This window comes from Streptomyces flaveus (genome assembly GCF_014647675.1).
GTDB lineage: Bacteria > Actinomycetota > Actinomycetes > Streptomycetales > Streptomycetaceae > Streptomyces > Streptomyces flaveus.
Genome location: NZ_BMPQ01000001.1, coordinates 290182 through 347348, shown reverse-complemented (window position 1 = coordinate 347348; position 57167 = coordinate 290182). Strand labels below are relative to the sequence as shown.

51 protein-coding genes and 1 tRNA gene (2 of these 52 only partly in view) are annotated in these 57167 nt (G+C 70.5%); 26 read left to right on the top strand and 26 right to left on the bottom strand.

Annotated elements, in window-relative coordinates:
- On the bottom strand, positions 1-746 hold the beginning of the coding sequence (locus IEZ21_RS01570) for a non-ribosomal peptide synthase/polyketide synthase (protein WP_281399365.1). The gene continues 20038 nt to the left of window position 1, outside the view; the window shows 746 of its 20784 coding nt (coding positions 1-746); the start codon lies at positions 744-746; its stop codon lies off the left edge, out of view.
- A 412-nt stretch (positions 747-1158) separates the two neighbouring features.
- Between IEZ21_RS01570 and IEZ21_RS01565 the strand changes: the two genes are divergently transcribed.
- Both IEZ21_RS01565 and IEZ21_RS01560 read left to right on the top strand, forming a co-directional pair.
- Positions 1159-1350 carry a hypothetical protein gene (locus IEZ21_RS01565; protein WP_189320066.1) on the top strand — a complete coding sequence of 64 codons (192 nt, stop codon included), beginning with the start codon at positions 1159-1161 and terminating at the stop codon, positions 1348-1350.
- Between the two features lie 328 nt (positions 1351-1678).
- The gene (locus IEZ21_RS01560) at positions 1679-1888 is read left to right on the top strand and encodes a hypothetical protein (RefSeq protein WP_189320065.1); all 210 of its coding nucleotides are present in this window, start codon (positions 1679-1681) and stop codon (positions 1886-1888) included.
- A 219-nt stretch (positions 1889-2107) separates the two neighbouring features.
- Here the strand turns inward: IEZ21_RS01560 and IEZ21_RS01555 are convergent.
- Positions 2108-2180, bottom strand: a tRNA-Arg gene (locus IEZ21_RS01555).
- Between the two features lie 311 nt (positions 2181-2491).
- On the opposite strand from IEZ21_RS01555, the gene IEZ21_RS01550 reads away from it, so the two are divergent.
- The 4 genes from IEZ21_RS01550 (at position 2492) to IEZ21_RS01535 (ending at position 8379) form a co-directional block, all read left to right on the top strand.
- On the top strand, positions 2492-4099 hold the full coding sequence (locus tag IEZ21_RS01550) for a dynamin family protein (protein WP_189320064.1): 1608 nt from the start codon (positions 2492-2494) through the stop codon (positions 4097-4099).
- Positions 4100-4104: 5 nt separating this feature from the next.
- The gene (locus IEZ21_RS01545) at positions 4105-6096 is read left to right on the top strand and encodes a YfjP family GTPase (protein ID WP_189320063.1); all 1992 of its coding nucleotides are present in this window, start codon (positions 4105-4107) and stop codon (positions 6094-6096) included.
- Positions 6097-6252: 156 nt separating this feature from the next.
- Positions 6253-6723: a single-stranded DNA-binding protein gene (locus IEZ21_RS01540; protein ID WP_189320062.1), complete on the top strand. Its 471-nt coding sequence runs from the start codon at positions 6253-6255 to the stop codon at positions 6721-6723.
- A gap of 252 nt (positions 6724-6975) precedes the next feature.
- On the top strand, positions 6976-8379 hold the full coding sequence (locus IEZ21_RS01535; protein ID WP_189320061.1) for a Cys-Gln thioester bond-forming surface protein: 1404 nt from the start codon (positions 6976-6978) through the stop codon (positions 8377-8379).
- Positions 8380-8503: 124 nt separating this feature from the next.
- Here the strand turns inward: IEZ21_RS01535 and IEZ21_RS01530 are convergent, their stop codons facing one another.
- The gene (locus IEZ21_RS01530) at positions 8504-8908 is read right to left on the bottom strand and encodes a VOC family protein (protein ID WP_033325124.1); all 405 of its coding nucleotides are present in this window, start codon (positions 8906-8908) and stop codon (positions 8504-8506) included.
- Between the two features lie 200 nt (positions 8909-9108).
- On the opposite strand from IEZ21_RS01530, the gene IEZ21_RS01525 reads away from it, so the two are divergent.
- From IEZ21_RS01525 to IEZ21_RS01490, 8 genes are all read left to right on the top strand, one after another.
- Positions 9109-9954 carry an FHA domain-containing protein gene (locus tag IEZ21_RS01525; RefSeq protein ID WP_189320060.1) on the top strand — a complete coding sequence of 282 codons (846 nt, stop codon included), beginning with the start codon at positions 9109-9111 and terminating at the stop codon, positions 9952-9954.
- 47 nt (positions 9955-10001) lie between these two features.
- Complete coding sequence (locus IEZ21_RS01520) at positions 10002-11261, top strand: hypothetical protein (RefSeq protein ID WP_189320059.1); 1260 nt, start codon at positions 10002-10004, stop codon at positions 11259-11261.
- 25 nt (positions 11262-11286) lie between these two features.
- Positions 11287-11904, top strand: coding sequence for a hypothetical protein (locus IEZ21_RS01515; RefSeq protein ID WP_246567194.1), 618 nt, complete (start codon positions 11287-11289; stop codon positions 11902-11904).
- Positions 11897-14416 (top strand): Hsp70 family protein, encoded by a 2520-nt coding sequence (locus IEZ21_RS01510; protein ID WP_189320058.1) that lies wholly within the window; start codon positions 11897-11899, stop codon positions 14414-14416. Before IEZ21_RS01515 ends, IEZ21_RS01510 begins: the two co-directional genes overlap by 8 nt.
- 176 nt (positions 14417-14592) lie before the next feature.
- Positions 14593-15522 carry a tetratricopeptide repeat protein gene (locus IEZ21_RS01505; protein ID WP_189320057.1) on the top strand — a complete coding sequence of 310 codons (930 nt, stop codon included), beginning with the start codon at positions 14593-14595 and terminating at the stop codon, positions 15520-15522.
- A gap of 121 nt (positions 15523-15643) precedes the next feature.
- Positions 15644-16813 (top strand): ABC transporter ATP-binding protein, encoded by a 1170-nt coding sequence (locus IEZ21_RS01500; RefSeq protein ID WP_189320056.1) that lies wholly within the window; start codon positions 15644-15646, stop codon positions 16811-16813.
- The gene (locus IEZ21_RS01495) at positions 16810-17553 is read left to right on the top strand and encodes an ABC transporter permease (RefSeq protein ID WP_189320055.1); all 744 of its coding nucleotides are present in this window, start codon (positions 16810-16812) and stop codon (positions 17551-17553) included. Before IEZ21_RS01500 ends, IEZ21_RS01495 begins: the two co-directional genes overlap by 4 nt.
- Positions 17550-18224 (top strand): ABC transporter permease, encoded by a 675-nt coding sequence (locus IEZ21_RS01490; protein WP_189320054.1) that lies wholly within the window; start codon positions 17550-17552, stop codon positions 18222-18224. Before IEZ21_RS01495 ends, IEZ21_RS01490 begins: the two co-directional genes overlap by 4 nt.
- Positions 18225-18261: 37 nt before the next feature.
- On the opposite strand, the gene IEZ21_RS01485 is transcribed toward IEZ21_RS01490, so the two are convergent.
- The 4 genes from IEZ21_RS01485 to IEZ21_RS01470 are packed head-to-tail and all read right to left on the bottom strand — an operon-like array spanning position 18262 to position 22449.
- On the bottom strand, positions 18262-18792 hold the full coding sequence (locus IEZ21_RS01485; protein ID WP_245685524.1) for a GTP-binding protein: 531 nt from the start codon (positions 18790-18792) through the stop codon (positions 18262-18264).
- 34 nt (positions 18793-18826) lie between these two features.
- Positions 18827-19258 (bottom strand): DUF742 domain-containing protein, encoded by a 432-nt coding sequence (locus IEZ21_RS01480; RefSeq protein ID WP_033325119.1) that lies wholly within the window; start codon positions 19256-19258, stop codon positions 18827-18829.
- Positions 19259-19310: 52 nt separating this feature from the next.
- Positions 19311-19745 carry a roadblock/LC7 domain-containing protein gene (locus IEZ21_RS01475; RefSeq protein ID WP_373302148.1) on the bottom strand — a complete coding sequence of 145 codons (435 nt, stop codon included), beginning with the start codon at positions 19743-19745 and terminating at the stop codon, positions 19311-19313.
- A gap of 58 nt (positions 19746-19803) precedes the next feature.
- Positions 19804-22449, bottom strand: coding sequence for an ATP-binding protein (locus IEZ21_RS01470; RefSeq protein WP_246567193.1), 2646 nt, complete (start codon positions 22447-22449; stop codon positions 19804-19806).
- Between the two features lie 351 nt (positions 22450-22800).
- Between IEZ21_RS01470 and IEZ21_RS01465 the strand changes: the two genes are divergently transcribed.
- The 5 genes from IEZ21_RS01465 to IEZ21_RS01445 all read left to right on the top strand — a co-directional run bounded on the left by IEZ21_RS01465 (position 22801) and on the right by IEZ21_RS01445 (position 28280).
- Positions 22801-23763 (top strand): ABC transporter substrate-binding protein, encoded by a 963-nt coding sequence (locus tag IEZ21_RS01465; RefSeq protein WP_189320361.1) that lies wholly within the window; start codon positions 22801-22803, stop codon positions 23761-23763.
- A 70-nt stretch (positions 23764-23833) separates the two neighbouring features.
- On the top strand, positions 23834-25366 hold the full coding sequence (locus tag IEZ21_RS01460; protein WP_189320053.1) for a serine/threonine-protein kinase: 1533 nt from the start codon (positions 23834-23836) through the stop codon (positions 25364-25366).
- Between the two features lie 135 nt (positions 25367-25501).
- A complete protein-coding gene (ettA, locus tag IEZ21_RS01455) occupies positions 25502-27166 on the top strand; it encodes an energy-dependent translational throttle protein EttA (protein ID WP_033325116.1) in 1665 nt (554 codons plus the stop codon).
- 2 nt (positions 27167-27168) lie between these two features.
- On the top strand, positions 27169-27594 hold the full coding sequence (locus IEZ21_RS01450; protein WP_033325115.1) for an acyl-CoA thioesterase: 426 nt from the start codon (positions 27169-27171) through the stop codon (positions 27592-27594).
- Positions 27591-28280: a DUF8185 domain-containing protein gene (locus tag IEZ21_RS01445; protein WP_189320052.1), complete on the top strand. Its 690-nt coding sequence runs from the start codon at positions 27591-27593 to the stop codon at positions 28278-28280. The genes IEZ21_RS01450 and IEZ21_RS01445 overlap by 4 nt, the downstream gene beginning before the upstream one ends.
- Before the next feature lie 36 nt (positions 28281-28316).
- Here the strand turns inward: IEZ21_RS01445 and IEZ21_RS01440 are convergent, their stop codons facing one another.
- Positions 28317-28721: a globin gene (locus IEZ21_RS01440; RefSeq protein ID WP_033325113.1), complete on the bottom strand. Its 405-nt coding sequence runs from the start codon at positions 28719-28721 to the stop codon at positions 28317-28319.
- A gap of 216 nt (positions 28722-28937) precedes the next feature.
- On the opposite strand from IEZ21_RS01440, the gene IEZ21_RS01435 reads away from it, so the two are divergent.
- Entirely contained in the window at positions 28938-29918 is a 981-nt protein-coding gene (locus tag IEZ21_RS01435) for a methyltransferase domain-containing protein (RefSeq protein WP_189320051.1), read from the top strand.
- A gap of 35 nt (positions 29919-29953) precedes the next feature.
- On the opposite strand, the gene IEZ21_RS01430 is transcribed toward IEZ21_RS01435, so the two are convergent.
- From IEZ21_RS01430 to IEZ21_RS01370, 13 genes are all read right to left on the bottom strand, one after another.
- Complete coding sequence (locus IEZ21_RS01430) at positions 29954-31153, bottom strand: FHA domain-containing protein (protein WP_189320050.1); 1200 nt, start codon at positions 31151-31153, stop codon at positions 29954-29956.
- Between the two features lie 109 nt (positions 31154-31262).
- Positions 31263-32609, bottom strand: coding sequence for a vWA domain-containing protein (locus IEZ21_RS01425; protein ID WP_189320049.1), 1347 nt, complete (start codon positions 32607-32609; stop codon positions 31263-31265).
- A gap of 118 nt (positions 32610-32727) precedes the next feature.
- Positions 32728-34038, bottom strand: a complete 1311-nt coding sequence (locus IEZ21_RS01420) for a PP2C family protein-serine/threonine phosphatase (RefSeq protein ID WP_189320048.1) — start codon at positions 34036-34038, stop codon at positions 32728-32730.
- Positions 34039-34041: 3 nt separating this feature from the next.
- The gene (locus tag IEZ21_RS01415; protein ID WP_246567192.1) at positions 34042-36876 is read right to left on the bottom strand and encodes a serine/threonine-protein kinase; all 2835 of its coding nucleotides are present in this window, start codon (positions 36874-36876) and stop codon (positions 34042-34044) included.
- A 12-nt stretch (positions 36877-36888) separates the two neighbouring features.
- Entirely contained in the window at positions 36889-38229 is a 1341-nt protein-coding gene (locus IEZ21_RS01410) for a coiled-coil domain-containing protein (protein ID WP_189320047.1), read from the bottom strand.
- A gap of 112 nt (positions 38230-38341) precedes the next feature.
- Positions 38342-39349, bottom strand: coding sequence for a glutamate ABC transporter substrate-binding protein (locus tag IEZ21_RS01405; protein WP_189320046.1), 1008 nt, complete (start codon positions 39347-39349; stop codon positions 38342-38344).
- Positions 39350-39363: 14 nt separating this feature from the next.
- Positions 39364-40842: a GlnX family signal transduction membrane protein gene (locus tag IEZ21_RS01400; protein WP_189320045.1), complete on the bottom strand. Its 1479-nt coding sequence runs from the start codon at positions 40840-40842 to the stop codon at positions 39364-39366.
- Positions 40843-41022: 180 nt separating this feature from the next.
- Complete coding sequence (locus tag IEZ21_RS01395) at positions 41023-42009, bottom strand: N-acetylglucosamine kinase (RefSeq protein ID WP_189320044.1); 987 nt, start codon at positions 42007-42009, stop codon at positions 41023-41025.
- Positions 42000-43268, bottom strand: coding sequence for a 6-phospho-beta-glucosidase (locus tag IEZ21_RS01390; protein ID WP_189320043.1), 1269 nt, complete (start codon positions 43266-43268; stop codon positions 42000-42002). Before IEZ21_RS01390 ends, IEZ21_RS01395 begins: the two co-directional genes overlap by 10 nt.
- A 6-nt stretch (positions 43269-43274) precedes the next feature.
- Positions 43275-44195 (bottom strand): carbohydrate ABC transporter permease, encoded by a 921-nt coding sequence (locus IEZ21_RS01385; protein WP_189320042.1) that lies wholly within the window; start codon positions 44193-44195, stop codon positions 43275-43277.
- A gap of 5 nt (positions 44196-44200) precedes the next feature.
- Positions 44201-45160, bottom strand: a complete 960-nt coding sequence (locus tag IEZ21_RS01380) for a carbohydrate ABC transporter permease (RefSeq protein ID WP_033325102.1) — start codon at positions 45158-45160, stop codon at positions 44201-44203.
- 7 nt (positions 45161-45167) lie between these two features.
- Positions 45168-46499: an ABC transporter substrate-binding protein gene (locus tag IEZ21_RS01375; protein WP_189320041.1), complete on the bottom strand. Its 1332-nt coding sequence runs from the start codon at positions 46497-46499 to the stop codon at positions 45168-45170.
- 199 nt (positions 46500-46698) lie between these two features.
- Complete coding sequence (locus tag IEZ21_RS01370; protein WP_189320040.1) at positions 46699-47934, bottom strand: ROK family transcriptional regulator; 1236 nt, start codon at positions 47932-47934, stop codon at positions 46699-46701.
- Between the two features lie 207 nt (positions 47935-48141).
- On the opposite strand from IEZ21_RS01370, the gene IEZ21_RS01365 reads away from it, so the two are divergent.
- From IEZ21_RS01365 to IEZ21_RS01355, 3 genes are all read left to right on the top strand, one after another.
- Positions 48142-48834: a class I SAM-dependent methyltransferase gene (locus IEZ21_RS01365; protein WP_189320039.1), complete on the top strand. Its 693-nt coding sequence runs from the start codon at positions 48142-48144 to the stop codon at positions 48832-48834.
- A gap of 95 nt (positions 48835-48929) precedes the next feature.
- Positions 48930-49388, top strand: coding sequence for a hypothetical protein (locus IEZ21_RS47285; protein ID WP_246567191.1), 459 nt, complete (start codon positions 48930-48932; stop codon positions 49386-49388).
- A gap of 63 nt (positions 49389-49451) precedes the next feature.
- Positions 49452-49712: a hypothetical protein gene (locus IEZ21_RS01355; protein ID WP_189320038.1), complete on the top strand. Its 261-nt coding sequence runs from the start codon at positions 49452-49454 to the stop codon at positions 49710-49712.
- On the opposite strand, the gene IEZ21_RS01350 is transcribed toward IEZ21_RS01355, so the two are convergent.
- Complete coding sequence (locus IEZ21_RS01350; protein WP_189320037.1) at positions 49699-50319, bottom strand: Uma2 family endonuclease; 621 nt, start codon at positions 50317-50319, stop codon at positions 49699-49701. The genes IEZ21_RS01355 and IEZ21_RS01350 overlap by 14 nt on opposite strands.
- Before the next feature lie 202 nt (positions 50320-50521).
- Complete coding sequence (locus tag IEZ21_RS01345) at positions 50522-51613, bottom strand: mechanosensitive ion channel family protein (RefSeq protein ID WP_189320036.1); 1092 nt, start codon at positions 51611-51613, stop codon at positions 50522-50524.
- A gap of 288 nt (positions 51614-51901) precedes the next feature.
- Here IEZ21_RS01345 and IEZ21_RS01340 point away from each other — a divergent pair, with 288 nt between their 5' ends.
- Complete coding sequence (locus tag IEZ21_RS01340; RefSeq protein WP_033327982.1) at positions 51902-52438, top strand: HNH endonuclease; 537 nt, start codon at positions 51902-51904, stop codon at positions 52436-52438.
- 249 nt (positions 52439-52687) lie between these two features.
- Here IEZ21_RS01340 and IEZ21_RS01335 read toward each other — a convergent pair whose 3' ends face one another.
- The 3 genes from IEZ21_RS01335 to IEZ21_RS01325 are packed head-to-tail and all read right to left on the bottom strand — an operon-like array spanning position 52688 to position 55283.
- Entirely contained in the window at positions 52688-54058 is a 1371-nt protein-coding gene (locus IEZ21_RS01335; protein ID WP_373302147.1) for an FtsX-like permease family protein, read from the bottom strand.
- On the bottom strand, positions 54055-54753 hold the full coding sequence (locus IEZ21_RS01330; RefSeq protein ID WP_189320035.1) for an ABC transporter ATP-binding protein: 699 nt from the start codon (positions 54751-54753) through the stop codon (positions 54055-54057). Before IEZ21_RS01330 ends, IEZ21_RS01335 begins: the two co-directional genes overlap by 4 nt.
- Positions 54750-55283 (bottom strand): PadR family transcriptional regulator, encoded by a 534-nt coding sequence (locus IEZ21_RS01325; protein ID WP_189320034.1) that lies wholly within the window; start codon positions 55281-55283, stop codon positions 54750-54752. Before IEZ21_RS01325 ends, IEZ21_RS01330 begins: the two co-directional genes overlap by 4 nt.
- Before the next feature lie 213 nt (positions 55284-55496).
- On the opposite strand from IEZ21_RS01325, the gene IEZ21_RS01320 reads away from it, so the two are divergent.
- Both IEZ21_RS01320 and malQ read left to right on the top strand, forming a co-directional pair.
- A complete protein-coding gene (locus IEZ21_RS01320) occupies positions 55497-55781 on the top strand; it encodes a hypothetical protein (protein ID WP_033327990.1) in 285 nt (94 codons plus the stop codon).
- Positions 55781-57167, top strand: partial view of a 4-alpha-glucanotransferase gene (gene malQ, locus IEZ21_RS01315; RefSeq protein ID WP_189320033.1) — the 5' portion only. 749 nt of this gene lie beyond the right edge of the window; 1387 of the gene's 2136 nt are visible here — the first part of the coding sequence; the start codon lies at positions 55781-55783; its stop codon lies off the right edge, out of view. The genes IEZ21_RS01320 and malQ overlap by 1 nt, the downstream gene beginning before the upstream one ends.

The window sequence follows — 57167 nt, the reverse complement described above, 5'->3', positions numbered from 1 at the left end:
GTGTGGCGGCGCAGGGCGCGGGGGGCCGGGCTGGCCGCACCGTCGGCGAGGGTCTGGCGCTCCTCGGCCCCGGCGAGACGACCGAGGAGGAAGTCGCGATCGCTCGCGTGGTGCGGAGAGTCGCGGTAGGCGCGCTCCTCGGCCACGAGCTCGTCGAGCCCGCGGCGGCGGGCCGGGGCGGGCTCCTCGCCGGCGGCCAGGGCGGTGTAGACACGGGCCAGGCGGTCCAGGTAGCGGGTCTGCCCGAAGCCGTCGAGGACGATGTGGTGGTAGCGCAGGTAGAAGAAGTGCCGCTCGTCCGAGAGAACCAGCAGGGCGTGCCGGAACAGGGGACCGGCTTCGAGGTCGGCGACGGTGGCGAGATCCCGGTCCATCCAGGCGCGGGCAACAGCCTCCGGGTCGGCCTCGGCCCGCAGGTCCACCAGGTCCACCGTGGCGTCCACCTCGGCACGGACGATCTGGAACACCTCGCCGTCGTCACCGAACCGGGACCTCAGCGTGTCGGTCTCGGCCACCGCGCGGATGACGGACCTGCGCAGCACCTCGATGTCGAGGGGAACGGAGTCGAAGTGAACGGCGCACTGGTAGAGCGGGCTCTCCGGTTCCAGCCGCTGAGCCACCCACACGCCGAGTTGAGCGGCGGTGACCGGCAGGCGGACATCGTTTCGAACCTCGGAAAGTGCCAACCGACTCACGCTCCCAGAACGGTGTACCAGTGCGGACCACAGCGGAGGCGTCGGCCCCATAACGGCGTGACGCTCCGAGCGGAGGATTCCGACGCCGCCTATCTCGCCCCTATAGGTGGCGGGACTCGGCCGGGGATCTTGGTTGCGCCGTGCGGCGGAAAGCGGCCCGGACACAGCCGGGACGTGCCGGTACTGCCGGATGGCGCGGGTGACACCAGGGAGGTCGGCCACCAGCCGCATCCGTCACCCGCGGGCCACAACTTCGGGGACACCGCCGACCGGCTGTCAGGTCTGGAACCGCAAGGCCCACAAAAAGCGCGGCAACAAGCTCAACCCTGTGTTTCGAATGGATCTGGTTCCCCGCACCCCGCGCACGAGCGCTTACCTCGTCCGCCACCGCGACGACGTCCGTCACCGCAACGCCGACTGGTTCCACCAGTGCCCAAAGGCTCTGGGGGTAGCGAGAAGACCCTTGTCAACGCGGTCCACTGGTTCTTCAGGAGCGCGCTCTCGATCCTCGCCGACCGAACGGCTCCACGAAGAGATCAAGACCATCGAACGCCGCAAGGAAGGGCTCCTCGACGCCGACGGCAACGACGAACAGAACACCGCCCTCATCGCCTTGCTGCCCCAACTCGGCCTGAGCCTCGCGAATCTCGCCTGACGCAGCAAGCAGGCTGCTGAGTTTGTCGAAGGTGGGCCCGCTGGTCCTCGCCTGCGCGGCGGCCTCGTCGTGGAGTTCGGCCAGGGCCTTCTCCGCGCTCGGGCCTCCCGCAGGACGCGGTCCGACAGCCGCTCGGGACGCGGGGAACGGCGTACGGGCTTCTTGCCGCCGCCCGGCTTGCGGCGGCCCTCGTCGGCACGCCACCGAGTGTGGCAGAGCGGCGCAGGGCGCAGACCCGGTGGCCGAGGATAGTCCCCGCCGGGGTGACTGCGGTCGAGTTCGGCGGACTCCGGCGCCCGGCCTTCGACGCGCCGGGAGTCTGCTTTTCATGAAGGAACCGCCGCACGCCCCCGAAGGGCCGCCCGCGGCGCCGGAGAAATCCCAGCCGCGCCGCAAGCGTACGCGTCCCCTGACTGTCCAGAGCCAGTTCCTCGCCATGGAGGGAGCTGATGGCGGGGTACTTCAGTGCTATCAGATCCAGGCGATCCGGGCCGCGCTCCGATGGCTCGTCGAACATCCCGACATCGGCACCCAGTAGGGCACGCGGCATCGACAACCAGCCCTTTTGCGCGTGTCACCGTAGGACTCGAACCTGCGGCTCGGGCTGGTGTACCCGCTGACCTGCGCATTCCTGCCGTGACATGGGTAGGGCCTCGGCGTCTGCGCCCCACGAGGCGCACACGACCTGTCGCGCTACCGGGGTCTACTCATGGTCTTGACCCGCGGCTCTCCATGAAACGGCTAGCCGCAGGTTGGGCGCCCCCGGCAGGACTCGAACCTGCGGCCAAGCGCTTAGAAGGCGCCTGCTCTATCCACTGAGCTACGGGGGCCAGGTGTGGTGGCCGGTGGCACTGATGCCCGGGTGTGGGCGGATCCGTGACCTTGCCGGGGACAAGGATAGGGCTCCCTTGCCCTGGTCCCCGGTGCTTCGCCTCCGTGGCTCAATGTGGAGGTTCGGTGAAGCGGTCCTGATAATCGCAGGCAGGTGCGATTCATGCATCGCTTTTGGCGTCTCGCGCCCCTGGTGTTGTGTACTCGTTATGCCTGCGCCCCAGTCGCCCCTTCCGCCCCGTGTGTCCGATCGGCGCGCAGATATAGCCATATGCTTCAGAAAGCCTCCAAAATTGGGCATTCTTCGCATGTGGTGACCTTGGACGTACGGCCTCAGTTGCTCGACGCACTCTCCGCCCTGCGCGATCGTGTCGCCGCCGCACGCTTCCCGCTGCCCCTGGCGGGGGCGCCACGCGCGCGTGCCAACCGCGATGAACTGCTCGCACAGCTCGACGATTATCTGGTGCCCAGGTTGCGGGATCCCGAAGCGCCGTTGCTCGCCGTTGTGGGGGGCTCCACCGGAGCCGGAAAGTCGACTCTCGTCAACTCCCTTGTGGGGCGCCGCGTCAGCGAGGCGGGAGTGCTGCGGCCCACGACGCGCACTCCGGTGCTGGTGTGCCACCCGGAGGACCACCACTGGTTCAGCGGAATGCGCGTACTGCCCGACCTCACGCGCGTATGGAGGCCACAACCGGAACCCAGAGGCGAGCTGCCGCAGCCGAGCGGGCACCGCGCGCGCGTGCTGCGCATCGAAACAGCCGACACCCTCCCGCACGGGCTCGCACTCCTCGACGCACCCGACGTCGACTCCCTGGTGGCCGACAACCGTGTCCTCGCCGCCGAGCTGATCTGCGCCGCCGATGTATGGATCATGGTCACCACGGCCGCGCGGTACGCCGACGCCGTGCCCTGGCATCTGCTGCGTACCGCCAAGGAGCATGACGCCAGCCTCGTCACCGTCCTCGACCGCGTGCCGCACCAGGTGGTCGCCGAGGTGTCGCGGCAGTACGGCGCCCTGCTCACCAAGGCGGGGCTCGGAGACGTACCCCGCTTCACCGTGCCCGAGTTGCCCGAATCCGCCTGGGGTGGGGGGCTACTTCCGGCCACCGCCGTGGCGCCGCTGCGGACCTGGCTCACGCATCAGGTGCAGGATCCAGAGGCTCGGTATCAGATGATGGCGCGTACGGCGTGCGGGGTGCTCGACTCGCTGAATACGCGGATGCCCGAACTGGCCAATGCCGCGGCCGCGCAGCACGCCGCCGCGCTGCATCTCACCGCTGCCGTCGACAGGGCGTACGACCGCGAGCACGCGCGCGTGCGGGCTCGTTTGCAGGCCGGAGCGGTGCTCGCCGGGGACGCGTTGAAGCGGTGGCGCAGCTATCCACTGGACTGCACCGCAGGTGAACTGCTCGACGCGCTCGTCGAGAGCCTGGCCGCGCTGCTGGTGTGCGCCGTCGCCGCCGCCGACGAGCGCGTCGACGAGGCCTGGCGCCGCGAACCCGCCGCGGGCGTCCCCGGCCTGACGAACCGTGATCCGGGCGCGGAAAGCGCCGAGCACCGGATCGGGCTCGCCGTACGGCGCTGGCGGCGGGTCATCGAGGAGTACGCCGAGGAGGAGGTACGCCGCCTCGACAAGAGCACCGCGCCCGACGCCGAGGTGGTGGCCGCGCTGGTCGCCACCTCGCTCCTGGGTGGCCGACGGGCGCGGTCCGCGGGCGAGCGCCTGGCCGAACGGATCAGCGCGCACAGCGCTCTGCGGCTGCGCGACCGGGGCGGGCGACTGCTCACGGAGTACGTCGACAAGACGCTGCGCGCCGAACGAGAGCGGCGGCTCGCCCCGCTCGACGCCCTCGACGTACGCCCGGAGCCCCAGGCCGGACTCATCGCCGCGCTGTCCGTACTGCAGAAGGAGAGGTGACCGCGATGACCGCCGCCACGGATCACAGGGATCACTCCGACCACACCACAGACGACGAGGGACTTGGGGACGGCGACGGTGAGCACGCGCGCGTGGAGGACGATTCCGTACAGGAGGACGCTCGGGTGACAGGTGATTTCGACGGGCACGCGCGCGTGGAGGGTGCTGGGGAGTCCGCTTCCACGGAGCCCTTTGCGCCCATGGAGTCGATGAATTCCATGGAGTCCGCGGACACAGGCGCAGGCGCAGGCACAGACACAGGCGTAGGCGCAGGCACAGAGACGGACTCCGGAGGCTTCTGGGACGACGGGCTGATCGCACGGCGCGTGTCCGCGACGGACGAGGGACAGGGACAGGTCGTACGGGAGCCGGTCGGGGAGCCCTGGTCGCCGCCCGTGGCTCCTCTGGTGTACGACGGGACGCTACGGTCTCGTCTCGACGCACTGCGCGAACTGGTGGGCCTGTCCCGGACCCGGCTCGACAGCAAGACGCTCGCCGAGGCGGGGCGGGTCCTCGACGCGGCGGCGGCGCGACGCCGGCTCTCCGGACAGCACACCGTCGTCGCCATCGCCGGAGCCACCGGCAGCGGCAAGTCGCAGCTCTTCAACGCGCTCGCCGGAGTGGCCATTTCGGAGACCGGAGTACGCAGGCCGACCACCGCCGCGCCCATCGCGTGCAGCTGGAGCGACGGCGCCGCGACGCTCATCGACCGGCTCGGCATCCCGGGACGGCTGCGGCGGCGCCCGTTGCAGAGCCCGGAGGCCGAGGCGCAGCTGCGCGGGCTCATCCTCGTCGATCTGCCCGACCACGACTCCGCGGTCGTCCAGCACCGCGAGCAAGTGGACCGCATCCTGAAACTTGTCGACGCGGTCGTCTGGGTCGTCGATCCGGAGAAGTACGCCGACGCCGTGCTGCATGAGCGCTATCTGCGGCCCATGGCGGGACACGCGGAGGTCACCTTCGTCGTGCTCAATCAGATCGACCGACTGCCCGGAGAGGCCGCCGACCTGGTCCTCGACGACCTCAGGCGATTGCTCGACGAGGACGGGATCGCGCTCGGCGAATACGGCGAACCGGGCGCGAATGTGCTCGCGGTGTCCGCTCTCACCGGGAAGGGCATCGGCGAACTGCGCGAGGCGCTCGGCCACTTCGTGGCAGAACGGGGCGCCGCGGCCCGCCGGATCTCCGCCGACCTGGACTCGGCGGCGGCGCGGCTGTGGCCCGTCTACGCGAACAGACAGTGGGCCGGGCTCAGCGAGGAGGCGCGCGACGAGTTCGCCGACCGGCTCGCGGACGCGGTGGGCGCCACGGCCGCAGGAGAGGCCGCCGAGCGCGCCTGGTGCCGCCACGCCAACCGCGCCTGCGGTACACCCTGGTTGCGGCTGTGGCGCTGGTACCAGGACCTGCGTGAACCGCCGACCGGGCGCCAGGCCGTGCGGCCGCACGCCGAGGAGGAGGCCACCGCGCGCCAGCGCGTGGAGCAGGCCGTGCGTACGGTGGCCGAGCAGGCGTCCACCGGACTGCCAGGGCCCTGGGCGCAGGCGGTGCGCGAAGCGGCCGTACGAGGATCGCAGGAGCTGCCCGAGGCGCTGGACGAGCTGGCGGCAGGGGCCGGGACTCCGGCCGGGCGACCGCCGCGGCCCGGCTGGTGGCCGGTGGCGGTGCTGGCGCAGGCGTCCATGACCGTCCTCCAAGTCATCGGCGGACTCTGGCTGCTGGGGCAGATCATCGGCTTCATGTCACCGAATCTCGGGGTGCCGGTGCTGCTGATGGTGATCGGCATCGTCGGCGGTCCTGGCATCGAGTGGGCCTGCAAGCTGGCGGTACGCGGGCCGGCACGACGGTACGGGCAGGAGGCGGAACGGCGATTGCGGGAGGCGGCCGCGGCGTGCGGTCGGGCGCGGGTGCTGGATCCGGTGGCGGCGGAGTTGCTGCGATACCGGGAGGTACGGGAGCAGTACGTGCGAGTCACGGGGGCCGGAACCCCGATCGGGTGACGGGGTTGTCCACAACCGGGCGGTAGCCCACAGCGCTCAGCGGGCTCGGGCCGGCGGAGGCAGTCTGGGACGGCGGCGATCACAGCGCGATCGTCGCGACAGACGCAGCCGTACGGGACGGGCCCGTACGCGTGTGGACATGGGAGGGCTTCGGCCATGAACGAGATGACGGTGTGTGCGGTGGGGAACGTCGCCACGCAGCCGGTGTACCGGGAGACGGCGGCGGGGGCGTCGGCGAGGTTCCGGCTGGCGGTGACGCAGCGGTACTGGGACCGCGAGAAGAACGCGTGGATGGACGGGCACACCAATTTCTTCACGGTATGGGCCAAGCGGGCGCTCGCGACCAATGTGCAGGCGTCCGTGACGCTGGGCGATCCGGTGCTCGTCCAGGGCAGGTTGAAGGTCCGCACCGATCAACGCGACGGCAAGACATGGACGTACGCCGACATCGAGGCGACCTCGGTCGGCCACGATCTGTCGCGCGGCAGCTCGGCGTTCCGGCGGGCGAACAAGGGGGAGTTGGCGTTGTCCGCGCCGTCCCGGCCGGAGCCCGGCTGGGAAACGGAGCTGGGAAGCCGGCCGACCGTGGCTGCCCAACAGCAGGGCGAACCAGTATTGGTGACGTGACGTCAGGTAGGCCGGTCGAAGTGCGGCTTATCAGCTGATGCGTCCCTAACAGCCCTCGTGGATTTATCGACAAGCCCGGCTTGGATGCGATCTTGGCGATAACAATTCCGAGTCGGATCGGTTATCCGATGGGATGCCTGGGGAGCGTGGTGCGCCTCGTATCTAGGATGCCGGGCATAGCTCTCGGGGCTACTGATTCTGCTGGTGGGACCGCACCCCCCACGTCAACGGGTCCTGCTCGAAGGGAATTCTGTGCTTTCTTCGTTCTCTGCGTTGTCCGTACGCGGGCGAGGTGCTGCCCGCCTCGCGGCGGCGACGCTGGTGTCCGGGCTCGTCGTGGTGAGCGCGATGGCCACCGCGGGTTCGGCTGCCGCCGACGAGATCCCGCAGAGCCAGGGCGGTGCGACCGCCACCATCGGTGGCCTGAAGACGTCCGGGCTCGCCGTCGTCCACGACGACGGCGAGGACCGGCAGGTGCCCGCGGGGCTGTTCGAGATGTCCGTCGACAACGGCGGCACCCTGCAGACCTACTGCGTCGACATCGACCACCCGACGCAGATGGCCGCCAAGTACCAGGAGACGCCCTGGAGCGGTACGTCACTGAGCGGCAACCCGGACGCGGGCAGGATCCGTTGGATCCTGCAGAACTCCTACCCGCAGGTGAACGACCTCTCGGCACTGGCCGAGCGGGCCGGCGCGAGTGGTCTCACCGAGGAGGACGCGGCGGCCGGGACGCAGGTGGCGATCTGGCGGTACTCGGACGGTGTCGACGTGGACGCGGTGAACCCGAAGGCGGAAAAGCTCGCCGACTACCTGCACAAGAGCGCGCGGAACGTCACGGAGCCCGAGGCCTCACTGACCCTGGGGCCGTCGGCGGTCTCCGGGCGCGCCGGTGAGTTGCTCGGCCCCGTCACGGTCCACACCAACGCGGACAGCGTGCGGGTGACGCCGCCCGCCGACGCGACGAGCGGGGTGAAGGTCGTCGACAAGGACGGCCGGGACATCACCTCCGCGGTCGACGGCAGCCGGCTGTTCTTCGACGTGCCCGAGGATGCCGCGGACGGCTCGGCCGCACTGACGGTGCAGGCCTCGACCACGGTGCCGGTCGGCCGGGCCTTCGCCTCCGAGAACAGAAGCCAGACGCAGATCCTCGCGGGCTCCAGCGAGTCGACGGTCTCCGCGACGGCGACCGCGAACTGGGCCGAGGAGGGCGCGATACCCGCGCTGTCGGCCGAGAAGAACTGCGCGAAGGGAGCCGTGGACATCACGGCGGCCAACGCGGGGGACGAGCCGTTCACCTTCGAGCTGATGGGGGCCGAGCACACCATCGAGGCGGGCACGTCGCAGACGGTGACGATCCCGCTCCAGGAGGACCAGGCGTACGACTTCACGATCAGAGGGCCGAACGGCTACGAGAAGCGGTTCAAGGGTGTCCTCGACTGTCAGACGCAGAGCAGCGCGGGCGGTGAGACCACACAGACGCTGAGCGAACCGAGCCCGGCCACGGTCGGCGGCACCTCCACCGGAGGCACCGACCTCGCCGAGACCGGCAGCTCCAGCGCCACCCCGGTGATAGCCGAAATCGGGATCGCCCTGCTCGTGATCGGCGCCACCGCGCTGCTCCTCGTCCACAAGAAGAAGCCGACGCGGGACTGAGCGGAGGCGGGGTCGACCCGTCGGCGCGAACCACCGCGAGGTCGGACAGCGGGTCGGAGTGAGCTCGGCGACGTGAGCCTGAGACCACCCGACCCCAGCCTCCCGCGCCCAACCACCCCACCGCCTAATCGTCGAGCTCGGTGAAGAGGGTCAGCTGGAGGGCGGCCGGGGCCTCGAGCCGGGAGTTCAGGGAGTTCCAGGGGGTGCGGGTCGGTTCGGCGAGTACCTGGGCGCCGGCGGCGGCCAGCTGCGCGGTGGTGGTGGCGGAGTCGTCGACCTGGAAGGCGACCCGGATGTGGCCGGCGACGCGCTGCCCGACCTCGACCTCGTCGATGAAGGCGGCGTGGTTCGGGTCCGTCAGCTCCAGCGTGGCCCGGCCGGCGTCGAGAATGGTGACTCGTCCGCCGGGGGAGGAGAACGCGCCGCGCTCGGTCAGGCCGAGGACGTCGCGGTAGAAGTGCAGCGCCGCGTCGTAGTCGGCTGCCGTGACCACCAGGCGGAGTTCGTGTACGGCGGGTTCGTCGGGCATATCGGCTCCTTGGAGATCTCGTACGGGACCAGGGGGCGCCCCCAGCCTGCCGCTCCGGGAGGGGTCCCGGGACCCCGGGGGTAGAACCGTCCTGTGTCCATCCGGATTCCAACTCCCTTCCATGGTCAGCCGCTTGCGCAGTCCGCAGACTCGGGAAGGCAGGCGCGAAAGCCGCAAGAGAGGGCGGAGGTGAGCGTGGCGTGCGACCGGCGAAGCTGAAGGTGACCTCTCCTGCGGGGAAGGAGCGCGTATACGTACTGGACGGCGACCAGTACACGGTCGGCCGCGTCGCGCCGAACCACGAGCCGGACATCGTGCTCGCCCCCGATCCACAGGGCTGGATCAGCCGGCTGCACTGCATCCTGGACCTGGAGCTCGGCCAGTGGTGGGTCACCGACCACGCCAGGAACGGCACGCTGCTGCAACGGGACGTGCCGGGCAGCGAGGTCCGGCCGGTACGCGGCCGGGAGTTGCTGAAGCACGGTGACACCCTGCTGGTCCTCGGCGACATGATGGACGACGAGGAACTCCTCTACTGGCGGCTGACGTACATCGACGCGCACGCGACCCGCCCCGCGCCCGTATGGCAGGAGACGCCGGGCCAGGAGACACGGGGGCAGGAGGAGGCTCGCCCCGGTATCCGTTACGACGCGGTGGGCAGCCGGGTGTACCGGGTCGAGGGCGGCAAGGAGACCCTCGTCGAGGGACTGCGGCCCAAGGGACACCAGCTTCTGCGGCACATGGTGTCGCGCGGCAGCGGTCTGCCGGTCACTGAAGCATCGGGCGCCGAGGCAGTGACCGCCGAGGCGGTGGCCTGCGACCACGACGAGCTGATCACCGCGCTCTGGAAGCCCCGGGAGGAGTGGCCGCCGGGCCGCGGCTACGACAGGACGGACCTCGCGGGCGTGGTCCGCGCCGTCCGCCGCCGCATCGAGCCCGACCCGGCGCATCCCCGGATCCTGGAGACCGTCCCGACCATCGGCTACCGGCTGTACGTGTATCCGCAGGCCCCGCCCGAGGGTCCCGAGCAGCGGAGCGGCACATGACACGGCCCATCACACGGCACACGAACGGCCCGACGCGGAGGGGACGCATGCACGAGGACATGGCAAGCGGCGGGGCGCGGCAGCCGGACGTCGCCGTACGCGGCACCAGCGACCTGTCCCGCTTTGCGGACCTGGCCGGAGTGCGGCTGTACCGCAGGAACATCTTCGCCGTCACCGGACTGCCGGCCGATGCACAGGGCCGTGCGGTACGCAGTCACCGGCAGCGTCTGGAGGCCCGCCTCGCGGTCGAGGAGACCTGGCCGGGCGACGCGGACTCGCCCCTGGTGGGAGGGCACCGCAAGGACGAGGTCCGTATCGCCTTCGAGGAGTTCCAGGACCCGCGGCGGCGGCTGGTGGACGAGCTTCTGTGGCGGTGGGGGGACACGGACTTCGGCTGCGGCTGCCCCGCGGCGGTGCACGAGGGCCACGACGAAGCGGTGCGTTTCCACGCTCTGGCGCTGGAGGCGGAGGCCGGACGCGTCGAGGCCGCCACGGACGAGCGGGACCGGCTGTGGAGTGGGGCGGCAGTCCACTGGTCGGAGCTGCTGGAGCGCCCGGAGTTCCGGCGGCACATCGCCCACCGGATCAGGGCACTTGACGACCCGAGGCTCACCGAGCACTCGGCGTACGACTTCCTGGACGGGCTGCCCCGGCTGATCGCGTCCCCCTTCACGGAACTCGCCGACCGCCCCGGCGTCGGGCCACGGCTGGCCCGGGTGTGTGCGGGCTGGGCGGAGCACGCTCCCTTCTCGGAGCTGCTCCCCGAGGTGTTCGAGGAGAGGGTGGAGGCGGCGATCGAGAAGATCCACGAGGGCCGGCTGTCCGCGAGGGACAAGATGAACGCCCAGATGTACGGGGACGCCGTCGACATCATGCGGGAGAAGGTCCTCCCTGAATTCGAGGGGCTCGAGCCCTTCCGGGCGTTCATCCCGGAGTGGCGTTACGAGGAGACCGCGCACGCCGTCGCCGTCGCGCTGAACAATCTGGCGGTCGCGCTCCTGGAGTACCACCGCTTGAAACCACCGAGTGCCGAACAGCGCAAGACGGTGGTCGAGCTCGCGGAGAAGGCGTACGAGATCGCCCCGGAACGCGACGTGGCGGGGATCAAGGCGAACTGGGACGTGATCTACGAGCAGTTCACGCGCTCCGGGCGGCGGGCGGTCGCCAAGTCGTCCCCGCGGAAGAAGCTCGGTCTCGGCGTCTACGCATTCCTGGTGGTCATGGCGGGGCTCATCTGGGGACCGGCGGGGGCAATTGTCGCCGCGCTCGGCCTCTTGGTCGCGTTCGGCTATCTGTCCGGGATGTGACCCGCACAGGCACAAGGAGAATGGGATGAGCCCTCACGCCAGCCGCCGCGTACGTGAACTACGCACCGCACTCGGCCAGTTGAAGCACCCGGCCGAGTTCCGCGTACCCCCGCCCTTCCTCGATCCCGCCCAGGCCGACTGGGCGGCGACCGTACTCGCCGAGGTCGAAGCCGCCGAGACCCTCGCGGAGCAGGCCGCGGTAACCCCGGACACCCCGGACGGTGCCGGAAGCGACGCCCTGCTCGGTGCCGCCCTCGGTATCTGGCGCGCCCTGCGCAAGCTCGACCAGGGGGCGGGACCGCTCTCGGCGGCCGAGCTGCGGCAGGTGCGCCGACAGGTCCACGCGAGCCGCCAGGCGCTCGCCGACGACGGCCTTGAGATCCAGGAGCACGACGGCGCGCCCTTCGACTCCGGGCTGTCCCTGGAGGTCCTGGTGTTCGAGGAACAGCCGGGACTGACCCGCGAGGTGGTGCTGGAGACCGTACGGCCCTCCGTCTACTTCCGCGGCGAACGGATCCAGATGGGCCAGGTCATCGTCGGCAGGCCCGCACCCGAAGACGCCCCGCCCGTGACGGACCACGCGGGCGACCACCACGCGGGCGACCCCGACGCCAACGACCAAGGAGGCCACGGCAGTGCGTGAAACGATCGACTTCGGCATCGACCTCGGCACCACGAACAGCGCCATCGCGGTGGCGGAGGACGACGGCGTACGGGTCATCAAGAACAACGACGGCTGGGACTGCACACCGTCCGCCGTGTGGATGCCCAAGGAGGGCGTGATCCACGTGGGCAGGCGGGCCCGGGAGCGCACGGAGGACGACCCGGAGAACGCCTACGCCGAGTTCAAGCTGGAGATGGGGGCCGCCGGCGCCCACCGCCGGTTCGGCCGCGCCGGAGTCTCGCTCACCCCCGAGCAGCTCTCCGCCGAGGTGCTCAAGTCGCTGCGCCAGGACGCGGCGCACGAGTACGGGTACCAGCCGGAGGCGGCGGTGATCACCGTCCCCGCCTCCTTCGCGATGAACCAGAACAACGCCACGTCCGCCGCCGCGGCCCTGGCCGGGCTCGGCGAGCACTGCCCCCTGGTCCAGGAGCCGACCGCCGCGGCGATCGCGTACGGCGTGCAGGACGCCTCGGACTCCGCCCGCTGGATGGTGTTCGACTTCGGCGGCGGCACCTTCGACGCGGCCGTGATGAGCAAGCGCGACGGCGAGCTCCAGCTGATCCAGCACGCGGGCGATCCGTATCTCGGCGGGAAGCTCATCGACTGGGCTGTGGTCGACGACCTGCTGGCCCCGGCGGTGCGACGCGACCTCGGTCTCACCGACTTCACCCGGAGCAACCAGCAGCGCTGGCTCAAGAACTTTGCCAGGCTCAAGCTGGCGGCGGAGAACGCCAAGATCGAGCTGTCCCGCAAGCCCTCGGTCGAGATCTACGCCGACCTGGAGGACGGCAGTGGCGGCACCGAGCCGTTCGAGTTCACCCTGACCCGGGGCGCCCTCGACGACCTGGCGCTGCCGTTCTACACCCGCGCCGTACGGCTCTGCCGGGACGCCCTGGCCCAGAGTTCGCTGCGCCCCGACCACATCGACCGGCTGCTGCTGGTCGGCGGGGCCACGCTCAGCCCGGGGCTGCGCGATCTGCTGGCCGACCCGGTGGACGGGCCCGGCATCCAGCTCGACCACAGCCAGGACGCCACCACGGTGGTGGCGCGCGGCGCCGCGGTCTTCGCCCGTTCGGTCCGGTTGCCGAAGAAGCAACGGCAGGCCGCGCCGGGCGAGTTCACGGTGGACCTCAACTACCCCGCGCAGTCCGTCGACACCACCGGAATCCCCGTCTCCGGCCGGCTCGGCAGCGGCAGCACGGTGGACTGGACGCGGTACGCCGTCACCCTGAGCAACCCGGAAGGGCAGCCGCCCTTCCGCGGGCCCCGCACCGGACTCAGCCCGGACGGCTCCTTCTACACCGAGGTGGCCATCGACGCGGGCACCAGGTCCCGCTTCACCGTGGAGCTCACGGACGACTCCGGCACCCGGCAGAAGCTGACCGGGGACACCCTGTCCATCGGCCACGCGGCCGTCGTGCCGGGCGACGCGGTGCTGACCGGCACCCTCGGCATCGGGAGGGCGAACGGCATCGGAGCGGCCGACGGTACGTTCGACCCGTTGCTCCGCAAGGGCACAGCGCTGCCGGCGATGGTCACGAAGACCTACCGGACGACCATCCCGCTGCGCCGTTCCGAACCCGACGCCGTCATCCGTATCCCGCTGTTGGAGGGGGAACGCAGGCGCGCCGACCGCAACACCCGGGTCGGGCTGCTGGAGATCCGCCCCAGGGACGTCCGGATCGACCTGCCCGCGGAGAGCGAGGTCGAGGTGACCTTCGAGATCCAGGCCTCGAACCGGGAGGTCCTCGTCACCGCCTACATCCCCCTCGTACAGCAGGAGTTCGAGGCGACGATCAACCGCTCCGAGCTGCTGCCGCCCCAGCACCCCGAGTTGGTCGACCGTTTGCGCGAGTTGGAGCAGCGGGCACTCGACCTGCGCGAACAGGCCGACGAGGTGTACGCGGACCAGGCCCGGACGGAACTGGAGGACCTCACCGAGCAGAACACCCTTCCCCAGTTGCGCAAGGAGGTGGACGCCGCCGCCGTCGACACGGGTGCGGCCGTCACAAGCGACCGCCGCATCCGCGATCTGGAGGCCCAGCTCGACGACATCGAGGAGTCGATCCAGATCCCCGAGCTGCAGCGCGAGTTGTGGGATCTGCTGAGCACCTGCGAGACCAACATCGAGCAGGTCGGCGGCGGACCGTCCGACCGGCGGGAGCTGCAGAAGCTGCGCGACCGTGCCAGTTCGCTCGGGGACGAGGCCACTCCGGCGGACCTGAAGCGGCTCATCAAGAAGGCCGCGGCCTTCCACGTCGAGCTGCTGCGCCGCAGCGACTCCTGGGAATTCCTGGTGTTCACCTCGCTGGTCGAGGCGCGCGACGAGATGTACCCGCCGGGCCAGGCGGACGCCGCGATCTTCGAGGGTCGCAGGGCCGTCGCCGCGGGAGACCGCGAGGCCCTCGCCCAGGTCAACAATCGGCTGCGCCAGCTGCTGCCGCCGGGCGGCGCGGACGCGGTCGACCGGAAGACCGGCGGGGTCAAGTAGCGGATGAGAACGAGGAGTTGACGGTGACCACCACATCCCGAATCCCGGCAGCCGACGGTGCGCGGTCAGGTCGTACGGCGTCCGGAGACACCTCCTCCGGAGGCCCCGCGTCCGGAGGCGCAGCGTCCGGACGTACGGACCCAGGAAGCACGGACTCCGGCGATACGGCCTCTGCCGTGAGCCCCCTCCGGGTCGGGCTCCTCGTCTCGCGCGCCCGGGCGGCGGCCCGCTCCGGTGAACTGGACGAAGCTCTGCGGCTGTTGCGCTCCGCCGACGATCCCGCCGTCGGCGGCCACCGGGACGTACTCGATCTGCTGGCCCGCGTGCACGCCCAGCGGGGCGAGCTGCCCGAGGCGGCGGCGCACTGGCGACGCGTACAGGAGCGGCACCCGGGGGATCCGGCGGCAGCGGCCGGGCTCGCGCGGATCGCCCGGCTCGGCCGCGGTGGTCCACGGGCGGCGCTCGCCCGGAACCGTACCCGTACGGCACTGGCCGCCGCGGTGTGCGTGGTGGCCGCCGTCACGGCGGGAACGTTCGCGCTCACCGACGCCACCGCCGACCGTCAACCGGCAGGGCACAGCGCCGCACCGGCCCAACAGGCGGAACAGGCGGAACAGGCCGAGGCGGAACGGATCGCCCAGCGCATCGCAGCCGATCACGAGGCGGATCTGGCACGGCAGCGGGCACGCGAGAGCGCCCGCAAGGCCGACGCTGCCGACGCCCTGGCCCGAGAGCTGCGGGCCCCGGGCCTGCGCCCCGTCGTACGCGGGAACTCCGTGGAAGTTGCCTTCACCGAGGGCCTGTTCGCCGAGGGTGACCGGCTCACCCCGGCCGGCGCCGACCGACTCGCCGTCCTCGGCGACCGCCTGGCCGGACGACAGGCGCGCATCGAGATCCACGGCCACGCCGCCACCGTCCCCGGCGCCCCCCGCAGCGGCGGCTCCGTCCTCGCCCTGTGGCGCGCCCTCGTGGCCGCCCGCGAACTCAGCGCCGCCAGCGGCAAACCCCTCACGGCGTTCACCACCACCAGCGCGGACCAGCAGGACGCCCCGTACGACACAGCCGCACGAAACCGCACGGTAACCGTGGTGATCACACCCGGGTAGCAGAGTGGCACCAACAGGCCCCGGCCCGATCGCAGACAGCCACCGACTGGCTAGACTTCGCACCCTCGTGCACGTGATCGCGCCACGTACGGGCCATGCCGTTCCCGAAGGGTTTCGACGCTTGATAGCCATCGAAGATGTCAGCAAGCGATATGCCGACGGCACGGTGGCCGTCGATCGCCTGTCCCTCCAGATTCCGAACCACTCCATCACCGTGCTCGTCGGGCCCTCGGGGTGCGGCAAGACCACCACGCTGCGCATGATCAACCGCATGATCGAGCCCAGCAGCGGCACGATCCGGGTCGACGGCCAGGACGTTCAGCGTCAGCCGGTCAACGCCCTGCGCCGTTCCATGGGTTACGTCATCCAGAACGCCGGGCTCTTCCAGCACCGCACCATCCTCGACAACATCGCCACGGTGCCGCGGCTGCTGGGCTGGTCCAAGCAGCGTGCCCGCGCCCGGGCGGCCGAGCTGATGGAACGGGTCGGCCTCGACAAGGACATGGCCCGCCGCTACCCGTACCAGCTCTCCGGCGGCCAGCAGCAGCGGGTCGGTGTGGCCCGCGCGCTGGCCGCGGACCCGCCGATCCTGCTGATGGACGAGCCGTTCTCCGCGGTCGACCCGGTCGTCCGCCGGGGTCTGCAGGAGGAGTTGCTGCGCATTCAGGGCGAGCTCGGCAAGGCGATCGTGTTCGTCACGCACGACATGGACGAGGCCATCACGATCGGCGACCGGATCGCCGTGCTGCGCAAGGGCGGCCGACTCGCCCAGTTCGCGGCGCCCGACGAGCTGTTGTCGTCGCCCGCCGACGAGTTCGTGGAGGAGTTCCTGGGCGGTGACCGGGGCATCCGCGGACTGTCGTTCCTGTCCACGCGCGACCTGGAACTCGACCGTTCCCGGGTCTTCCCGATCGACGCCGACCGGCAGCGGATCGCCCGGGCGACGAGCGCTCGACCCGCCGATGCCCAGCCGGTTCTCGTCACCGGCATCGACGGCAAGCCCCTCGGCTGGACCGACCCCGCGGCCTGGAACGGCGACGCCGGGACCCTGACGCCGTACGGGCAGAGCTTCGAGGTCGGCCGGGACTCCCTGCGGGTCGCCCTGGACCGGGCGGTGTTGTCGCCCACCGGTCACGCGGTCGCCGTGGACGGGTCGGGACGGGTGCTGGGGATCGCCGGTCAGGAGACGATCGCCGCGGCGATCCGCGCCGCCAGGCAGCGGCACGCCGCCACATCGCCTCAGGGCACGGAGTACCCGCAGGACCCGCCCCCGGTGAAGGCCACGCGATGAACGGCTTCTTCGACATCCCGAGCGACCTCCAGAGCAGCTATCTCGGCCTGATCTCCACGCACCTGCAAGAGGCCCTGATCCCGGTGCTCGTCGGCTTCCTGCTGTCGCTGCCGATCGGCCTGCTGTGCGTCCGCGTCCGCTGGCTCTACCCGCCGGTCCTGTGGACCACCACGGTGATCTACGCGATCCCGTCGCTGGCCTTCTTCGTGGTGCTCATCGACTACACCGGGCTGAGCAAGCTCACGGTGATGATCCCGCTGTGCCTGTACAGCCTGGTCGTCCTCGTCCCGTCGGTCGTCGACGGCATCCGGTCGGTTCCCGAGGAGACGAACGCCGCCGCCCAGGCCATGGGCATCGGCCTCGTACGCCGCTATCTCCAGGTCCAACTGCCCATCGCCGTACCCGCGATCATCGCCGGACTGCGGGTGGCCGCCGCCTCCAGCATCAGCCTGGTCAGCGTCGGCGCGCTTATCGGCAACCAGGGCGCCCTGGGCAATCTGCTGACCACCGCGCTGCTCTACCAGCGCCCCGTCCTGGCCCTGAACTCGGTGGTCACCACCGCCGTACTCGCCGTGCTGGTCGACGCCCTGCTCGTCCTCGCGCGCCGGCTGCTCACCCCCTGGATGCCGCCCTCCGACAGCAAGGCCAGGCGCACGGCCCTGCGTACCGCCGCAGGCCCCACGGCGCCGGACACGTCCACAACGGCGGGCACCGCCCGCGCACCGGAGCGCGCCTCGTGAACGTACTGAACTTCATCGAGTCCTTCTTCAGCGACAGCGCCCACTGGAGCGGCTACGACGGCATCCCGCAGCGCATGTGGGAGCACCTCCAGTACTCCGCCGCGGCGCTCGCGATCGCGGCGGCCATCGGCCTGCCGATCGGGCTGATCACCGGGCACACCGGCCGCGGCGGCAACGCGATGGCGTTCGTGGCGGCGGCGGCCCGCGCCCTGCCGACGTTCGGGCTGCTGGTGCTGATGTTCGTCTGGCTCGGGCTGAGCGTGCTGCCCGTGATGATCCCGCTGGTGGTGCTGGCGATCCCGCCGATCCTCATCACCACCTATGAGGCGGTGCGCACCGTGGATCCCTCGCCCGTCGACGCCGCCCGCGGAATGGGCATGTCACAGGCGGGGATCCTGTTCCAGGTCGAGGTGCCGGCCGCGCTGCCGCTGATCCTCAGCGGGCTGCGTTCGGCGGCGATCCAGATCGTGTCCACGGCGACGATCGCGGCGTACGTCTCTCTGGGCGGCGTCGGCCGGTACATCGTGGACGGCCTCTACCAGCGGGACTACGAGAAGGTGGTCGGCGGCGCCACCCTCACCGCCGTCCTCGCCCTGTTCGTCCTCGTGGTGTTCTGGGCCGTGGGCCGGACGGCGGTATCCCCAGGAGTGCGCAGGCACGGGGCAGTCTGACCCCCGGGCTTGATCCCCGGTCCTGACGCCCGCCTGGTCACCGCCGCTCGGCGGTGGCCAGGGCGTGTTCCAGGACCACGAGCAACGCGTCCCGGACCGAGCCGCGTTCACGGGCGTCGAACACGGTGAGCGGGACGTGGTCGGCGACGTCGAGGGCCCACCGTACGTCGTTCAGGTCGTGCTCGACCTTGCCGTCGAAGGCGTTGACGGCGACCGCGAAGGGGATCTGCCGGTGCTCGAAGTAGTCGACGGCCGCGTAGCAGTCGTCGAGGCGGCGGGTGTCGACGATGACGAGCCCGCCCAGCGCGCCGTCCACCAGGTCGTCCCACATGAACCCGAAGCGCTCCTGGCCGGGGGTGCCGAACAGATAGAGCTTCAGCGTCGGGTCGAGCGTGACGCAGCCGAAGTCCATGGCGACGGTGGTCGTCATCTTCTCCGGGGTGTGCGAGAGGTCGTCGACACCGGCCGCGACCGAGGTGATGGACGCCTCGGTGGTCAGCGGCTCGATCTCGGAGATGGCGCCCACCGTGGTGGTCTTGCCCACGCCGAAGCCGCCCGCGATCACCATCTTCACCGGCAGCGGTGGCTGGGTCCCCTGGGCCTCATCGTTCACGGACCCGGCCCCGGGAGTCGGGGATGTCTCGAAGACCATCGATAACCCTTCGCAGTACAGAGGTGTCGCGGGCGGAACCGTTCTGCGGTACGTACAAGGCCAGTTGACCGTCCGAGCGCAGATCGTCGGCGAGCACCCGGATCACATTGAGGTGCATCCGCAGCTTCGCCGCGATCTCCGCCAGCGACTGCGGCTGGCGGCAGATCATGATGATGTCGCGGTGCTGGTCGAAGGCGAAGGCGTCCAGCGTGGCCAGCCCCACGTCGGTCGCGATCACCTGTGTCTCGATCGGAATCGGTGGTACGAGACTGTCGCCGCCGGCGATCCGCCCCGCCGTCAGCAGGAACGGCCTCACGAGCGGCGCGGGAGGCTCCGGCCCCCACACGACGTCGTCGGCGGCTGGTGGTTCACCGGCCGTCATCACGTTCCCCCTTCACCTTGCGGGCGTCATGGTCAGGCGACGCCCCCGGTCCTCACCGTCCGTCGCCGGCCGGCGCGATCCCCACGGTGTTCTTCAGCTCCATGACCAGCTGCGGGCTCAGCGCGGCACCGGCGCGATTGGCGAAGAGGGTCATCTCGTACGCGATGTTGCCGAGCTTCGCCTCCTTGGACGCGACCACGCCGAGCACCGCGCCCGCGCCGAGCGCCGACACCAGGACGTGCCCGCCCTCGAGGTCGATGATGACCTTGTTCAGGCCACCGAGTCCGTAGTTGCCCGACGCTCCCATGGCGAGGCTGGTGATGCCGGAGACGATCGCCGCCAGCCGTTCCGAGTCCGCCTGTCCGCGCAGTTGCGACACCGCGATCAGCAGACCGTCGGAGGAGACACCGATCACGTCGACGACCCCGGCGGTCTCGGTGGCGAAGCGGTTGAGCAGCCAGTTGAAATCGGCGGCGGCGGCCTTCATGTCCGTCCGCGGCTCCATGGCCCCGGATTGCGGTCCACCTGTCCACATCGTCACTTGCTCATGCCTTCCGGGAATGGGGATCTGTAGGTCTAGGGTCTGCAGGTCTGTGCGTCGTGCCGGGCCGGGGCTCGGCCGCGGCCTCGCGCTGGGCCCGCTGGACGGCGGCCTCGAACTCGTCGAGCTCGGACCGTGTCGCCTCCGGGTCGGCGGGCTGCCAGGCGGACGGCCGCTGCCTGACGGGCGCCCGCTTGGGCTGGCGGCTCGAGGCGGTGGTGGCCCCCAGGGTCGCCCCGCGCACCCGGCGCCGCAGCGGCCCGGGAGCGTCGGGCCTCGGCGGGGCCGTACTGGAGGATCCGCTGTCGTTTCCGCCGCCGCGTCCGGCCGCCTCGTGGGCGCCGACTCCCGTACCGGGTGCGGGCCTTGGTGAGGGGGCGCCCCTTCTGGGCAGCGGGGGAGTGCCGGGGCTGTACGGGGTGTGGCCCCGGGCCTGGGCCTGTTCGCGCCCGCTCTCCGCCGTGGCTTCCAGGCGGCGCGCGTGGCCGGGGGACAGGGGCTGGACGGGGGAGCGGGGCGGGGCCTGCTCCGTTTGTGTACGCGCGGGGATCCGGCGGGGCAGGGACGAGCGGCCGGGCGCCGCCTCCACCATCGCGGGACGCGGCTCGGCCGGGCCGTTGCGGCGGGCGGGCGGCAGGATCTGCGCGGGCTGTGCCGCGGGCGCCGTCGGGTCGGCGGACAGCAGATGGGCCGGGGGAACCGCGACGGTGACGGTGACACCGCCGCCCGGGGTGCGGGAGAGCACCACCTCGATGCCCCAGCGCCGGGACAGACCGCCGACCACGAACAGGCCGAGGACCTCCGTCGGCGCCAGGTCGAGCCGTTCCCGGCGGATCAGCCGGGCGTTCTCCTCGGCCAGCCGCTCCTCGCTCATCCCGAGACCGTGGTCGATGATCTCGACCAGGGCGCCGCCGGAGCCGTGCCGGGGCCGCAGGACCACCTCGACGCTGGTGTGCGCGGGGGAGAACGTCACCGCGTTCTCCAGGAGTTCGGCGAGCATCAGCGTCAGATCGCCGACGATGTCGGGGGCGACGGTGACATCGCCCTCGGCGTGCGGAGCGACCCGCTGATAGCCCTCGATCTGGCCGAGCGCGGCACGGACGATGTTGCTCAGCCGCATCGGCCCGGTGTTCAGGCCCGTCTCCCGGATTCCGGCGAGCAGCATCAGGCTGTCGGCGTTGCGCTGGAGACGTACGGCGATGTGGTCGATGCGGTAGAGCCGGTCCAGTACCTGGGGGTCGGTCTCGCCGCGCTCCACCGAGTCGATCAGGGCGAGTTGACGTGCTGTGAGGTTGCTGACGCGGCGGCCGACGTTGCCGAACATCTCGGCGATGTTGCGGCGGCTGACGACCTGGCGCTCCAGCAGGGCACTCGCGGTGACCTGAACCTGGTTGAAGGATTCGGCGAGTTCACCGAGCTCGTCGCGTACGGGCACGGGTACGGCTTCCAGACGCGGCGGGCTCGCGTCGTCGGCGTCGTCGTCCGCGACCCGGGCCAGCTCCGTCTCGGCCGCGGCGGCCACGTGCTGGGCCGCACCGGTCAGGGTCCGCACGGTCCGCACCACGGAGCGGCGCACCAGCACGGAGAACAGCAGCCAGGCCACGAAGGCGAGCAGTGTGCCGGCGACCAGCCAGGCCACCTGCCACCAGGCGGTATTGGACGCGGACTGGGTGTCGGCGGCGATCTGGTCGATGAGCGACTGGGTGATCTTCAGCCGGTTCTGTGCCTGCCGCTCGTAGGTGGGCTCGGCCTTCAGCGCCTCGCCGAGGGCCGTACGCAGCTGGGTCGCGTTCTCGGCGACCAGTGCGCCGGGGTCGACCTGGAGCGAGACATAGTGCTGGGCGATGACGCTCTGGTACGGGCTCTGCTCGATCCCGGCCAGTTCCGCGCCCTGCTCCTGGCTGGCGAACCGGGTGAACCGCTCCGACTGGTGGTTGTACTGCTCCAGGTCGCCGACGGCGGCGGTGAACTGGATGAGCGCGTTCGGGTCCCGGGTCCGGGCGGCGAACACGCTGGTCTCGAAGGACGCGTGGGCGGTGTCGGCCCGCAGGAGCGCGTCGAGCAGGTTGCCCGCGGACGAGGAGGACTCGATACCCGACTCACCGAGCCCGAGTCCGCTGATCAGGCCCTCGATCACCGATCCGTATGCGGGGTCGATGTTGTCGGCGGGGATGGGCCCCCGCTCCACGGTCTGCCTGAGGCTGTCCAGGCCCTCCAGTTCCTTCAGCGCCTGGACTTCGCCCTCCGGCAGCCGGTCCCCGTAGGTCTTCCGGACCGTCTCTATCTGGGAGTTGACCTTCTGCTGCGCCTGGAGATACGCGGAGGCGTTGGGCGGTCCTTCCTCGGGGCCGGCGGCCTCATAGCGCAGGGAGATGAGCAGGGCCTGCCGGTGCTCGGTCTGCACACTGTCGATCAGCCGGGTCACCTGCGCACTGTCGCGCACGAGTTGGGCGGTGGAGGCGGCGGAGCGGGCCTGGTCGACCTGGGAGTAGACGACGTAGGCGAGCATCGCCGAGACGACCGCAAGCGGAACGATCACCAGAACGTTGAGTTTGCGCCGGAAGGGCCAGCGGTCCAGGAGGGGAGGCGTCGGGCCGGTGCGGGGCGCAGCAGGTGATTGTTCCCGGGCAACCTTTCTGTGCGCGGGCACCGAACCTCCTTGCTTCTTGCATCACATGGGAAACCCGCTGTCCGAAACTCATGGGTTGCAGGGTCGCGACAGCGCGCTTCGACAGACAAGTGGAACCAGGTGGAACAGGACCCCCGACGCGGCCAACATTAGCGGCTGCCGTAAGAGTACGGCCATGATCAAACAAAAACTGGCACGGGGATACGCCGGGTTCGCTCGTATATTGGCCCCGTTGCGCACACGGGACGAAGCCGTCCGGTGTCCATCGGTGATCAATTCGTGTCTTGACGGTCCATGACCTGGCTCGCTTGGATCGTCGCGACGCCGCAACTACGGCTGCACCGACTGCACCACCGCCCCCGCCAAGTCTGGATGACGAACGTGACCTTCGCACGAAGCACCAGAAAATCCGCAACGTATGCCGTTTCCCTGCTGGTCGTGGCCACGGCCGCGCTGGCGGGCTGTGGTTCCTCCGACGACTCCTCCAGCAGCTCCGACCCCCTGCAGGAGGATGAAGCCAAGGGCGGGACCGTCGTGGTCGGTTCCAACAACTTCCCCGAGAGCATCCTGCTCGCGGACATCTACGGCGAAGCCCTCAAGTCCAAGGGCATCAAGGTCAGTTACAAGCTGAACATCGGCAGCCGCGAAACGACCTACGGTCTGATCAAGAACGGCACGATCACGGTGCTGCCCGAGTACAACGGGGCGCTGCTGTCCTACCTGAACAAGGACGCGAACCCGACGTCGTCTGAGGAGACCAACAAGGCCATCGCGTCCGAACTCGATTCCAAGCTCACGCTGTTGGAGTCTTCGGAGGCCCAGGACAAGGACGCCGTCGCGGTCAACGAGGCCACGGCCAAGAAGTACAAGCTGACGGAGAAGTCGACGCTCGCCGACCTCGCCGAATTGGCGCCTGAGCTGGCCATCGGTGGTTCGCCGGAGTTCCAGACCCGGCACCACGGGCTGCCGGGCCTGAAGGAGGACTACGGGCTCGAATTCAAGTCCTTCAAGGCGCTGGACGCGGGCGGTCCGCTGACGGCGGCGGCGCTCAAGGGCAACAACATTCAGGCCGGGAACATCTTCACGACCGACCCCGGTATCGAACAGAACAAGTTCCTCATCCTTCAGGACCCGAAGAACCTCTTCGGCTTCCAGAACGTAACTCCGTTGGCATACAAGAGCGATCTCCCGGCAGAGGGCGTTTCCGCGCTCAACGCCGTATCGGAGAAGCTCGACACGAAAACCCTGGTCAGTCTCAACGGCGAGGTGCAGAACGACAAAAAGGACCCGCTGGAGGTGGCCAAGACCTGGCTGTCCTCCAACGGACTGACCTGACGGGTACGGGGCCGGGGTGGGCCTCGGCCCGCCCGGCGACCCCTCCCCTCACTCCTCTAACCTGTCGCCCATGAACGTACCGGGGGACATGATCGACGGCCGCTTCGAGTTGATCGACCGGCTCGGGAGCGGCGGGATGGGGACGGTGTGGCGGGCGCGCGACAGCGTGCTGCACCGGGAGGTCGCCCTCAAGGCCGTACGGGCGGACGCGGCGACGTCGGACGCCCTGCGGGAGCGGGTACTGCGGGAGGCGCGGGCACTGGCCCGGATCAGCCATCCGAACGTGGTGACCATCCACCACATCGTGGACCACGACCCGCACCCCTGGCTCGTGATGGAGCTGGTGAGCGGCGTCTCCCTCCAGGAGCGGCTGGACGACGGCCCGTTGCTCCCCGCGGAGGCCGCCCACATCGGCCGTCAGGTGCTCGCCGCCCTGCGGGCCGCGGACGCGGCGGGCATCCAGCACCGCGACGTCAAGCCCGCCAACATCCTCCTGCGCCCCGACGGCACCGCCGTGCTCACCGACTTCGGCATCGCGGCCCTCCAGGGCTCGACCTCCCTGACGGCCACCGGCGAACTCATCGGCTCCCCCGAGTACATCGCCCCCGAGCGGATCCGCGGCAGCAACGACGACCCGGCGTCCGACCTGTGGTCCCTGGGCCTCGTGCTGTACGTCTGCGTCGAGGGCGTCAGCCCGCTGCGCCGCGCGACCACGCTCGCCACCCTGGCCGCAGTGCTCGACGACCCGGTACAGCCGCCGGTGCGTTCCGGCCCCCTCGCGCCCGTACTCCAGGCGCTGCTGGTACGGGACCCGGCGGCCCGCCCCGACGCGGCACGCCTTGACGCGATGCTCGCGCAGGTGGAGCACGGCGCGACCCCGCACTGGGCGCAGCCGACGACGACGGCACCGCCGGCCCCGGTGCCGCACCCGCTCACCCAGCTGGACACGCCCCGCCCGACGACGCCGCACCCCCGCCCCGACCACGCGCCCGGCGGCGCGCGCAGCCGTGCGCCGATCGTCATCGCGGTCATCGCGGTCGCTCTCGCGGTCACCGCCGCCACGGCCCTCGCCCTCACGCTCGGCGATCGGAACAGCAACGAGGCCCGCGGCGGTACGTCCTCCACTCCGGCCACGCAGCAGCCGCGCCAGAGTCCGGAGCCGAACCAGCAGCCGACCCCCGTACAGACCCCGACTCCGACTCCGACACCGACCCCGACACCGACTCCGACGAAGCAGACGGCCAGCCCGGCCGTCCCACCCGCCGCCCCCAAAGGCGACCGCTGGATCGCCCAGCTCTACTCCGAGCCAGTCAGCGCCGGCACGGCCGCGAGAGACCAACGGCTCGCCCGGATCCGCCAGTCCGTCCCCGGGGCCGTCTATGTCCGCAGCGACAACTTCGCCTCCCTGCGCCCCGGCTTCTGGGTCATCTACGCCCCGGGCCCCTTCGCCAACGGCCGCGCCGCCCTGACCTTCTGCCGCGAACGAGGCCGCACCACCGCGAACACCTGCCTGGGCCGCTACCTGAGCAAGAACTCCGCAGACTCCGTCTTCCAGTGCCGCCCACCGGCCGCCAACCCGACGGGCCGCTGCACCCGCCCGTGAACAGGGCCACCCAAGTCAGCGGTAAACCACCAGGTCAGAGCCCCTCGGTCATATGAGTTTCCCCCGAGGGGTGGCCGTCGGGCAGTATGGGGTGTATCTGCCCACTGCCGATTTCAAGCGTCCGGACGGTTTCTCTTGGCTGAGTACATTTACACCATGCGCAAGGCGCGCAAGGCGCACGGCGACAAGGTGATTCTCGACGACGTCACCCTGAGCTTCCTGCCCGGAGCGAAGATCGGTGTCCTCGGCCCGAACGGCGCCGGTAAGTCGACCGTCCTCAAGATCATGGCCGGCCTTGAGCAGCCGTCGAACGGTGACGCGTTCCTGTCGCCCGGTTACACCGTGGGCATCCTGCTGCAGGAGCCCCCGCTGAACGAGGAGAAGACCGTCCTGGAGAACGTCCAGGAGGGTGTCGCCGAGGTCAAGGGCAAGCTCGACCGGTTCAACGAGATCGCCGAGCAGATGGCGACCGACTACTCGGACGCGCTGCTGGACGAGATGGGCAAGCTCCAGGAGGAGCTCGACCACGCCAACGCGTGGGACCTGGACGCCCAGCTCGAGCAGGCCATGGACGCCCTGGGCTGCCCTCCCGGCGACTGGCCCGTCACCAACCTCTCCGGTGGTGAGAAGCGCCGCGTCGCGCTCTGCAAGCTGCTGCTCGAGCAGCCCGACCTGCTGCTCCTCGACGAGCCCACCAACCACCTCGACGCCGAGTCCGTGAACTGGCTGGAGCAGCACCTCGCCAAGTACCCGGGCACCGTCGTCGCCGTCACCCACGACCGGTACTTCCTGGACAACGTCGCCGGGTGGATCTGCGAGGTCGACCGCGGCCGTCTGCACGGTTACGAGGGCAACTACTCGCAGTACCTGGAGACCAAGCAGACCCGTCTCAAGGTCGAGGGCCAGAAGGACGCCAAGCGTGCGAAGCGTCTGAAGGAAGAGCTCGAGTGGGTCCGCTCCAACGCCAAGGGGCGGCAGGCCAAGTCCAAGGCGCGCCTTGCCCGTTACGAGGAGATGGCCGCCGAGGCGGACAAGATGCGGAAGCTGGACTTCGAGGAGATCCAGATCCCGCCGGGCCCCCGCCTGGGCAATGTCGTCGTCGAGGTCGAGAAACTCACCAAGGGCTTCGGCGAGAAGCTCCTCATCGACGACCTGTCCTTCACGCTGCCGCGCAACGGCATCGTCGGCATCATCGGTCCGAACGGCGCGGGCAAGACCACGCTGTTCAAGATGATCCAGGGCCTGGAGGAGCCGGACTCCGGTGCGATCAAGGTCGGCGACACCGTCAAGATCTCGTACGTCGACCAGAGCCGCGAGAACATCGACCCCAAGAAGACACTGTGGGCCGTCGTCTCGGACGAGCTGGACTACATCAACGTCGGCCAGGTCGAGATGCCGTCCCGCGCGTACGTCTCCGCCTTCGGCTTCAAGGGCCCCGACCAGCAGAAGCCGGCCGGCGTCCTCTCCGGCGGTGAGCGCAACCGGCTGAACCTCGCGCTCACCCTCAAGCAGGGCGGCAACCTGCTGCTCCTCGACGAGCCGACCAACGACCTGGACGTCGAGACGCTGTCCTCGCTGGAGAACGCGCTGCTGGAGTTCCCGGGCTGCGCCGTGGTCGTCTCCCACGACCGGTGGTTCCTCGACAGGGTGGCGACGCACATCCTCGCCTACGAGGGCGACTCCAAGTGGTTCTGGTTCGAGGGCAACTTCGAGTCGTACGAGAAGAACAAGATCGAGCGGCTCGGCCCGGACGCCGCCCGTCCGCACCGCGCCACCTACAAGAAGCTGACCCGGGGCTGATCTTGCGGCACATCTACCGCTGCCCGCTGCGCTGGGCGGACATGGACGCGTACGGCCACATCAACAACGTGGTCTTCCTCCGCTATCTGGAGGAGGCACGCATCGACTTCCTGTTCCGCCCGGACAAGGATTTCCAGCAGGGGTCCGTGGTGGCACGCCATGAGATCGACTACAAGCAGCAGCTGGTGCACCGGCACACGCCGGTGGACATCGAGCTGTGGGTCACGGAGATCCGGGCGGCGTCGTTCACCATCACGTACGAGGTCAAGGACCCGGACCAGGTGTATGTCCGGGCCTCGACGGTGATCGTGCCGTTCGACTTCGAGGCGCGGCGACCGCGCCGTATCACCGCCGAGGAGAAGGCCTTCCTCGAGGAGTACACGGAGTCCGAGGACGACGAAGATCCCTCGGAGGCCGTCGCCGCATGACGGCCCTGCACCTCGCCGACGCCGGGGAGGCGGCGGACCTCGCCGCCTTCCTCGCCCGGCTGATCCACTACGACCGCGCGGCAGCCGTGCGGTTGCAGGGGTCGGGGACGGCGCTCGCGGTGTTCGGCCGGCCCCCGTCGTTCGAGGTGCTGGCGATCCGTACGGCACGGCTGGCCAAGCCGTACGAGAACGGTCTTGACGCCTCGCTCGATGTGACCGTCTCGGCCGGTGAACTCCTGGAGTCCCTCGACGAGTCGGCGGCCACGGCCCTCGTGCCCACCGCCGTCACCGGACCGCCATGGGCCGGCGTGCTGCCGCCGCGCGGCGGCTGGCAGCAGGAGCCGGGGCTGCCCGCGCTGGACGCGGTGCGGTCGATGGTCGCCTCGGCGGTCGCCGAATTCCGCTCCCGTATCGGGGAGTTGGCGCCCGAGCTGCGTACCCGCGCCGAACTGGACCGGATCGGGCGGGAGATCTGGTCCCGGCCGATCGGCGACACCGAACTGCCGGTACGGGCCGCACACGCGGCACAGTCACTGGGCTTCCTGCGCCCCGCACGCCCGGCCACGCCCGACGAGCCCGCGCCGACGCTGCTCTCCTCTGGCGCATGGCTCAGGCTGCGCACACCGTACGGCTCGATCGCCGTACGCAGGGCGGGACTTGGGGCGCTGGACGTCAGCGTGCGCTGACCGTCCGCATCAGGGAGAGCGGCGGGGAGTGCGGCGTCAGCCCGCCGTGTTCACCATCGACGCCGCCGCGTACGTCAGGTAGTTCCACAACGTGTGCTCGTGCTCCTCGGAGAGGCCGAGCTCGTCGACGGCGACCCGCATGTGCTTCAGCCAGGCGTCGTGCGCCGCACGGTCGACGGTGAAGGGGGCGTGGCGCATCCGCAGCCGGGGGTGACCGCGGTTCTCGCTGTACGTGGTGGGGCCGCCCCAGTACTGGATCAGGAACAGCGTGAGGCGCTCCTCGGCCGGGCCCAGGTCCTCCTCGGGATACATGGGCCGCAGCAGCGGGTCCTCGGCGACACCCTCGTAGAAACGGTGGACGAGGCGGCGGAAGGTCTCCTCCCCGCCGACCTGCTCGTAGAAGGTCTGCTCCTGAAGCGTGCCGCGCCGAATCTCGACCACGTTGGTTGGCCTCACAAAAATCGCTTTGGTCAGCCCCTGGCTCTTTCGGCCGGGGGTCCGGGGGTTGTCCCCCGGAAATTGCAGCCACGTGTCCCATGGTCTCAGACGGGGAGACCGAGGACTCAAGGCTTAGGACCACCGCCCAGGGCTTGGGCCCCGCCGGAACGGCGCGTTCACGCGCTCGCCTCCGGGAGCCGCGCGCCGCACAGTGGAGGTATGAGCGCGCACGTCATCGGCCATGGCCTGGACGACCTCGCCGCCACGGCGCGGGCGGCGCTGGTGCGTGGGATCGACGCGGGCGGGGCCTGGGACAGCGACCCGGTCTGGCGGGAGGCCTTCGAGAGTGTCCCGCGTCACCTCTTCGTGCCGTACTACTACGTCGGTGCCGAGGACGGCTACGAGCGGCTGTGGTGCGCGGACCGCGACCCGCGCAGGCGTGAGCGCTGGCTGCGTGGCGCGTACGCCGACTCGCCGCTGGCCACCCGGGTGCGCGACGGCGAGCTGGTCTCGTCCAGCAGTCAGCCGTCCCTGATGGCGAAGATGCTGGCGGAGCTGGAGGTACGGGACGGCAACACGGTCCTGGAGATCGGCGCGGGCACCGGCTACAACGCGGCCCTGCTCGCCCACCGGCTCGGCGACGAACGGGTCACCACCATCGACCTGGACCCGGAGATCACCGAGTCGGCCCGGCGGCATCTGGCCGCCGCCGGACACCACCCGGCCGTCGTCACCGGCGACGGCGCCCGCGGCTGCCCCGAGAACGCCCCGTACGACCGCGTCATCGTGACCTGCGCCGTGACCTCGATCCCGCGCCCCTGGCTCGCCCAGTGCACCCCCGGCGCCCACATCCTCGCGCCGATCGCGACCGGCGTGATCGACCTGCGCGTACGCGACGCCGAGCACGCCGAGGGCCACTTCCTGCTCACGCCCGCCTACTTCGTGCCCCTGCGCGGCACCGGGCGGCCAGAACCGCGGCCCACGGCCGACGGCGGCCTGCCGCGCCGGGCGATCCAGCAGGAACTCTTCCGCTTCCTGCTGGCCCTCACCGCGGGCGCCCTCGACCCGCACGAGGCCCTGGCCCTGTGGGAGCGCGAGGAGCAGCCGGAACGCGCGCGGTACGGGATCACGGTCAGCGGCGAACGCGAGTGGGCCTGGCTGGACGACCCGGAAGGTCCGTACGCCTGGCCGCTCGCGTAACGCAGATCACACGGATCACAAGTACAGGTACCGGCTCAGCCCCTGCGGATCGTGATCGTCGTCCACGCCCCCACGTGCACCCGGTCGCCGTCCTGCAGCGGTACGGGGACGAAGGGCTGGATGGGCTCCTCGCCGCCGTTGACGGTGGTGCCGTTCGTCGAGTTCTGATCGACGACCGCCCAGCTGCCGTCCGGCTGCTGGACGAGGACCGCGTGCTGGTGCGAGACGCCCGGGTCCTCCGGCGGCACCGCCAGGTCGATGTCCGGGGACTCGCCCGTGGAGTGGCGACGGCGGCCGATCGTGATCTGGTTGCCGATGAGCGGGCGCTGCTGCTCGGGGGAGTACGCGGGCAGGTTCAGCCCCGCGGCCTCCGGGCCGGAGCGCTGCATCATCGCCATGAAGTAATCGCGGTCGGGCCCGATCGTGATGTTCCAGGCCATCGGCTGCTGCTGGTACCCGGGCGGGGCCTGCGTCGCACCGGGCTGCGGGTAGCCGTAGCCGCCCTGGCCCTGACCTTGGCCCTGACCGCCGGGATCGCCGCCCGGCGGAGGGAGGACCCAGTCGTCGTTGCCTCCGTAGGGCTGCCCGCCCGGACCCTGCGGGTGGCCGGTCTCCTGCGGGTACCCGGTCTCTTGCGGGTATCCGGGCGGAGCCTGCTGCTGGTACGCCTGCGCGGCACCGGGGCCACCGGGCCCGCCCTGACCCTGACCACCGAAGTCGCCGGGACCACGGGGGTACCCACCCTGGCCCGAGGGATCGCCGCCGTACCCACCCTGACCCGAGGGGTCACCGCCGTAGGGCGAGAGCGGCTCGGCGGGACGGTTCATCTGCGAGGGCCGCGAGCTCTGGTAGTCGTACGGATCATGGCCGGAACCGTGCTGTCCGGGCGCCTGCTGCTGGAACCGCAGCGCCGGGTTCGGACCGCCGCCACCGGGCGGCGCGGCCGGGGTGTACGAGGTCGCCGTGTTCGTCAGGAAGTTCCACCGGCACTCCTCGCAGAACGGCGCCGCACCCTCGCGCGGTGTGCGGCACTGCGGGCAGTACTCCGGCTCGGGCGCCCCGTGGTCCGGTACGGCGGACAGGTGCGGGCGCCCGCCCTGGCCGGGCTGCGGATAGCCGTAGCCGGCGGCCGGGGGCGGCGGCGGAGGCGGGGGCACGGCACCGGCCATGCGGTGACCACAGACCTCGCACCAGTCGTCGGAACCCGACTGGTGTCCGTTCGGGCAGGTCGGCATGTCGGCGCTTCCCCCTTTCTTCTTCCGGCCCCGGGGGGCCGAAGTTCTCCGTCCCCCTCGGTACAGGGTCCGGGTCCGTCGTTCCGGCCCCGGAGAGGGGCCGGACCACCTATTTCTTTACACGAACAGTCTTTGTCGATCGTGTCTCGAGCGTCATCTCGTCGGCCTCTTCGACCTTCGCCTTCAGTCGCACAGTACCTGCCGGGGCGTCGACCACGTCCACCACCTTCGCAAGCAGTTTCGCCGTATCCGCGTTTCCGGAGACGCTGGCGAGCTGAACCGCGCGGCCCAGCTTGGCCGTTGCCCCGTCGACATCTCCCGCTTTACGGGCATCCAGACCCTGCTGGATGACTTGTGCCAGTTCGGCCTGACCCGTGTAGTGCGCGACCTGCGGGTTGATCGACGTGGACGCCGCCATGTCGTCGGTCCACACGGCCCGTACGAGACCCTGCGCGCCCAGTGGCTGGGCGGGGCCGTCGGGCTGCGGGATCACCAGGGAGACCCGGGCCGCGAGCATCTCCTGGCCGATGCCCGCCTCGGGCACCTCGACGCACACGTGGTAGTCGCGGGACTCGTCTCCCCAGGAGCCGGTCGGGTAGTCTCCGGCGCGTGGGCCCGCCTCTGTGCGGCGGTCGGTCAACTCCTCGACCGTGGGCGCCACTTGCTTGACGAACTTGATGGCTGTGCCCACCGGCGTCCACAGCCGCAGCGCGACGTCCGCGACCTCCTTGCCCATGGCCGTCTCCATCATCTGCGTGAAGTCGGCGGACAGACCCGCCGGGTCGGCGACGATGTCGGCGGTGCCGAGCAGCGCGGAGGCGATCCCGGTGACCTCCTTGACCTCCCAGTCGGTACCGACGCCCCGCGCGTCACAGGTGAAGCGACCCGCGCAGGCGTCCAGCGCGGCCTTGAGGTCCTCGGCCGACTCGTGTTCGTTGCGGCCGTCGGTGAGCACGATGCCGTGCCGGATCGTGACGTCCGCCGAGGCCAGCAGCCGGTCCGCGAGCCGCAGCCAGGTGCCGATCGCGGTGCCGCCGCCCGCGCTCAGCTTGCGCAGCGCCTGCTTGGCCTGCTCGCGGGTCCCCGCGTCGGCCACCGCGAGCTGCCCGCCGCCCGGGTAGACCTCCTTGGCCACATGCGTGCCGCCGATCACCGCGAAGTGCACTCCGTCGCGTACGGCGTCGATGGCGGCGGCCGTCGCGTCCCTGGCGCCGCGCATCTTGGTCGGCGGGTAGTCCATCGAACCCGAACAGTCGACCATGATCGCCACGGCCGCGTCCGGGCCCTGGCCCGGTGTGTACAGGTGCGGCGCGGCGACCGCACTCCCGACGGTGCCGCCGCCGGTCGAGGTCACCGTCACGATCGCGTTGACCTCGCGCCCGCCTTCCGGCAGGTACTCGTTCTGGTACACGTCCACCGAGAACTGCGGCACGTTCGACTTAGAGAAATTGGCCATGCCTTCTTTGCTCCCCCTCAGGACCCCCACGAACTGTGGGTGATGTCGGTGAGCGGACCGGTCCCCTCCGGTCCACGGCCGTTCCTGTCCGGCCCTAGAGACCGTTCCCTGTCCGGCCTCAGGCCGATCCTGCCCCCATCGACGGGGCCGGGAACGGCAGGACGGCCACTGTTACGTTGTCGTGGCCCCCGCCGTCCAGGGCGTGGCCGACCAGAACCTGGGCGCTGTGCAGCGGGCGGAGCGCGGCGTCGAGCGGGGTGACCTGCGCCAGCTCCTCGGCCGCCTCCGCGTAGTTCCACAGTCCGTCGGTGCACACCACCACTACACCCGGCCGGTCCGGCTTGAAGGAAGCGGTGTGCGGTTCCAGTTCGTACGCATCCGCGCCGAGCCAGCCGGTGATCGCGTGGGCGCGCTCGTCCGCGTACGCCTCCGCCTCGTTCATCAGACCCGCGGCGACCATCTGCGCGGCCCAGGAGTCGTCCTCGGTGAGCCGGGCCGCGGGGGAGGTGCGGTCCACGGGGACCCAGTACGCGCGGCTGTCGCCGACCCAGCCGACGATCAGGAGCGTGGGGGTGACCACGGCGCCCACGAGGGTGCAGGCGGGCGCGTTCTGATGCGGGGCGTGCTCGGCCGGGGCGGCTCCCGCGAGGGCGTTGACGGCCCGGGAGGCGGCGATGATCGCGTCGTGCATGGCCTGCTGGGGGTGCGTGCCCCGGGGCAGGGCCTCCAGGAGCGACTCGTTGGCGGCGCGGGACGCGGCCAGGGAGGCCTCGTCCGGGCGGGTCGCCGAGGACACCCCGTCGCAGACGATCGCGACGACGGCGGAGGAGCCGTCGGGCAGCGCGGTCGAGGAGATCGCGAACGCGTCCTCGTTGCGGTGGTGGCGCAGTCCCCGGTCGCTGACCGCGGAGACTGCGTCCAACTCCTGTTCCATGTGGTCCCGTTCACGTGGTTGTGCGTGGCCGCAGTTCTCGCAGTAGCCGTCCTGGTCGACCTGGCCCGCGCGGCAGGCCACGCATACCTTGGTGCCCGAGGACGGGGTCGTCACGAAGTCGGCGGTGCGCGGGTCGGGTGCCTGCAGGGTGTACTCGTCCGGATGCGGAGGCCCGTCGAACCGTACGCCCGACGCGTGGGCCGGGAGTTCGTGGCCCGCCGAGTCGGTGCCCTGGATCTCCGAGGGCACATGCACGGGGGCGGGCCGGTGGGAGCTGTCCGTCTCGGGGGCGATCGGCCAGTCCACCGACGGCGCGGCCGACGGGGGATACGGAGGGTGCGGCGCCGTGCCGTTCATGGTGATCGTGGGGTTGTCGTCCGGTGGTGCGGGCACGGCCGACAGGTCGTACCCGCACGCACCGCAGAAGCGGTCGCCCGAGTCCAGCGGCTCCTCGCAGCTGGGGCACTTCGACAACGCCGGGGGCATCTGCGACATGAATTACACCCACGTCCGGGGGCGGTAGCGGTTGGCGCGCTCCACCAGATCGATCCTCTCCTCGCCACCTTGGGCGAGCCGGGCCAGTGTCCGGTACGAGCGCTCCAGACCGAAACGGAGGCCTCGCTCGTCCAGGTCACTGCCGAGCAGTACGGTACGCGCCGGTGTGCTCGGTGGCGCGGAACCCCGGCTCCCGGAGAGTACCCAGTCCAGGGCGCAGCCAAGGACCTCTGTGGACAACTGCTCGCGGCGGACCGCGTCCAGACCGTATCCGCCGAGCGCCTCGATCTGGCTCGCCGCCGCGGTCAGGTCGTCCAGGAACTGAGCGTCCGGCGCCGCGTTCATCCGGTGCCGCAGCCGTGCCCGTACGGCGGCGACGCGGGCCGCCGTGTAGTGGATGTTCGCCTCCGGCACCGACTCCAGGGTCCGTACGGCACCCCGCCGGTCGCCCGCCGCCAGCTGTACGCGGGCCAGTCCGAACGCCGCGCTCACATAGCTCGGGTCGGTCGTCCACACCAGGCGGTAGTACTCGGCGGCGTTGTCCAGCTGCCCGAGGACCTCCGCGCACAGGCCGAGGGCCAGCTTGGGGGCGGGCTCGCCGGGGAACGCGTCGTAGATCGCGTCGAAGGACAGCGCCGCCACCTCGTGGTCGCCGGTCGCGAGCGCGGCGACCCCGCGATACCAGACCACCCGCCAGTCGTCGGGGTGGTCCGTCTCCAGGGCCGCGAGTGTCCCGGTGGCGCTCTCCAGCTCACCCATCTCCAGGCGGGCCCGCAGTTCGCGCAACCGCAGCTCCAGGGAGCCGGTGGGCGCCGCGTGCAGCGCGGAGATCAGCTCCGCGGGCGCGGACGCCATGAGGGCGGCGAGGAAACCGGCGTTCGGGTCGCCGGGGTCGACCCGGGGGACCGGCAGCGCGAGGGCGCTGGCCGCGCTTTGGACGGGCTTGACCAGGGCGGTCGGCGGCGGCGCGAGTGCGCCGGCCGCGCTGTGGGCCGGGGTGGCATTGGCGGCTCCGCCGCCTGCCTGCCCGGCGCCTCCGGACGGTTCGGTGCCTCCGCTGCCGAGAGCGCCGACGGCTCCGCCGCCCAACTGCCCTGCGGCTCCGGTGCCAAGAGCGCCCGCAGATCCGGCGCCAAGACCGCCCGCCTGCCCAGCGCCTCCGGCGCCAAGAGCGTTAGCGGCTCCGCTGCCCACCACCGCGGCACCTCCGGTGCCCGAAGAAACGGCGGCACCCCCGTTGCCCGCGGCAAGCGCCCGGCCTCCGTTGGCCCCGACAAGCACCCGGCGCCGCCGTCCCACCGGCACCGCCCGCGCCCCCAGCCGCGACACATCCCCGTCCAGCCGCCCGAACAACTCCGTGTCCGTGACCTTCAGTTCGGGCCCGAAGAGCGTGGACAGCGAGGGGCGGGGGCGGCCCGTCTGCAGCGCCACGACCTCGCGCAGGACGCCCGTCAGCTGCTCGGCCATCTCCTGCGCGGAGGCGAACCGGCGGGCCGGGTCGGGGTCGGTGGCGCGTACGAGAAGCCGGTAGAACGACTCGTACTGGCGGAAGACCTCGATGTTGTCGGGGTCGGGCAGGGAGTCCACGAAGACGTTCGTGTAGCCCTGGAAGTCGAAGGTCAGCACCGCGAGCGTACGGGCGACGGTGTAGAGGTCGGAGGCGACCGACGGGCCGAGCTCGGCGACCTCCGGCGCCTGGTAGCCGACCGTGCCGTAGATGGCCGACTCGTCGTCGTCCATCCTGCGCACCGCGCCCATGTCGATCAGCTTGAGCTGGTCCTCGGTCTGGATCGCGTTGTCGACCTTGAAGTCGCAGTACAGCAGGTTGCGGCTGTGCAGATGCCCGAGCGCCTCGAGCGCCTCGATGCCGTACGCGCAGGCCTGCTCGACCGGCAGCGGGTCCCGCTTCCCGGCGGGCGTACGACGCTCGTTGGCGATCTCCTTGAGGGACTTGCCGCCGACGTACTCCATGACGATGTAGCCGTCGAGGGAGCCCGTGCGCTGGTCGAGATGCTCGACGAAGTTGTAGATCCGCACGATGTTGGAGTGCTCGATCTCGGCGAGGAAGCGGCGCTCCGATATCGCGGCGGCCATCGCGTCCTGGTCGCCCGTGTCGAGCAGACCCTTGAGCACCACCCAGCGGTCGGACACCGCGCGGTCCACGGCGAGGTAGACCCAGCCGAGCCCGCCGTGCGCGAGGCAGCCGACCACCTCGTACTGGCCGTGCACGACGTCGCCCGCGCCCAGCTTCGGCACGAACGAGTACGGGTGGCCGCACTTGGTGCAGAAACCCTCCGTACGCCCCGGCCTCTCACCCCGCGAACGTCCCACCGGCGCCCCGCAGTCGGAGCGCGAGCAGAACCGCTTGCGCTCGGGCACCTCGGGGTTCTCCTGGACCATCGCGCGCGGATCGGGGCGCGGCACGTCCGGGACCTGCACGAGGCCCACGCCCAGCCGCCCGCGGCCGGAGGACCCGGCCGTCGAACCGGAGCTGCGCACCGACACCGAACGGCCCGACGTCCGCCCCGACAACGAGCGCGACAGACGCCCCGACACCGAGCGCCGGGACTGCGAGGAGCGTGCCGAGCGCGACGACGACCGGGAACTGGAGCGGGAGCTCGAACTGCCGCGGCCGGAGCCGCGCGAGCCCTTCCCGCCGGCCGTGATCCCGGTCGGCGGTGAGCCGACCATGCCGCTCGAGGAGACGACCGGAGCCAGACCGCAGGTGTCGCAGTACAGCTCGCCGCCGCCCACGTCCTCGTACGCCCCCGTGCAACCGGGGCGCTGGCACTGCTTCCGCTCGCCCGCGTTCTCTTCGCTCACGTTCTGCTCACTCACACTGCATCACCCTTATCGCTCACGCGAGGGCCCCCTCCGGTCCTGTGGCCCCCCGTGGCCGGCCTGGCCGGGGACCTTGGGCACCAGCAAGTCGGCAGCCGCGTGCTGGTAGCGCAGCACCGCCTGTTCCGCCACGCGCAGATCGCAGGGCGCGCTCCACAGCATGCGGCGCGCCGCGTCATAGCGCTCCACGAGCAGCGGGTCCTCGGCGAAGCCGTGCCGGGCGACCTTCGCCTTGTACGCGTCGAGCCGGCCGCGCAGCTCCGCGCGGACCGCGAGCGGCGCGGTGACGGCCGTCAACGACTCGCGTGCGCGCAGAAGTTCGTCCTCGGCCCTCTGCTCCAGGGCCTCAAGGAGCGGCGAGAGGCGGTGCCACTGCGCGTGTCTGCGGTACTCGGCGGCCATCGCCAGCTGCTCCTGCAGCGCCGTCGGCGGGCCGCTGACCGCGGGCACCTCCGACGCGGCGATCTTCGCCAGCACCTCACCGCGCGCGGAGCGCGCCTCGGCAAGGGTGCGGTCCGCGCGCGAGAGCGTGTCCCGCAGCCTCACCAGCCGCGCCTCCGCGTCCTGCCGCACGCTCAGCACCGCGTCGATCTCGCGGCGCACATCCTCCAGGGCGCGCGCCTCGCGGTCGTAACGCGTGGTGTCGGGGCGCCCGCCGCCCGGCGCCGAACTGCCCTGCGTGGGCAGCCAGAAAGCCAGCGGATCGGACACCACCTGCTCACGCAGCGACGTCAGCGTGCGCGTGATCCGCTCCAGGTCGTCGCCCGCCGGGTGCTCCCCGGGGCGTACGCCCACGGAGTGTGCGAGCTGGCGGGTGCGCTGCAGCTCCGCGGCCAGCAGGTCGATCCGCGCGGGCAGTGCCGACCAGACGGCGTCGGCGGCGACGACCATGTCGAGGGACTGCGCGTACAACTCGTTCATGCGCTCCACGAGTTCGACCAGGGTGAAGCGCTCGCTGAGCTTCCCCGTGCCGGCCATCGTGGGCGCAGAGGCGGTCGCGGCGGCGCTGCCCGCCACCGTGACGCTCTCGCCGCGCAGCAGCTCCGTCAGCTCCACGAGGTCGTCGCGGTTCGGCCAGCGCCTGCGGGAGCGCACGTCACGCGCGGACCGCAGGGCGTCCGCGTACGCGTCGAAGTACGTCCACAGGAGCGAGATCGACGCCTCGGCGGCCGTCCAGCGCTCCCGGGTCGTCCCCGTGAGCTCGGCGCCTTCGAGGAGTCTGCGGCCCGCGTGGTCCTGCAGGGCGAGGAGCGAGGTCTCGATGGCCTCGTGCTCCGCGCCGAGCCGCGCCAGCGCACGGTCCACCTCGTCCCGGTCCATTACCGGCCCGGAGGGTCCCGTGACGCCCATCGATCACCTCTCGCTCTCAGTCGTTCCCTGTGCGCGTCCCCCCGCGCTCCGGGCAACTCTCCAGTGGTATCAGGTTGGTGGTATCAGCTTGGCCGCCGGAACCCGGCTCCGGCTACTGGTACTTGACGGGCGGTGGTCCCGCCGGTTTCTTGATGGTCGGCTTGAGCCACTTGTCGTACGACTGCTGCCAGCCGTTCTCGCGGTAGTCCACCAGTACTTGGTTGACCCGGCGCACCAGGTCCTCGGCGTCCTTCTTCATCGCCACTCCGTAGTACTCGGTCGTGAACGGCTCCCCCTTGAGCTCGACCGTCGGGTCCTGCGCGGCCTGGCTCGCGGCGAGCGCGCCGTCGGTCACCACGGCGTCGACCTCACCGAGCTGGAGCCTCACCAGGCAGTCGAGCTGGTTGGGCACGGTGGTCTTGATGTCGGCGGAGGCGACCAGCTTGCCGGACTTCTTGTCCGCGTCCAGGGTCTCCCAGGCGGTGGAGCCGTCCGCCGTGCAGATCTTCTTGTTCGCCAAGGTCGCGTCGTACCCCTTGACGTCCGAGGTCTTCGGGGCCAGGACCTGCTGGCCGGTCTCGAAGTAGGGCGAGGAGAAGGCGACTTCCTTCAGCCGGTCGCAGCTGATCGTCATCGTACGGACCACCATGTCGACGCGGCCGTCCTCGATCGCCGGGATCCGCTCGTTGGTGGGGATGGCGCGGAACCGGATCGCGTTCCGGTCGCCGAGGATCTCGCCTGCTATCGCGTGCGCGAGATCGATGTCGAAGCCCTCCAGCTCGATGGTCTTCGAGTCGCTGTTCGGATCGCGGTAGCCCCAGCGGTAGCTGTTCTGGTCGACGCCGACCAGCAGGTAGCCGCGGTCCCGGATGTCCTGGATCGTCTTGCCGGTCTCGTCGGCGGACGGCGCAAGGCTCTGGTCCTGCGGGTCGGTGCACTCCTCGGCCTTGGTCTGCGTGCCGCTGGCCACACCCTGGCCGCCGATGCCCGTGCTGCCGTCCCCTCGGGACTGCGTCAGCGGCAGCACCAGCGCGAAGACCGCCGTCAGGGCCAGGACGACCGCCATCGCGCCGACGCCGCCCCAGCCCTTCAGAGCGGCCCGTACACGTCGTGCCTTCATCGTCATGCCCCCTCTCACCGGTACTCCGACAGCCGGCGCCCGATACCGAGCACCGCACCCGAGGCGCCCAGCACCGCGAGCACCGCGGCGCCCAACGGAAGCCCCGTCATCGCGCCCTTGCCGTCCGCGGCCGCCACCTCGAACTCGCCCTGCTCATGCTTGAGCGCCTTGTCGAGATCTTTGTCCACGTTGTCGAAGCACTGGCCCGTCGGCTCCTTGTCATTGGAGCCGATCACCTTGTCCAGCGCGCCCTGGTAGTCGCCCGAGTCGTCAGCCTCGCGGGCGACCTTGTGCCGGTCCTGCCAGACCTGCATATTGGCCGTCGCGCCCTTCACCGGGGACTCGCCCGCACTGTCGTCGGCGAGGTCCTCAGCGGCGGCCAGCTTGGCGGAGAGGTCCTTCATCTGCGTCTTGTAGTCGTTGTCGTACGCGTCCACGGTCTTGCCGTCGACCTTCTTGGTCTCGGCGCCCCGGCTGACCAGCGTCAAGGTCTCGTTGCCGCGGGCCTTGAGGGAGGCGATCCGGGCGTCGTTCAGCACGTTCAGCGACCGTACCCCGTGGTCGTACGAGTCGTTCAGTCCCGCCCTGGCGAGGCTGTGGCCGACCACCAGCCAGAGCAGCACCACCGTGGAGGCGGCGGTCGCGGTGACCAGGCCGTGGTTCAGCACCCGGTTCGTACGGTGGTAGTTGCGCCGCTGGGCCCAGACGAGGCCGCCGATCGCGAGGACGCCGGCGCCGATCGCTATCCACGGGTAGGGTGTCGCGGCGGCGTAGTCGGAACGCAGCCGCTGGTTCTCCATCTTGTAGAGATCCTCGGCGTCCTTGAGCATGACCTGCATCTTCGCGTTGGCGTAACGCAGGTAGGCGCCGCCGAGAGGGTAGCCCTGCCGGTTGTTGGACCGGGCGCGCTCGACGAGGCCCTTGTACTCGGGCAGCCGCTTGTTCAGCCGTGTGATGGTCTGAGCCGACTTGGAGCCCGGCTCGGAGTTGGCCGCCGCGTTGACCAGCCTGTCCGCGGCCGTGCTGATGCCCTGCTCGTAATCCTGGCGGGACTCGGTGGTCTCCTGGCCGCCCGCAAGGAAGCCGCTGGAGGCCGCGGTGTTGGCGGTGGCGAGCGAGCGGTAGATGAGCGCGGCGTCGGCGCTCAGCGGCTGGCTGCTGCTCAGTACGTTGTCGGCGGCGTCCGACCGCTCCGTCATCTGCCAGGCCGTCATCGAGCCGAACGCCACGAGGAGCAGGGCCAGCGCGGCACCGATGATGCGCAGCCGCCCCGGCTCCGTCGTCGCCGCGGCACGCAGTTGGTCGACGCCTTCCGCCCAGGCCGTACGGCGCGGGGGCGTCGGGTCGGGCCCGCCGGGCACGGCAGGGCCGGGCTGCGCGGCGGGTGCGGCCGGTGGCACCGCGACCGGTGGACCTGGCTGCGGCGGCATGGCGGGCATCGTGGGCGGTCCCGCGCCAGGTGGCGCCGAGCCGCCGTTCGGCGTGTATGTCACTTGACCTCCCCCATGGTCATCCCTCCGTCACGTCCGCCCGCACGTCAGGACGCACGGGAAGAGGTGCACGGCCGCAAGTATCCCCGCCAGGACTGACATCGCACAGCCCCAGACTGGATCTTGTTCGTATCGCAGTGCAATTCGTACCGCAGCGCAACCATGAATACGCGATCCAGGACCCTACGGTTCCCTGCGCCCGCCCTCGTAATGCGCCCGCACGCGCGCGTGCACCTCGTCGGACACCCCTAGGTGATCGAGGCCGAGCAGCGCGGCGCCCAGGACGGGGCTCGCGGTGACCACCCGGGGTACGGCCTTGGGGGCGCGTTCGGCCAGCAGTTCCCTTGTCCGGTCGTCGAGTTGGGGGTGCCGGGCCGCCAGGATGCCGCCGCCGAGAAGTACGGGGGCCTCCTCGTCGAGCAGTTCCAGACGGGACAGGGCGACGCTCGCCATGACCGCCACCTCCTCCGCGAGCCGGTCAACCAGCGCGCGGGCCACCGGGTCGCCGGCCGCCGCCGTGGCGAACAGGACCGGAGTCAGCTCGTGACGCCGCTCGTGCTTCAGATGCCCGAGGTGAAAGGCCTCGATCAGCGCGTACATGGAGTCGAGGCCGAAGTGGGCGGGCAGGGCGCGGGCCAGCACGGTCGGACCGCCCCGGCCGTCCTCGGCGCGCGCCGCATGCCAGATGGCCTCCTCGGCGAGGCCCCCGCCGCCGCCCCAGTCACCGGAGAGGCGGCCGATGGCGGGAAAGCGGGCGATGCGTCCGTCGGGCCGCATGCCGACGCAGTTGATGCCCGCACCGCACACCACCGCCACCCCGCGCGGCTCGGCGACCCCGGCGCGCAGGATCGCGAAAGTGTCGTTGCGCACCTCGACACTCGTGCCCCACGCGCGCGCGTGCAGCGCGGCGGCCAACTCCTCCTCCTCGACGGGCAGATCGGCGTTGGCAAGACACGCGGATACATGGTCCACGGCCGTGACCCCCGCCTCGGCGAAGGCCCGGTCGACAGCCTCCGCCAGGGTGTCCACGGCCTGCCGCACCCCGACCACGGGCGGCCGGAAACCGCCCGCGCGCGCCTCGGCGAGCACCCGCCCGTCCCGCGCGACGACGGCCACGTCGGTCTTGCTGTTCCCGGCGTCGATGGCGAGAACACCCGCTCTCACGCCCACGCGAGGTGCTCCCGGTTGTGCGCGAGCAACTGGTCGGTGAGGGCGTCGGCGTACGCGTACTGGCCGACCAGCGGATGCGCGAGCAGCGCACGGAACACCCGCTCGCGGCCACCGTGCAGCGCGGCCCGAAGCGCCAGGTCCTCGTACGCGGTGACGTTCGCCATCAGGCCCGCGTACAGCGGATCCACCGACGGCACCGGCAGCGGAGTGGCCCCACTGGATCCGACGGCCGCCTGGACCTCGATGACGGCGTCGTCCGGCAGAAAGGGCAGCGTCCCCTTGTTGTACGTGTTCACGACCTGGTACGGGCTTCCCACCCCACCACCGAGCAGCGAGGCCGCGAGGTCCACGGCCGCCTCCGAGTAGTACGCCCCGCCCCGCTTGCCGAGCAGCGCCGGCTTCTCAGCAAGCTCCGGATCGCCGTACATCTTCAGCAACTGCCGCTCCATCTCCGCCACTTCGGCGGCCCGCGACGGCTTCGTACGCTGCTCCCGTACGACCTCGTCGTGCGCGTAGAAGTAGCGCAGGTAGTAGGAGGGGACGACGCCGAGGCGGTCGAGGACGTGGCGGGGCAGGCGCAGATCGGCGGCGATGGCCTCGCCGTGCTCGGCGAGCAGCTTCGGCAGGACGTTCTCGCCCTCGGGCCCTCCGAGTCGTACACCCGTCTCCCAGGTGAGGTGGTTGAGCCCGACGTGATCGAGGTGCACGTCGACGGGCGCTACGTCGAGCAGCCCGGCGAACTTCCGCTGGAAACCGATCGCCACATTGCACAGCCCGACCGCTTTGTGACCTGCTTCCAGCAGGGCGCGGGTCACGATGCCGACCGGATTGGTGAAGTCGATGATCCAGGCACCCGGATTCGTCCGCCGTACGCGCTCCGCGATGTCCAGCACCACCGGCACCGTACGCAACGCTTTGGCGAGACCGCCCGCACCGGTCGTCTCCTGGCCGACACAGCCGCACTCCAGGGGCCAGGTCTCGTCCTGCTCCCGCGCGGCCTGTCCGCCGACGCGCAGTTGCAGCAGCACCGCGTCGGCGCCGTCGATGCCCGCGTCCAGGTCGGAAGTCGTGACGATGCGCCCGCCGTGCCCCTGCCGGGCGAAGATGCGCCGCGCCAAGCCGCCGACCAGCTTGAGCCGTTCGGCCGCCGGGTCGACGAGCACCAACTCCTCGACGGGCAGGGCGTCCCTCAACCGTGCGAAGCCATCGACGAGTTCGGGGGTGTAGGTCGAACCCCCGCCCACTACTGCCAGTTTCACGGTCAGTCAGCCCTTCACTCCGGTGAGCGTGACACCTTCGATGAACGCCTTCTGCGCGAAGAAGAACACGATGATCACGGGGGCCATGACCAGCAGGGTCGCGGCCATGGTCAGATTCCAGTTCGTATGGTGGTTGTCCTTGAACGACTCAAGGCCGTAACTGAGCGTCCAGGCAGCCGGGTTGTCGCTCGCGTAGATCTGCGGGCCGAAGTAGTCGTTCCAGCAGTAGAAGAACTGGAACAGCGCGACGGCCGCGATCCCCGGCTTGGCCAGCGGCACCACGATCCGCAGCAGCGTGCGCAGCTCACCGCAGCCGTCGACCTTCGCCGCGTCCAGATACTCGTTGGGAATGGTCAGCAGGAACTGGCGCAGCAGGAAGATGCTGAAGGCGTCACCGAAGGCCATCGGGATGATCAGCGGCCACAGCGTGCCGGTCATGTGCATCTGCTTGGCCCAGAACAGATACATCGGCACGATGATCACCTGCGGCGGCAGCATCATCGCGGAGATGACGAGCATCGTCGCGATCCGCCGGCCGCGGAAGCGGAACTTCGCCAGGGCGTACGCCACCGGAAGGCTGGAGACGACGGTGAAGAGGGTGCCCAGGCCCGCGTACATCAGGGTGTTGCGCCACCAGGTCAGAAAGCCGGGAGCGTTCCAGACGTTCGCGTAGTTGTCCCAGTTCCAGGATCTCGGCCACAGGGCGCTGGTCAGGGCCTGCCGATCGTCCATCAGGGACGTGAGCAGGATGAACACGAACGGCATGATGAAGAACAGCGCGGCGGCGATGCCCAGGCAGTGCACGGCGATCCAGTGCAGCAGCGCCTTGCGACGGGCGGTACGGGCCGCGGGGCTCCGGCCGGCCGTGCCGAGCGGGCCGACGGGTTTGGTGGGGACAGATGGGCGGGTGGTGACGGTATGGGTCATGGAGATCAGTCCTCCACCGTGATCAGGCCGCCGCGGCGGCGCATCAGCAGCGCGGTGAACGCCATGGACAGAGCGAACAGCACAAGGGCGACCACGCAGGCGGAACCGGTGTCGAAGCGCTGGAAGCCCAGGCTGTAGATGAGCTGGGGGAGGGTCAGCGTGGACTTCCCCGGGTAGCCGGGCTCGTAGATCTGGCCGGCCCCGGCGCCGATGACACCGCTGGCCGTCTTACCGGCGATGAGCGGCTGCGTGTAGTACTGCATCGTCTGGATCACGCCGGTCACCACGGCGAACAGCACGATGGGCGAGATGTTCGGCAGGGTGACGTACCGGAAGCGCTTCCAGGAGCCCGCGCCGTCCAGCTCGGCGGCCTCGTACTGCTCCTTGGGCACATCGAGCAGCGCCGCCATGAAGATGACCATGAGGTCGCCGATGCCCCACAGCGCGAGCAGCGTCAGCGCCGGCTTGGACCAGGTCGGGTCGTTGAACCAGCCCGGCTGTGGCAGGCCCAGATCGCCGAGCACCTGGTTGACCGGGCCGGTACCGGGGTTGAGCAGAAAGGCGAAGGCCAGGGTCGCGGCGACGGGCGGTGCGAGATACGGGAGATAGAAGAAGGTACGGAACACACCCGCACCCGTCTTGATCTTCGTGATCAGCAGCCCGACGCCAAGCCCGAACACCACCCGGGCCGCCACCATGACCACCACGAGCCACAGGGTGTTGCGCATCGCGGCCCAGAAGAAGGGGTACTGGCTGAAGACGTATGTCCAGTTGGTCAGCCCGTTGAAGGTGGGCGGCTTGAAGCCGTCGTACTTCATGAAGGAGAAGTAGACGGTCGACAGCAGCGGATAGACGAAGAAGACGCTGAAACCGATGAGCCAGGGGGAGAGGAACGCCAGCGTGCGCAGCCCCTCCCGGCGGCGCTTGGTACGCAGCGCCGCCGAGTGGCCGTGAAGGATCGTCATCGGGCTGCTACTTCGCCTTGGCGATGTCGGTGTCGATCTGCTTCGCGACCTTCGCAAGCCCCGCGTCCAGGCCCTTCTCCTTGCCGGACTCGTAGTCGTACGCGAAGTTCTGCAGGGTCTCCTGGTACGCGCTGCCGTTGACCGCGGCGGGCGCGGTGTTGCTGTTCGGGTTCTGGGCGATCTTCACGAAGGCCTGCATCGTGGCGTCGTTCTCGAGCTTCGGGGACTCCAGCGCCTCGAAGGTCGAGGGGACGTTGTTGATGGCGTTGGCGAAGGAGACGACCGCGTCGGTGTTCGTGGTCATGTACTTCACCAGCTCCCAGGCGGCGTTCTGCTTGCTGCTGGTGCTGGCGAGGCCGATGATCGTGCCGGTCAGGAAGCCCTTGCCGTACGTGTCCGCCTGGTCGTCCGGGACCGGGAACGGCGCGACCCCCACCTCGAAGTCGACGCCCGCGTCCTTCATCATGCCGCCGCGCCACTCGCCGTCGATGTTCATGGCGATCTGCCCGGTGTGCAGCGGGTTCTGAGCGGACCACTCGTCACCGAAGGTGGAGCGGTACTTCTCCAGCTTCTGGAAGCCGCCGAGCGACTTCACCATGTCCTGCTGCCAGGTCAACAGCTCCTTGAACGCCGGGTCCTTGGCGACGTTCGACTTGCCGTCGGCGGTGAAGTACTCCGGGCTCCACTGCGCCGCGAGGTGCGGGACGGTGACCTCGTAGCCGTGGAAGTTCGGCATGAAGCCGAGTTGCGAGTAGCTGCCGCCCTTGCTCTTGGTCAGCTTGACCGCGGCGGCCTTGAACTCGGAGAGCGTCTTGGGCGGCGACTTGATGCCCGCCTCGTCGAACATCGTCTTGTTGTAGTAGAGCCCGTACGCATCGCCCAGCAGCGGCAGTGCGCAGCGCGTCCCCTCGAACTGGGTGTAGTCCAGCATCGGCTTGGGGAAGGTCTTCGCGGTGTCGATCTTCGACTTCTCCAGGAAGGGATCGAGGTCGGCGAAGACACCCGACGAACAGAACTTGCCGACGTTGCTCGTCTCGGGGGAGGCCACCACGTCCGGGGCGTTCGAACCGCCCGCGCGCAGCGCCTGGTTGACCTTGTCGGCGTCGACGTTCCCGACGACCTTGACGTTGATGTTGGGGTGCGCCTTCTCGAAGGCCGCGACGTTCGCCTCGATCGCCTTGACCTCGGTGGGCGCGCTCCAGGGGTGCCAGAAGGTGATGGTGGACGGCTTGCTCGCGTCGTCGGTCGCGCCGGACGTGCTGGAACCGGTGCAGGCCGTGGCGGTCAGGGCGATCGCGGTGGCCGCGACGGCGAGACGTACGGGGGTGATTCTGGGCATGACGGAACTCCTTGGGGCGTGCGCGGGGAACTTTTGGGCGTGCGAAGGGAATTGGGCGTGCGCGGGGAAGGGGATGGGGCGGGTCGGGGGCCCGCGGATCAGGCGGTACGGGTGAGGTGGTGCGGGCAGGTGGTACCGGTCCGGCCGTACGAGGCTGGGGGTACAGGTCAGGCAGTACAGGCAGGCCAGGCGGTACGGGTCAGGGGGTGCGACCCGTGGTGTCGAAGACCTCGTCGCGGGTGGCCGCGAGGGCGGACTGCAGGGCGCCGGTCAGTACGGGGTTGTCGGGTGTCGTACTGAGGCGGATGGCGGGGCGGGGGACGGCCAGTTCGGCGAGCTCGGACTGGATCAGGGAGCGGAGGGGTTCGCCGCCGGCGGTGATCACGCCGCCGGCCAGGATGATCAGTTCGGGGTCGATCACCGCGACGACCGCGGCGAGTCCGGTGGCGAGCCGGGTGGCGAACTCGGCGAGCACGGCTTGACCCGGTCCGGGCCTTTCGGCCGTACGGGCCGCTTCGGCGACCACCGCGGCGGCCTTCTCGGTGAGGGTGCCGCCGCCGGTTCCGGGCGGGGGCGTCAGTCCGTGCTCGCGCGCCAGGCGCAACACGGTCCGGCGACCGGCCAGTTCCTCGAAGCCGCCGGAGTTGCTGCGGGCGACATTGCGTACGAGCGGGGCTCCCGGCAACGGGAGGAAGGCGACTTCTCCGGCGCCTCCGGTGGCGCCCCGGTGCAGTCGGCCGCCGATCACGACCGCGGCGCCGAAGCCCCGTTCTCCCCAAAGTAGAGTGAAGTTCTCGCAGCCGCGCGCTTCGCCGATGCGCTGTTCGGCGATGGCGGCGAGGTTGACGTCGTTCTCCACTTCGAAGGGGATGGGGCCGAGCGCGGCGGCCATGTCCTCCAGCAGCCGGGGCGAGTGCCAGCCGTGCAGATGGCTGGCGTAGCGCAGGTTGCCGGTGGCCGGGTCGAAGGCGCCCTGCGTACCGATCACGATCCGGTGCACGTCGGCCCGGTGCAGCCCGGCGTCCTTGACCGCGCCGTCCAGGGCCAGCAGTACGCGGTCGATGGCGCCCTGTGCGCTGCGTCCGGGGGTCGGCAGTTCGAACCGTCCGACGGTCTCGCCGGTGATGTCGGCGATCGCGGCGCGGATTCCGGTGGGGGTGACGTCGAGGCCCGCGACCCGTGCGGCGGCGGGGTTCACCGCATACAACTGGGCGTTGGGCCCGGGCCGCCCCTCACTGGTGCCGGTCACGACGACGAGACCGGCGGCTTCAAGGCGGGCGAGGAGCTGCGAGGCGGTCGGCTTGGACAGGCCGGTGAGGTTGCCGATCCTGGTCCGCGACAGCGTCCCGTGCTCCAGCAGCAGATCGAGAGCGGCCCGGTCGTTCATGGCGCGCAGGACACGCGGGGTGCCCGGGGTACCGGCGGATCCTGCCATCGCTGTCGTCACCTGCCCTTCCGTCGGCCAGCTTTTCAGTGATCTCGTGCGGGCGTCCATGCGGGATCTCGCTGGGCTCTGCCCGATCACTGTTAGGAAACTTTCCTATTGGTTGTGGAAGGTAGGCCTTCGGCCACAGAGGCGTCAATACCAGCCACCGCCAGGCAACAAAGTCGTTACGTGAGGCTGTACGGCTAGGGTCGGCCCATGGCTGGCGAGGACGAAGCGCTTGTGGACCATGGCCTTCCGGACGACGCCCTTCTGGCGGAGCAGCAGGCCTACTACCGGGCCAGAGCGCCCGAGTACGACCAGGGCTATGCCGAACGCGAGGACCTACGGAACCTGCTGGCCGTGACCGACGAACTCCCCATCACCGGGGACGTGTTGGAGCTGGCCTGCGGAACGGGCCAGTGGACCGCCGCACTCGCCGCACGCGCCCACTCGGTGACCGCGCTCGACGCGGCGGCGGAAACGCTCGACATCGCATGCGCCCGCGTCACGTCCCCCAACGTCCTGTTCACCCAGGCCGACGTCTTCACCTGGCACCCGTCCCGCCGCTACGACACGGTCTTCTTCGCCTTCTGGCTCTCCCACGTCCCGCCATCGCGACTGCCCGCCTTCTGGAACACGGTCCGCGAGGCACTCGCCCCACAGGGCAAGGCGATCTTCATCGACGAGGGCCCGTCCGAGGCCTGGCGCGAGGAATTCCTCGCACCGCAGTCCGCGTCCACGGTGGTGCGCCAACTCGACGACGGCAGTCGGCATCGCATCGTGAAGGTCTTCCACGACCCCGAGACGCTCACGGGTGATCTCGCGGGATTGGGGTGGTCGGCGGATGTGCGGCTGGTGGGCGGGAGCTTCATCGTGGGCGTGGCGGAAGCGGTGGGGGAGCGGGGGTGATGGGGAAGCGACCGCGTCAGCAACTCAGAGAGTCGGCCTGAAGAGCGCGAGCAGGAGCGCCCCTGGCGGCCGCCTGTGCGCTAGCGTCCCGCGGCATGCGCATACACAAGGTGGGGACATCGCTGGCCGGGCTGCTGGCCGCGGTGGGGTTGCTGGGCGCCGCGGCCTTCGTTGTGGTGGGGGCACCGCTGGGGTACTTCCTGTTTGAGTACGGGTGCGGGGCCGAGGAGGACAGGCTCGGGGAGGTCCTGGCGGGAGAATCCGTGCTGGGTGCAGGGCCGGAGGGGGCCGGAGAGGGAGAGCCGTATCAGGGGTGCGATGACGACGATCTGTTCGTGGTCGCCGGGACGTCCTATACCTACGGAGGGCCTCGGGAGAGCGTCCTCGCGCACTATCGGAAAGCCGCGCTGGCGGAGGGGTGGCGGGTCCGGACGAAAGACTGCTTCGCCAAGCGGATAGACGGGACGACCGCGTATCTGACGGTGGAGGGGCCGACCGACGGGTCCCTGCAGGTCGAGATCGTCGCGGACCGGGACGACAGCGACTGGTGCTGAGCGTGTGCTCGGCTTCGATGTGGAGGCTGATCGGGTCGTTCTCCTTGCGGAGCCGCTGGTTGGGTGACGGCCGCTGCTGACGGGGTTCGGAGCGGCGACGCCGTCACGGTGCTGCAGGCGTCGTTCCCCTTCAACGGCGAGGACTTCGCACTCTTCCTGCGGGACGTCCCCGGGGCGATGTTCTTCCTCGGCGTCGCAAATCCGGAAGCGGGCCTCAACGGAACACCACACGCCCCGGACTTCGGCGCGGACGAGCGCGCTCTTGGCCTCGGAGTCCGCGCCATGGCCGGATTCCTTGCCGGCCGACTGACTACCTCGTCCTGAAGGGGGCTGTGTCCAGGGTGGGATACGGCTCGGGGAGGGGAAGGGGCTCGCCCAGGTCGACCTTGGATTCGTCGTCGTAGTACGCCCTGGTGGGGTCGTCGCCGGGGAGGATCGGATCGGTGTAGCAGTGGGCCGTCTTGGTGTTGCGGTTGATCAGGACGTAGACGGGGACGCCGACAGCTGCGTACGTGCGCATTTTTGGGCCGGTGTCTGTCTCGTGGTTGGTTGAGGTGACCTCGCCGATCAAGGCGATCATGTCGATGGGGTACCAACCTTTGTGGGCTTTGAGGTACGACTCGTCGAGTTCGGTCGGTTCGCGGCGGAGGACGTAGAAATCCGGGATGACCAGAGACATGGTGCTGCCGTCCTTGTGGGCGGCGCGGAAGCCCATACCCATGCCCGCCAGTTCGAACCCGGCGGTGTGGAACTGGACAGCGAGTTTGACGGCGCCCTTGCTGTGGTTGTAGTCCGGCTGCGGCGGCACGATGACCGTCCCCTCGACGTACTCGGGTCGAATCGGCGCCACAGACGCTTCTTCGATCGCGATCAACAGATCGATGGGGTCCTGCTGCGTCATGACCGGCTCCGTGATGGGTTCGGCGCTCATCGCTGTTCTCCTCGCCACGTCGATGCCAGGCTACGCCGTGCTGGGTGCCCCGGCAGGAGCATGGGGTGCTCGGTAGGCTGCTGACCTGGAATTTAGTGAGCGTTCACTCGAACGAGTGTGCCGAACCGTTTACCGCGGCCACTGTGCACACAACGAAGCGGCGCCCAGAACCCTCCGGGCGCCGCCGTCTTCGTACAGGCCGCTATTTCGCTACGTTCGGCGAACCCGAAGCCGCCGGTGCAGGCGTGAGCGGCGTAGCCGCCTGGGCCTGTGGGGACGACGTGTTCGCGTACGCCGACGGAGGGGCCATGCCTGCCGTCGGGTCGCCGGTGGGCGCCTCGGTGTCCGGCTGGAGCGGGAGGCCGCCCACGATCTGGATGCCGGCCGCGTCGAAGGCCTTCTTGATGCGCCAGCGCAGCTCGCGCTCCACGGACAGGGCCTTTCCGGGCATCGTCTTCGCCGAGACGCGGACGACCATGGAGTCCAGGAGCACGCTGTCGAGGCCGAGGACCTCGATCGGGCCCCAGAGGCGCTCGTTCCAGGGCTCTTCCTTGCTCATCGTCTCGCCGACCTCGAGGATCTTGGCCTTGACCACGTCGAGGTCCTCGTCGGGGCGGACCGTCACGTCGACGCCCGCCGTGGCCCAGCCCTGGGAGAGGTTGCCGATGCGCTTGACCTCGCCGTTGCGGACGTACCAGATCTCGCCGTTGTCGCCGCGGAGCTTCGTCACGCGCAGGCCCACCTCGATGACCTCGCCGGAGGCGACGCCCGCGTCGACCGTGTCGCCTACGCCGTACTGGTCCTCGAGGATCATGAAGACGCCGGAGAGGAAGTCGGTGACGAGGTTGCGCGCGCCGAAACCGATCGCGACGCCCGCCACACCCGCCGACGCCAGCAGTGGGGCCAGGTTGATCTGGAACGTGCCGAGGATCATCAGTCCGGCCGTGCCCAGGATCAGGAAGGACGCGACCGAGCGCAGTACCGAACCGATGGCCTGGGAACGCTGACGGCGGCGCTCGACGTTGACGAGGAGACCGCCAAGGGCGGTGCCGTCGACGGCCTGGGCGGTGCGGTTCATGCGGTCTATCAGCTTGGTGATGGCCCGCCGGATCATCACTCTCAGGACGCCCGCGATCACGACGATCAGCAGGACTCTGAGTCCGATGCTGAGCCACGTCGACCAGTTCTGCTCCACCCAGCTCGCGGCGTTGGTCGCACTCTCCTGGGCGTCCTGGAGCGATGGCGCCGACGGTTCGTCCGAGGGATCGGCGACCGACAGGACGGACAAGAACACAGCAGGTACCTCCAGGCGTAGCGGCCCGCCCGCGGCATGGGGGTCACAAGAGAGTCACCGGACAGGCAGACTCAACACACTAACGGGGCACCATGTGTGGATCGCCGCAAAGTTCGCGGGAGAGACTGTGCTCACCTGGGATGAACACGGGGAAGTGAAAACGGTGTGGTCGAAAACACTCCCAGCCCGTTACCGGGACATGGTGGCGCTTCCACCAGGCATGAGGGGAGACTGACTACAGATCGTCCCGGCGCGAGCCACGCGCCGCCGGCGTACAAGGAGGCATCCGTGCCGCATGTCCTGGTCCTCAACGCGTCGTACGAGCCACTCGGCGTCGTACCGCTCCGCCGCGCGCTCGTCCTCGTCCTCGAGAACAAGGCTGTCTGCCTCGAGGAATCCGGCGCCTTCATGCACAGCGCGACCGTTACTGTCCCCGCACCCAGCGTGGTCCGGCTGAAGAGGTTCGTACGGGTCCCTTACCGGGGGCCCGTTCCGCTGACCCGTCGGGCACTGTTCGCCCGCGACGGAGGCCGGTGCATGTACTGCGGTGGCGTCGCAACCAGCGTCGACCACGTCGTCCCGCGCTCCCGCGGGGGTCAGCACGTCTGGGACAACGTGGTGGCGTCCTGCCGCCGCTGCAACCACGTGAAGGCCGACCGCCATCTCTTCGAGATCGGCTGGCGGCTGCGCCACAAACCCGCCCCGCCCTCGGGACTGGCCTGGCGCATCATCGGGACCGGGCATAGGGACCCGCGCTGGCTGCCGTACTTGCAGCCGTACGGCGCGGAGGACGCGATGGCCCGGATCGACGGCATTTCTGCCTGACGAATCCGGGCCTTCGTATTGCGTAAGCGCTCTGCTGGTTGTGCGGTTTTCGGGTGCGGGTCCGTCGTGGCTGGTCGCGCAGTTCCCCGCGCCCCTAAAGGAAGGCCTGCGGCCTCCTTAGGGGCGCGGTACAGCACCGGACTTCGCTACCCGCTTGGCGCACGGATCACGCGGTGCTACGGCTCTCCGGGAAGTCCCCTCGTGCCTCCCGGAGAGCCGAGCCATGCCGAGCCGTACGGTCACGCCGTGCTACGTGTAGCGCAGCTCGCCCGGCCGGATCACGCGTCGCAGCAGCGGCAGCGCCGTGGCCGCGGCGAGCAGGCAGGACACGTACACCGCCGCCGGGAACAGCAGCGGCAGCAGCGGGAGGGGGACCCCCACCAGCAGCCCGTACGCGAGATACACCGCCGTACCGCCGAGACCCGCGAGCAGCATCGCCGGGGCCAGCGGCAGCGCGGTCTCCAGGAGCAGTGCCCGGCCGAGCACCGCCTGCGGCACCCCGGCCGCGGCCTGTGCGGCGAGGCCCCGGCGCCGGGTGGCCAATGACTCGGCGGCGCCGACGGCGAGACCGCTCAGGGTGATGGTCAGCGCGACCAGGACGGCGGCGCCCGTGAGGTTGATGCCGGTGGTGTAGAAGGCCATGTCCTCGGCGGAGTAGTTGTGTCCCGGGCCCGGGCCGTTCAGGTCGTGGAGCAGCAGCTGCCGTATGCCCAGGAAGCCCACGCCCACGATGGTCACCAGGATTACGGCGGCGTGGGTGCGCGCGGCGGCCCAGGGGTCGGTGCGCAGGCGCTCGGCCGCGATCAGTACCGCCGCGTTCTCGGTCCGCGTGGCGAGCCACCGGCCGGTGATCTTCGACGTGGCCCCGGCGACCGCGACCGAACCCACCGCGGTCAGCAGCACCGCGCCGAACACCGCCAGCGGGAACGCGGTGGAGCTCGCCTGCGTGCCCCACACCAGAACCAGTACGGCCGCCGCGAACACCAGCAGCGTGGGCGCCCCCAGGGTGAGCCACGCGCTCCTGTCACGCTCCGGCCGCACCCGGCGCACCCACCCCAGCGGTGAGGCCACCACCCGGCGCAGCGCGACCACGCTCACCAGCGCGGCGACGACAGGCACGGCCAGCGTCACCAGGGCGAAGCCGGCCCAGAGCAGCAGCGGGGGCCGGTCCCACAGGTGCAGCACCAGGGGTACGGCGACCGCCGCGGCGAGAGCCGAGCCCAGCAGGCAGGCGAGACCCGCCTCCAGGGCCGCGATACGCCGCACATGCAGGGCCGTCGCCCCGACCAGGCGCAGCGAGGCCAGCCGCCGGTCCCGGTGGACGGCGCCGATCCGCGCGCACTGCCCGAGGAACCCGAGTACCGGCACCAGCAGGAGCAGCAGCGCGACGACGACCCCGGGACGTATCCCCGGCTCATCCAGCAGGCCGTTGAGATACGGGAAGTGCACGTGCCCGCGTACCGCTCCGATCCCGAGCGCCGCGAGCCCGAAGCCGGTGGCCAGCGCGGCTCCCACCGCCGTCAGCATCACGCGCCACCACTCGCGCCGGTCGGAACCCCGCATCAGCAGCCAGGCGAGCCGCAGATCCTCCGTCACCGGGGCCGTCACCGAGCCCTTCACTGGGCCACCTCCAGGTCCACCGAGTCCTGCCGGACGACGCCGTCCAGCAGCCGGGCCTCACGGTCCGCGTACGCCGCGACCTGGTGATCGTGCGTGATGAGCAGCACCGTCGTGCCCGTCTCCCGGACGGTGTGCACCAACGCCGTCATCACCTGCTCGCTCGCCAGGGAGTCCAGCGCACCGGTCGGCTCGTCGGCGAAGACGACCTTCGGGCCGGTCACCAACGCCCGTGCCATCGACACCCGTTGGGCCTGACCGCCGCTCATCTCGCCCGGTCGCAGCTCCTCCTGGCCGCGTACGCCGAACCGCTCCAGCCATTCGTCCGCCCGCTTGTGCGCCTCGGTCCGCCGCACTCCCGCGAGCATCAGCGGCAGCGCCACGTTGTCGATCGCGGTCAACTCCGGGATGAGCTGCCCGAACTGGAACACCACCCCGAACTCCGTACGCCGCAGCTCGCTGAGCTGCTTCTCCGGCAGCTGGTCCAGGCGCCGTCCGTCGTAGACCACCGAGCCCTCGTCGGGGCGGACGATCCCGGCCAGGCAGTGCAGGAGCGTGGACTTTCCGCTGCCGCTGGTGCCGGTGACGGCGAGGATCTCGCCGGCGCGCAGTTCGACCGTGGCGCCACGCAGCGCCTGCGTTCTGCCGTGTGCCTTGGTGAGGGCACGGGCCGCCAGGAGCGGCACTTCGTTGCTCATGCTGCGTCGACCTCCGCGGTCAGTGTGGTGAGCCGGGCGGCGGTGGTGTTCATCCAGCGCAGGTCGGCGTCGAGATGAGACAGGGCGTAGTCGGCCGACAGGACCGTCGCGAGATCGGTGCCCGTGGCGGTCTTGACCGCCGTGAGCTGCCGCATCCGCTCCATGTGTGCGGCGCGCTGGGCGCGCAGATAGTCGGCCGGTTCCGTCGAGGCGAGGATCGCGCAGACGACCTTGGCGAAGATCTCGTTCGTCACGAAGGGGGCGGGCGGTGTGATCTCGCCCGCCCACTTGGCCAGTTCACGTGCTCCTTCGTCGGTCGACCGGTACCGCGTCCGCTCCGGGCCGCCGGCGGAATCGGTGCCGTCGACCTCGGCGAGGCCGTCGCGGACCAGGCGTTGCAGGGTCGTGTAGACCTGCCCGTAGGCCAGCGGGCGGGCCTGCGGGAAACGTTCGTCGTGCCGTCGCTTGAGGTCGTAGCCATGGCTCGGCCCACCGGCGAGCAGCCCCAGCAGGATGTGGCGGGTGCTCATGGGGGCCAGTATGTACCCGGTATATGTACTGAGTGAATAGCAGGCAGGAAATCCGCCCAGGACTCGGCCTGACAAAAAGATCCTCGGTAGTAACCCCGGATCCGGGAGAGAATGTGAACACCAACACGTTGCCCACTCGTTTACGTCTGTGTCCGCGCCCGCTGGGTATGGGGCCCCTGACCCCGCAGTATCGACTTCTCCAAGGAGGCCCTCGTGGCCGCACCGGCACCGCTTCTGCTCTCGGCCCTCTCCAAACGCCCCGGAGACCGCCTGGAGGACCCCTCCAAACGCCTGGCGGGCCTGCCCGCCGACCCCGACCTGCACCTTTGCGCCTTCAGTGCCGAGGGCCCCTGCGCCGAGGCTCCGCTGACCAGTGAGCCGCCGCTGCCCGACGCCGAACCCCTCACCAGCGAGCCACCCCTCGCCGACGCCGCCCCCCTGACGAGCGAGCCCACCTCCACGGGCGCCGCCGCAGGCCTGGACTTCCCGGGGGTCTGATGCCGCTGTCCCGGCTCGCCGCGTTGCACGGCGTCGCCACCTCCTACAGCCCGTCCCCGGACCGTACGGTCGAGGCCTCGGACTCGGCGGTGATCGCCGTCCTCGGCGCGCTGGGCGTGGACGCCCGGACTCCGGACGCCGTCCAGAGGTCGCTCGCGGCCCGCGAGACGGAGCTGCGGGAGCGGCTGCTGCCGCCGACGGTGGTGTGCTGGGGCGGGGCCCCGGCCGTGAGCGGCGACCGGGAACCCGCGGCGGACGACCCCGCGCCCACCGCCCGGGCCGGGCGCCCGGGCGGCCCGCTGCCGGCCGCGCTCACCGCACTGCCCGCGGGCACCCGCCTGCGGATCCGTACCGAGCAGGGCGAGACCCGCGCCTCGGCCGAGCAACTCCCGTACGGCATCCATGAGCTGGAGGCCACCGCCCCCGACGGCCGCACCGCCCGCGCCCACCTCGTGGTCGCCCCCTCCCGGCTGCCGGCGCCCCCGGGACGTACGTACGGACTGCTCGTCCAGCTCTACTCCCTCCTCTCCCGCCGCTCCTGGGGGATGGGCGACCTCGGAGACCTCGCCGAGCTGACGGCCTGGGCGGGGCGGGCGCTCGGCGCCGGATTCGTGCAGCTCAACCCCCTGCACGTGGCCGTGCCGGGTGAGCCCACCGACCCCTCCCCGTACCGCCCCTCCTCACGCCGCTTCCCCGATCCGGTGCATCTGCGCGTCGAGGACATCCCGGAATTCGCGTACGTCGAGGACCGCGACCGGGTTCGTACGCTGCTGGAGCGGGCCGACCGGCTGCGTGAATCCGTGCTCCACAAAGGCGCGTTGATCGACCGCGACGCCGTATGGGCACTCAAGCGCGAAGCCCTGGAACTCGTACGCGATGTGCCGCTCGGGCCCGGACGGCGCGCCGCCTACTGCGACTTCCTCGCCGAGGAGGGCGAGGCCCTCGAGGACCACGCCACCTGGTGCGCGCTCGCGGAGAGATATGGCTCCGACTGGCACAACTGGCCGGCCGGCCTGCGTGATCCCCGCTCGCCCGAAACCGCCCGCGCCCGGGCCGAGTTGATCGACCGCATCGACTTCCACAGCCGTCTCGTCTGGCTCACCGACAGCCAGCTCGCCACCGCCCAGCGCAGCGCGCGCGACGCGGGCATGCCCGTCGGACTCGTGCACGACCTCGCGGTCGGAGTGCATCCCGGCGGCGCCGACGCCTGGGCGCAACAGGAGTACTTCGCGGCGGGCATGTCCGTCGGCGCGCCCCCCGACGCCTTCAACGCCCGCGGCCAGGACTGGGGCCTGCCCCCCTGGCGCCCCGACCGGCTCGCCGACTCCGGCTACGCCCCCTACCGCCGCTTGCTGCGCGCCCTGTTCCGGTACGCAGGCGCCCTGC

Excerpts from the sequence above, each read along its gene's own strand:
- IEZ21_RS01435 (WP_189320051.1), top strand. The coding sequence starts at position 28,938 with ATGAGCGCGCACGTCATCGGCCATGGCCTGGACGACCTCGCCGCCACG.
- IEZ21_RS01380 (WP_033325102.1), bottom strand. The coding sequence starts at position 45,160 with ATGACGATCCTTCACGGCCACTCGGCGGCGCTGCGTACCAAGCGCCGC.
- IEZ21_RS01385 (WP_189320042.1), bottom strand. The coding sequence starts at position 44,195 with ATGACCCATACCGTCACCACCCGCCCATCTGTCCCCACCAAACCCGTC.
- IEZ21_RS47285 (WP_246567191.1), top strand. The coding sequence starts at position 48,930 with ATGCGCATACACAAGGTGGGGACATCGCTGGCCGGGCTGCTGGCCGCG.
- IEZ21_RS01425 (WP_189320049.1), bottom strand. The coding sequence starts at position 32,609 with ATGGCCAATTTCTCTAAGTCGAACGTGCCGCAGTTCTCGGTGGACGTG.
- IEZ21_RS01520 (WP_189320059.1), top strand. The coding sequence starts at position 10,002 with ATGCACGAGGACATGGCAAGCGGCGGGGCGCGGCAGCCGGACGTCGCC.
- IEZ21_RS01430 (WP_189320050.1), bottom strand. The coding sequence starts at position 31,153 with ATGCCGACCTGCCCGAACGGACACCAGTCGGGTTCCGACGACTGGTGC.
- IEZ21_RS01485 (WP_245685524.1), bottom strand. The coding sequence starts at position 18,792 with ATGGTGATCGCGGGCGGCTTCGGCGTGGGCAAGACCACCACGGTGGGC.
- IEZ21_RS01515 (WP_246567194.1), top strand. The coding sequence starts at position 11,287 with ATGAGCCCTCACGCCAGCCGCCGCGTACGTGAACTACGCACCGCACTC.
- IEZ21_RS01540 (WP_189320062.1), top strand. The coding sequence starts at position 6,253 with ATGAACGAGATGACGGTGTGTGCGGTGGGGAACGTCGCCACGCAGCCG.
- IEZ21_RS01325 (WP_189320034.1), bottom strand. The coding sequence starts at position 55,283 with ATGAGCACCCGCCACATCCTGCTGGGGCTGCTCGCCGGTGGGCCGAGC.
- IEZ21_RS01475 (WP_373302148.1), bottom strand. The coding sequence starts at position 19,745 with ATGAAGGCCGCCGCCGCCGATTTCAACTGGCTGCTCAACCGCTTCGCC.
- IEZ21_RS01405 (WP_189320046.1), bottom strand. The coding sequence starts at position 39,349 with ATGAAGGCACGACGTGTACGGGCCGCTCTGAAGGGCTGGGGCGGCGTC.
- IEZ21_RS01365 (WP_189320039.1), top strand. The coding sequence starts at position 48,142 with ATGGCTGGCGAGGACGAAGCGCTTGTGGACCATGGCCTTCCGGACGAC.
- IEZ21_RS01420 (WP_189320048.1), bottom strand. The coding sequence starts at position 34,038 with ATGTCGCAGATGCCCCCGGCGTTGTCGAAGTGCCCCAGCTGCGAGGAG.
- IEZ21_RS01465 (WP_189320361.1), top strand. The coding sequence starts at position 22,801 with ATGACGAACGTGACCTTCGCACGAAGCACCAGAAAATCCGCAACGTAT.
- IEZ21_RS01330 (WP_189320035.1), bottom strand. The coding sequence starts at position 54,753 with ATGAGCAACGAAGTGCCGCTCCTGGCGGCCCGTGCCCTCACCAAGGCA.
- IEZ21_RS01530 (WP_033325124.1), bottom strand. The coding sequence starts at position 8,908 with ATGCCCGACGAACCCGCCGTACACGAACTCCGCCTGGTGGTCACGGCA.
- IEZ21_RS01445 (WP_189320052.1), top strand. The coding sequence starts at position 27,591 with ATGACGGCCCTGCACCTCGCCGACGCCGGGGAGGCGGCGGACCTCGCC.
- IEZ21_RS01560 (WP_189320065.1), top strand. The coding sequence starts at position 1,679 with ATGAAGGAACCGCCGCACGCCCCCGAAGGGCCGCCCGCGGCGCCGGAG.
- IEZ21_RS01350 (WP_189320037.1), bottom strand. The coding sequence starts at position 50,319 with ATGAGCGCCGAACCCATCACGGAGCCGGTCATGACGCAGCAGGACCCC.
- IEZ21_RS01410 (WP_189320047.1), bottom strand. The coding sequence starts at position 38,229 with ATGGGCGTCACGGGACCCTCCGGGCCGGTAATGGACCGGGACGAGGTG.
- IEZ21_RS01545 (WP_189320063.1), top strand. The coding sequence starts at position 4,105 with ATGACCGCCGCCACGGATCACAGGGATCACTCCGACCACACCACAGAC.
- IEZ21_RS01480 (WP_033325119.1), bottom strand. The coding sequence starts at position 19,258 with ATGACGGCCGGTGAACCACCAGCCGCCGACGACGTCGTGTGGGGGCCG.
- IEZ21_RS01370 (WP_189320040.1), bottom strand. The coding sequence starts at position 47,934 with ATGGCAGGATCCGCCGGTACCCCGGGCACCCCGCGTGTCCTGCGCGCC.
- IEZ21_RS01495 (WP_189320055.1), top strand. The coding sequence starts at position 16,810 with ATGAACGGCTTCTTCGACATCCCGAGCGACCTCCAGAGCAGCTATCTC.
- IEZ21_RS01375 (WP_189320041.1), bottom strand. The coding sequence starts at position 46,499 with ATGCCCAGAATCACCCCCGTACGTCTCGCCGTCGCGGCCACCGCGATC.
- IEZ21_RS01460 (WP_189320053.1), top strand. The coding sequence starts at position 23,834 with ATGAACGTACCGGGGGACATGATCGACGGCCGCTTCGAGTTGATCGAC.